This window comes from Staphylococcus sp. FSL H8-0121 (genome assembly GCF_038008425.1).
Taxonomy (GTDB): Bacteria; Bacillota; Bacilli; order Staphylococcales; family Staphylococcaceae; genus Staphylococcus; species Staphylococcus pasteuri.
The window spans coordinates 57,672-115,342 of the sequence record NZ_JBBOZB010000002.1; the positions used below are offsets into that span (position 1 = coordinate 57,672).

General features: G+C 32.4%; 49 protein-coding genes, 6 tRNA genes, 3 rRNA genes and 1 pseudogene (2 of these 59 cut by a window edge). 12 read left to right on the plus strand and 47 right to left on the minus strand.

The features are described 5' to 3' along the window. Both ldmS and LFT63_RS05685 read right to left on the minus strand, forming a co-directional pair. A protein-coding gene (ldmS, locus tag LFT63_RS05680) for an L-aspartate--L-methionine ligase LdmS (RefSeq protein ID WP_208970317.1) crosses the window boundary here: on the minus strand, positions 1-819 show its 5' portion. The gene continues 375 nt to the left of window position 1, outside the view; 819 of the gene's 1,194 nt are visible here — the first part of the coding sequence; the start codon lies at positions 817-819; the stop codon falls past the left edge of the window. Beyond that, positions 819-2,003: a M20 family metallopeptidase gene (locus LFT63_RS05685; protein ID WP_017636795.1), complete on the minus strand. Its 1,185-nt coding sequence runs from the start codon at positions 2,001-2,003 to the stop codon at positions 819-821. The genes ldmS and LFT63_RS05685 overlap by 1 nt, the downstream gene beginning before the upstream one ends. A 263-nt stretch (positions 2,004-2,266) precedes the next feature. Here LFT63_RS05685 and LFT63_RS05690 point away from each other — a divergent pair, with 263 nt between their 5' ends. Continuing rightward, positions 2,267-2,737 (plus strand): S-ribosylhomocysteine lyase, encoded by a 471-nt coding sequence (locus tag LFT63_RS05690; protein ID WP_017636796.1) that lies wholly within the window; start codon positions 2,267-2,269, stop codon positions 2,735-2,737. 68 nt (positions 2,738-2,805) lie between these two features. Here the strand turns inward: LFT63_RS05690 and LFT63_RS05695 are convergent, their stop codons facing one another. The 4 genes from LFT63_RS05695 to deoC form a co-directional block, all read right to left on the minus strand. Then, complete coding sequence (locus LFT63_RS05695; protein ID WP_017636797.1) at positions 2,806-3,156, minus strand: DoxX family protein; 351 nt, start codon at positions 3,154-3,156, stop codon at positions 2,806-2,808. Beyond that, positions 3,153-4,343 carry a phosphopentomutase gene (gene deoB, locus LFT63_RS05700; RefSeq protein WP_017636798.1) on the minus strand — a complete coding sequence of 397 codons (1,191 nt, stop codon included), beginning with the start codon at positions 4,341-4,343 and terminating at the stop codon, positions 3,153-3,155. The genes LFT63_RS05695 and deoB overlap by 4 nt, the downstream gene beginning before the upstream one ends. 12 nt (positions 4,344-4,355) lie before the next feature. Then, a complete protein-coding gene (locus LFT63_RS05705) occupies positions 4,356-5,657 on the minus strand; it encodes a pyrimidine-nucleoside phosphorylase (protein WP_340768257.1) in 1,302 nt (433 codons plus the stop codon). 63 nt (positions 5,658-5,720) lie between these two features. Continuing rightward, complete coding sequence (gene deoC, locus LFT63_RS05710) at positions 5,721-6,383, minus strand: deoxyribose-phosphate aldolase (RefSeq protein WP_029056169.1); 663 nt, start codon at positions 6,381-6,383, stop codon at positions 5,721-5,723. 168 nt (positions 6,384-6,551) lie between these two features. Between deoC and deoD the strand changes: the two genes are divergently transcribed. Then, positions 6,552-7,262: a purine-nucleoside phosphorylase gene (gene deoD, locus LFT63_RS05715; RefSeq protein WP_326003234.1), complete on the plus strand. Its 711-nt coding sequence runs from the start codon at positions 6,552-6,554 to the stop codon at positions 7,260-7,262. Between the two features lie 143 nt (positions 7,263-7,405). Here the strand turns inward: deoD and LFT63_RS05720 are convergent, their stop codons facing one another. The 6 genes from LFT63_RS05720 to LFT63_RS05745 form a co-directional block, all read right to left on the minus strand. Continuing rightward, positions 7,406-7,852: a Dps family protein gene (locus LFT63_RS05720; protein ID WP_017636802.1), complete on the minus strand. Its 447-nt coding sequence runs from the start codon at positions 7,850-7,852 to the stop codon at positions 7,406-7,408. A 216-nt stretch (positions 7,853-8,068) separates the two neighbouring features. Continuing rightward, positions 8,069-8,491: a thiol-disulfide oxidoreductase DCC family protein gene (locus LFT63_RS05725; protein ID WP_029056167.1), complete on the minus strand. Its 423-nt coding sequence runs from the start codon at positions 8,489-8,491 to the stop codon at positions 8,069-8,071. 171 nt (positions 8,492-8,662) lie between these two features. Then, positions 8,663-10,039, minus strand: a complete 1,377-nt coding sequence (locus LFT63_RS05730; protein ID WP_340768265.1) for an EVE domain-containing protein — start codon at positions 10,037-10,039, stop codon at positions 8,663-8,665. 172 nt (positions 10,040-10,211) lie between these two features. Further along, entirely contained in the window at positions 10,212-10,442 is a 231-nt protein-coding gene (locus LFT63_RS05735) for a hypothetical protein (protein WP_029056165.1), read from the minus strand. Between the two features lie 34 nt (positions 10,443-10,476). Then, entirely contained in the window at positions 10,477-11,415 is a 939-nt protein-coding gene (locus LFT63_RS05740) for a type I phosphomannose isomerase catalytic subunit (RefSeq protein WP_340768267.1), read from the minus strand. 398 nt (positions 11,416-11,813) lie between these two features. After that, positions 11,814-12,467 carry an NAD(P)-binding oxidoreductase gene (locus LFT63_RS05745; protein ID WP_029056163.1) on the minus strand — a complete coding sequence of 218 codons (654 nt, stop codon included), beginning with the start codon at positions 12,465-12,467 and terminating at the stop codon, positions 11,814-11,816. A gap of 143 nt (positions 12,468-12,610) precedes the next feature. On the opposite strand from LFT63_RS05745, the gene LFT63_RS05750 reads away from it, so the two are divergent. After that, the gene (locus LFT63_RS05750) at positions 12,611-12,934 is read left to right on the plus strand and encodes an ArsR/SmtB family transcription factor (protein ID WP_029056162.1); all 324 of its coding nucleotides are present in this window, start codon (positions 12,611-12,613) and stop codon (positions 12,932-12,934) included. Position 12,935: 1 nt separating this feature from the next. Continuing rightward, a complete protein-coding gene (czrB, locus tag LFT63_RS05755) occupies positions 12,936-13,886 on the plus strand; it encodes a CDF family zinc efflux transporter CzrB (protein ID WP_029056161.1) in 951 nt (316 codons plus the stop codon). A gap of 56 nt (positions 13,887-13,942) precedes the next feature. On the opposite strand, the gene LFT63_RS05760 is transcribed toward czrB, so the two are convergent. Then, positions 13,943-14,674 carry a metallophosphoesterase family protein gene (locus LFT63_RS05760; protein ID WP_029056160.1) on the minus strand — a complete coding sequence of 244 codons (732 nt, stop codon included), beginning with the start codon at positions 14,672-14,674 and terminating at the stop codon, positions 13,943-13,945. 132 nt (positions 14,675-14,806) lie between these two features. Between LFT63_RS05760 and LFT63_RS05765 the strand changes: the two genes are divergently transcribed. Then, entirely contained in the window at positions 14,807-15,994 is a 1,188-nt protein-coding gene (locus tag LFT63_RS05765) for a lytic transglycosylase (protein ID WP_029056159.1), read from the plus strand. A gap of 76 nt (positions 15,995-16,070) precedes the next feature. On the opposite strand, the gene LFT63_RS05770 is transcribed toward LFT63_RS05765, so the two are convergent. Both LFT63_RS05770 and glmS read right to left on the minus strand, forming a co-directional pair. After that, positions 16,071-16,928 (minus strand): HAD family hydrolase, encoded by an 858-nt coding sequence (locus LFT63_RS05770; RefSeq protein ID WP_340768273.1) that lies wholly within the window; start codon positions 16,926-16,928, stop codon positions 16,071-16,073. 179 nt (positions 16,929-17,107) lie between these two features. After that, positions 17,108-18,913, minus strand: a complete 1,806-nt coding sequence (glmS, locus tag LFT63_RS05775; protein ID WP_029056158.1) for a glutamine--fructose-6-phosphate transaminase (isomerizing) — start codon at positions 18,911-18,913, stop codon at positions 17,108-17,110. A 686-nt stretch (positions 18,914-19,599) separates the two neighbouring features. Between glmS and LFT63_RS05780 the strand changes: the two genes are divergently transcribed. The 4 genes from LFT63_RS05780 to LFT63_RS05795 are packed head-to-tail and all read left to right on the plus strand — an operon-like array spanning position 19,600 to position 24,793. Further along, the gene (locus LFT63_RS05780) at positions 19,600-21,171 is read left to right on the plus strand and encodes a PTS mannitol transporter subunit IICB (RefSeq protein ID WP_029056157.1); all 1,572 of its coding nucleotides are present in this window, start codon (positions 19,600-19,602) and stop codon (positions 21,169-21,171) included. A gap of 34 nt (positions 21,172-21,205) precedes the next feature. Further along, positions 21,206-23,233, plus strand: coding sequence for a BglG family transcription antiterminator (locus LFT63_RS05785; RefSeq protein ID WP_340768277.1), 2,028 nt, complete (start codon positions 21,206-21,208; stop codon positions 23,231-23,233). Between the two features lie 13 nt (positions 23,234-23,246). Continuing rightward, positions 23,247-23,681, plus strand: a complete 435-nt coding sequence (locus LFT63_RS05790; RefSeq protein WP_017636994.1) for a PTS sugar transporter subunit IIA — start codon at positions 23,247-23,249, stop codon at positions 23,679-23,681. Continuing rightward, positions 23,681-24,793 carry a mannitol-1-phosphate 5-dehydrogenase gene (locus LFT63_RS05795; protein ID WP_017636993.1) on the plus strand — a complete coding sequence of 371 codons (1,113 nt, stop codon included), beginning with the start codon at positions 23,681-23,683 and terminating at the stop codon, positions 24,791-24,793. Before LFT63_RS05790 ends, LFT63_RS05795 begins: the two co-directional genes overlap by 1 nt. 104 nt (positions 24,794-24,897) lie before the next feature. On the opposite strand, the gene glmM is transcribed toward LFT63_RS05795, so the two are convergent. The 20 genes and pseudogenes from glmM to LFT63_RS05895 all read right to left on the minus strand — a co-directional run bounded on the left by glmM (position 24,898) and on the right by LFT63_RS05895 (position 42,487). Beyond that, positions 24,898-26,253, minus strand: a complete 1,356-nt coding sequence (glmM, locus tag LFT63_RS05800) for a phosphoglucosamine mutase (protein ID WP_017636992.1) — start codon at positions 26,251-26,253, stop codon at positions 24,898-24,900. Positions 26,254-26,280: 27 nt separating this feature from the next. Next, positions 26,281-27,213 (minus strand): CdaR family protein, encoded by a 933-nt coding sequence (locus tag LFT63_RS05805; protein ID WP_029056155.1) that lies wholly within the window; start codon positions 27,211-27,213, stop codon positions 26,281-26,283. A gap of 1 nt (position 27,214) precedes the next feature. Beyond that, positions 27,215-28,021, minus strand: coding sequence for a diadenylate cyclase CdaA (gene cdaA / locus LFT63_RS05810; protein WP_026083467.1), 807 nt, complete (start codon positions 28,019-28,021; stop codon positions 27,215-27,217). Between the two features lie 127 nt (positions 28,022-28,148). Beyond that, positions 28,149-29,055: pseudogene (rocF, locus tag LFT63_RS05815) on the minus strand (arginase). A gap of 97 nt (positions 29,056-29,152) precedes the next feature. Then, positions 29,153-29,225 (minus strand) — tRNA-Lys (locus LFT63_RS05820). 3 nt (positions 29,226-29,228) lie between these two features. Then, a tRNA-Gln gene (locus tag LFT63_RS05825) sits at positions 29,229-29,303 on the minus strand. 6 nt (positions 29,304-29,309) lie between these two features. Then, positions 29,310-29,393, minus strand: a tRNA-Tyr gene (locus LFT63_RS05830). Between the two features lie 25 nt (positions 29,394-29,418). Continuing rightward, positions 29,419-29,494, minus strand: a tRNA-Val gene (locus LFT63_RS05835). A gap of 7 nt (positions 29,495-29,501) precedes the next feature. Then, positions 29,502-29,573 (minus strand) — tRNA-Glu (locus LFT63_RS05840). A gap of 1 nt (position 29,574) precedes the next feature. After that, a tRNA-Asn gene (locus LFT63_RS05845) sits at positions 29,575-29,649 on the minus strand. Between the two features lie 14 nt (positions 29,650-29,663). Then, positions 29,664-29,778 (minus strand): 5S ribosomal RNA (rrf, locus tag LFT63_RS05850). Between the two features lie 69 nt (positions 29,779-29,847). Then, positions 29,848-32,769, minus strand: a 23S ribosomal RNA gene (locus LFT63_RS05855). Positions 32,770-33,150: 381 nt separating this feature from the next. Beyond that, positions 33,151-34,703: ribosomal RNA gene (locus LFT63_RS05860) — 16S ribosomal RNA — on the minus strand. Together the 16S, 23S and 5S rRNA genes with 6 tRNA genes alongside form the textbook arrangement of a ribosomal RNA operon. 439 nt (positions 34,704-35,142) lie before the next feature. After that, positions 35,143-36,207 (minus strand): P-loop NTPase, encoded by a 1,065-nt coding sequence (locus LFT63_RS05865; RefSeq protein ID WP_017638499.1) that lies wholly within the window; start codon positions 36,205-36,207, stop codon positions 35,143-35,145. Positions 36,208-36,354: 147 nt separating this feature from the next. Beyond that, positions 36,355-37,797, minus strand: a complete 1,443-nt coding sequence (locus LFT63_RS05870) for an MDR family MFS transporter (RefSeq protein ID WP_046467180.1) — start codon at positions 37,795-37,797, stop codon at positions 36,355-36,357. Positions 37,798-37,872: 75 nt separating this feature from the next. Continuing rightward, entirely contained in the window at positions 37,873-38,340 is a 468-nt protein-coding gene (locus tag LFT63_RS05875) for a SepA family multidrug efflux transporter (protein WP_017638497.1), read from the minus strand. Between the two features lie 198 nt (positions 38,341-38,538). After that, on the minus strand, positions 38,539-39,870 hold the full coding sequence (gene sdrM, locus LFT63_RS05880; RefSeq protein ID WP_029055883.1) for a multidrug efflux MFS transporter SdrM: 1,332 nt from the start codon (positions 39,868-39,870) through the stop codon (positions 38,539-38,541). A gap of 133 nt (positions 39,871-40,003) precedes the next feature. Continuing rightward, on the minus strand, positions 40,004-40,690 hold the full coding sequence (gene trhA / locus LFT63_RS05885; protein ID WP_046467178.1) for a PAQR family membrane homeostasis protein TrhA: 687 nt from the start codon (positions 40,688-40,690) through the stop codon (positions 40,004-40,006). Positions 40,691-40,708: 18 nt separating this feature from the next. Next, positions 40,709-41,896, minus strand: a complete 1,188-nt coding sequence (locus tag LFT63_RS05890) for a UTP--glucose-1-phosphate uridylyltransferase (RefSeq protein WP_029055881.1) — start codon at positions 41,894-41,896, stop codon at positions 40,709-40,711. A 69-nt stretch (positions 41,897-41,965) separates the two neighbouring features. Then, the gene (locus LFT63_RS05895) at positions 41,966-42,487 is read right to left on the minus strand and encodes a metal-dependent hydrolase (RefSeq protein WP_017638493.1); all 522 of its coding nucleotides are present in this window, start codon (positions 42,485-42,487) and stop codon (positions 41,966-41,968) included. Positions 42,488-42,687: 200 nt separating this feature from the next. Here LFT63_RS05895 and LFT63_RS05900 point away from each other — a divergent pair, with 200 nt between their 5' ends. Beyond that, the gene (locus tag LFT63_RS05900) at positions 42,688-42,948 is read left to right on the plus strand and encodes a SunI/YnzG family protein (protein WP_017638492.1); all 261 of its coding nucleotides are present in this window, start codon (positions 42,688-42,690) and stop codon (positions 42,946-42,948) included. A gap of 169 nt (positions 42,949-43,117) precedes the next feature. Continuing rightward, a complete protein-coding gene (locus tag LFT63_RS05905; RefSeq protein ID WP_017638491.1) occupies positions 43,118-43,438 on the plus strand; it encodes a heme oxygenase in 321 nt (106 codons plus the stop codon). A gap of 107 nt (positions 43,439-43,545) precedes the next feature. Here LFT63_RS05905 and LFT63_RS05910 read toward each other — a convergent pair whose 3' ends face one another. The 7 genes from LFT63_RS05910 to LFT63_RS05940 form a co-directional block, all read right to left on the minus strand. Further along, positions 43,546-44,916: a YjiH family protein gene (locus tag LFT63_RS05910; RefSeq protein ID WP_340768285.1), complete on the minus strand. Its 1,371-nt coding sequence runs from the start codon at positions 44,914-44,916 to the stop codon at positions 43,546-43,548. 285 nt (positions 44,917-45,201) lie between these two features. After that, positions 45,202-46,167: a FecCD family ABC transporter permease gene (locus LFT63_RS05915; protein ID WP_017638489.1), complete on the minus strand. Its 966-nt coding sequence runs from the start codon at positions 46,165-46,167 to the stop codon at positions 45,202-45,204. Then, positions 46,164-47,195, minus strand: coding sequence for a FecCD family ABC transporter permease (locus LFT63_RS05920; protein WP_017638488.1), 1,032 nt, complete (start codon positions 47,193-47,195; stop codon positions 46,164-46,166). The genes LFT63_RS05915 and LFT63_RS05920 overlap by 4 nt, the downstream gene beginning before the upstream one ends. An 11-nt stretch (positions 47,196-47,206) precedes the next feature. Continuing rightward, complete coding sequence (locus tag LFT63_RS05925; RefSeq protein WP_070453731.1) at positions 47,207-48,205, minus strand: ABC transporter substrate-binding protein; 999 nt, start codon at positions 48,203-48,205, stop codon at positions 47,207-47,209. A gap of 258 nt (positions 48,206-48,463) precedes the next feature. Beyond that, entirely contained in the window at positions 48,464-49,531 is a 1,068-nt protein-coding gene (locus tag LFT63_RS05930) for an alanine/ornithine racemase family PLP-dependent enzyme (RefSeq protein WP_029055878.1), read from the minus strand. Positions 49,532-49,534: 3 nt separating this feature from the next. Continuing rightward, a complete protein-coding gene (locus LFT63_RS05935) occupies positions 49,535-51,292 on the minus strand; it encodes an IucA/IucC family protein (RefSeq protein WP_029055877.1) in 1,758 nt (585 codons plus the stop codon). Beyond that, positions 51,292-52,464 carry an MFS transporter gene (locus LFT63_RS05940; RefSeq protein WP_029055876.1) on the minus strand — a complete coding sequence of 391 codons (1,173 nt, stop codon included), beginning with the start codon at positions 52,462-52,464 and terminating at the stop codon, positions 51,292-51,294. The genes LFT63_RS05935 and LFT63_RS05940 overlap by 1 nt, the downstream gene beginning before the upstream one ends. A 102-nt stretch (positions 52,465-52,566) precedes the next feature. Here LFT63_RS05940 and LFT63_RS05945 point away from each other — a divergent pair, with 102 nt between their 5' ends. Beyond that, positions 52,567-54,525: an IucA/IucC family protein gene (locus LFT63_RS05945; RefSeq protein ID WP_117239502.1), complete on the plus strand. Its 1,959-nt coding sequence runs from the start codon at positions 52,567-52,569 to the stop codon at positions 54,523-54,525. Between the two features lie 138 nt (positions 54,526-54,663). Here LFT63_RS05945 and LFT63_RS05950 read toward each other — a convergent pair whose 3' ends face one another. From LFT63_RS05950 to LFT63_RS05970, 5 genes are all read right to left on the minus strand, one after another. Further along, positions 54,664-55,179: an Asp23/Gls24 family envelope stress response protein gene (locus LFT63_RS05950; RefSeq protein ID WP_017638482.1), complete on the minus strand. Its 516-nt coding sequence runs from the start codon at positions 55,177-55,179 to the stop codon at positions 54,664-54,666. 84 nt (positions 55,180-55,263) lie between these two features. Beyond that, the gene (locus LFT63_RS05955; RefSeq protein WP_002450482.1) at positions 55,264-55,503 is read right to left on the minus strand and encodes a DUF2273 domain-containing protein; all 240 of its coding nucleotides are present in this window, start codon (positions 55,501-55,503) and stop codon (positions 55,264-55,266) included. Between the two features lie 12 nt (positions 55,504-55,515). Further along, positions 55,516-56,052 carry an alkaline shock response membrane anchor protein AmaP gene (gene amaP / locus LFT63_RS05960; RefSeq protein ID WP_017638481.1) on the minus strand — a complete coding sequence of 179 codons (537 nt, stop codon included), beginning with the start codon at positions 56,050-56,052 and terminating at the stop codon, positions 55,516-55,518. Positions 56,053-56,398: 346 nt separating this feature from the next. Further along, positions 56,399-57,406: a zinc-binding alcohol dehydrogenase family protein gene (locus tag LFT63_RS05965; RefSeq protein WP_340769007.1), complete on the minus strand. Its 1,008-nt coding sequence runs from the start codon at positions 57,404-57,406 to the stop codon at positions 56,399-56,401. Between the two features lie 66 nt (positions 57,407-57,472). Continuing rightward, positions 57,473-57,671: the end of an NADP-dependent oxidoreductase gene (locus tag LFT63_RS05970; protein ID WP_017638479.1), read on the minus strand. 809 nt of this gene lie beyond the right edge of the window; only the last 199 of its 1,008 coding nucleotides appear in the window; its start codon lies off the right edge, out of view — the gene reads right to left on this strand; the stop codon is at positions 57,473-57,475.

The window sequence follows — 57,671 nt, forward strand, 5'->3', positions numbered from 1 at the left end:
CATAATCTCTCTACCAGCATCAATGACGTGTTGTGGTACATCTTCAACGTTTTCATTACCATTATAAAAGCCATATTCATTGGTTAATTGTCTAGCTGTTCCTAAATATTGAATCCCTATATCTTCTGAATAAGCAAATTGAACACAGTAATTTTGAACAGCTTCAATTTTTTGTTCAATGATTAATTGTTCTGTAGCTTCAGTTGCATCTTTAATACGTTTTTTAGCCTTAGCTAAATCTTGATTATTATAACAGATCATCACTCCGTATCCACCAGCAGTTGGTAAATCGTCTCCCGGTTTAATAACAAATGGATAATTCCAATGTTCTATAGCTTCATCGAATTGCTCTATAGGTATAATTTCTCTTTGAGGAAGATATTTACCATTCGTCCATTCTGGTATTCTTGCTTTATTATTCAAAGCTACAAATACATCTTTGTTTAAAGCGTAGTATGATTTTTCAAGTACATCTTCGTCATGTATATATTGAAAATAAATCTTTTTTCCTACTTCATGTGCTAATTTTTTAATTAATGATTCATATGTTTGTTGATCACTAAACTTATAAATACTTGGTGGAATACGTTTTCCTACCTCTTCAAATAATTTCTCTAGCTTATCAGTTACACTTGCTTCATGTACTATAACTGGAAACTGATTCGCAATAAGTAATTCTCGTCCTGTTAAAAAATTAGACTGATGTTCATCAGGTTTAAGCCATGGGTTAGAAATGTATGAAGGTCTAGAAGTATATACTACATTATCTTGGTATAAATCACTTAAAGTTAATTTTGGACTATATACATTTTCACTCATTATTTCACATGTCCCTTCATATGATGATGTTCTTCAACAATTTCATTGAATAACGACGTATCATTTATTAATTCTAAACCCATTAATGCCATAATTTTTGCCCCTTTAATTAATGCTTGATCCCCTTGTAAACTTGCTGCCGCTTCTCTAAAACGATGCGTATGACCTACAAGATTTCTAGAACCAATTTTAATATGGGGATGTATTGTTGGAACTACATGGCTGACATTACCAGTATCTGTAGAACCATAACCAAAATCATCATCAATGACCGCTTCTCCCATTTCAGTTGCGTATTTCTCAAATAAATCATCTAATTTAGGAGATTTAATAAGTTCATTCACTCCATTTTGAATAGGACCAAATTCATAGTCGCAACCCGTTTGAATAGCAGCTCCACGTGCAATTTGTTTAACCTTTTCAGTTAATACGTCTAGCTCTTTTCTTGAAGTAGCTCTTGTATAAAATCGTGCATGTGTAAAGTCAGGGATGATATTGGCAGCTTTACCGCCATCTAAAATCACACCATGAACACGCTGACTTTTTTTAATATGTTGTCTAAGTTGCGCTACACCATTGAAATAAGAAATCATTGCATCTAATGCATTAAGTGCTTCATCTGCATTTTCAGATGCATGCGCGCTTTTTCCGTAAAATTTCACATCTAATACATCTACTGCAAGTGTATTAATCGTTCTATAAGTTTCGTTGCCAGGATGTACCATTAAAGCAATATCAATATCATCTATAATGCCTGCTTTAACGTAAGAGGCTTTGGCACTACCATTCTCCCCACCTTCTTCTGCTGGGCAACCTAAAACAACTACAGAACCACCTATATGATCAATAACTTGTTTTAAAGCAATACCACCTAATGTACTTGCAGTTCCTATAATATTGTGACCGCAAGCATGTCCTAAACCGGGTAACGCATCATATTCTGCTAAGAAACCAATCACTGGGCCCTCTTTATCAGATTCATATGTTGCTATAAAACCTGTAGCATGTCCTGCAATATCAGTTTCGATTTCAAAACCATTTGCTTTTAATGTATCAATCAATGTTCTAGATGCAAAAATTTCTTCATTTCCTAGTTCTGGTCTTTCATGTATGCGATGACTCATTTCTACATATTCGTATTTATTATTTTCAATATAATCTAATATATTTTGCTTTTCGCTCATATTACCTAACTCCCATTCTACTAATCCACTATCTTTCTAAAGATACCCATAAACTTTATCGTTCAATTAATTATTACTCATTTTATCGGATTTACTTTTAAATGTCATTACATTTATTAATGTTTACACAATTTTCTTACAATTCAAACTTGTAATTTAACCATTAATCATTCTTACCTTAAAATTGTAAAAACAAAATAGTATTGTTACAATTTAGTTATTCATTAAATGAGTTTGTACGTATATTCAAGGAGGGTAATATAATGGCAAAAATGAACGTAGAAAGTTTCAATTTAGATCACACTAAAGTGGTAGCACCATTTATTAGATTAGCAGGTACTATGGAAGGCTTAAATGGCGATAAAATTAATAAATATGATATTCGCTTCAAACAACCAAATAAAGATCATATGGAAATGCCTGGATTACATTCTTTAGAACATTTAATGGCTGAAAATATTAGAAATCATACAGATAAAGTTGTTGATTTAAGTCCAATGGGTTGTCAAACTGGTTTCTATGTATCATTCATTAATCACGATGATTATGATGATGTATTAAACATAGTTGAAAAAACATTAAACGATGTTTTAAATGCAACTGAAGTTCCTGCATGTAATGAAGTTCAATGTGGTTGGGCTGCAAGCCATTCACTTGAAGGTGCAAAAGAAATTGCACAAGCATTCTTAGATAAACGTGACCAATGGCATGATGTATTTGGAGAAGGTAAATAATAAACTTAATCATAAAGAAAAGACGTTATCCTAAAATGGATAACGTCTTTTTTTACATATTGCTATTATTATAATTTTTTAACTAACCCCATAATAACGAATTGTAGAGGTAGTCTTAACCATAAAGCCCATGCTGGTACTTGTTTATCTCCTAGTGGTAATTTCTTTCTAGCCATATAAACATTAGCTGGTAAAACTGCTAATAGGAATAAATTAATACCTTTTTTCAACCAACTTGCTGGGCGTTTAATTAATAAAGCTACACCAAAGAATATTTCAAATACACCAGTGACAAGAACCGCTGTCTTTTGTAATGGTAAATAATCAGGAACAATCGTTCTAAAATTTCTTTCATGTGTAAAATGTAGTACACCTGCTGATCCAAATACTAAACCTAAAGTCCATCTTAATAATTTCATTCGTGTTCCACTCCCATTTCTTTTAAATAACTTTTTCCATATTCGGGTAATTCTACGTTGAAATTATCTGCAATTGTAGCCCCAATTGAGCTAAATGTTGTATCACCTGGTAATTCATGATAGTCCTTAATTTTTGGACTAAACATTAATACTGGTATATATTCTCTCGTATGGTCTGTGCCGTCTGCTGTTGGGTCATTACCATGATCTGCTGTTATAATAACTAAATCATCTTCATTTAAATTTTCGATGAGTTCAGGTAATCTTTCGTCGAAGTCTTTAATCGCTTGAGCATAACCTGGTTTATCGCGTCGATGTCCATAAAGCGCATCAAAGTCAACTAAATTTAAAAAGCTTATACCATTGAAATCTTTTTTAACTACATTTATTAATTGATCCATACCGTCCATATTACTTTTAGTACGAATAGCTTCTGTAACGCCTTCACCATCATAAATATCATTAATTTTACCGATAGCGATAACATCGTAATTGTTTTCTTTCAATGAATTCATAACAGTTTTACCAAATGGTTTTAATGCATAGTCATGTCGATTAGAGGTACGTGTAAAGTTACCTGGTTCACCAACATATGGACGTGCTATAATTCTACCGATTAAATATTTAGGATCTTTTGTTAATTCTCTAACCTTTTCACAAATATCGTATAGTTCTTCAAGTGGGATAATATCTTCATGTGCAGCAATTTGAAGTACTGGGTCTGCACTAGTATAGACGATTAAATCGCCAGTTTTCATTTGGTGTTCTCCCCACTCATCAATGATTTGTGTACCTGAAGCGGGTCTATTGGCAACAACCTTACGACCAGTCATTCTTTCTATTTCTTCAACTAATTCATCTGGAAATCCATTAGGATATACTTTAAATGGTTGCATAATATTTAATCCCATAATTTCCCAATGACCAGTCATTGTATCTTTTCCAACTGATGCTTCACTTAACTTTGTGTAAAAAGCTTGTGGTTGGTCAACTTTAGAGACAACTGGTAAAGAATCAATATTGCCAAGACCTAATTTTTCTAAGTTAGGTAATGACTGATTAAATCCTTCAAGTGTATGTTTTAAAGTGTGTGAGCCTTCATCATTAAATGCTGCAGCGTCAGGTCCTTCTCCTATACCTACCGAGTCCATTACAATAAGATGAACCCTTTTAAATGGTGTAGTCATTATTTACATCTCCTACTCCGTAATTATTTTGTGAATTAATGTTGGTGTATGACTTTCACTATCAATTCTAATACTTTCATTCAATTTATCAAATATATCATCAATATTTTCTTTATTACTATGAATCGTCAATATAGATTCACCGGCTTTGACTTTGTCGCCAACTTTTTTATTTAATACTATGCCAACACTTAAATCAATCACATCTTCTTTAGTCTGTCTACCGGCACCTAACATCATTGATGCAACACCTATCTCATTTGCAATCATTTCTGTTATATAGCCATCTTGTTTTGCAGCGTAATCAATTTTAAATTTTGCATTAGCAAGATTTTCTGGATGATCGACAATAGAAGCATCGCCACCCTGATTACTAATAAATGATTTAAATTTTTCCAATGCTTTACCGGATTCAATAGATTGTGTTAGATATTCACGTGCTTCATCAAGTGTTGATGCTTGTTTAGCAAGTACTACCATTTGTGATCCTAGAGTAAGTACTAATTCCGTTAAGTCATCTGGACCTTGACCTTTTAATGTTTCAATAGCCTCTTTTAATTCTAAACCATTACCAATAGCATTACCCAGTGGCTGGCTCATGTCTGAAATAATTGCCATCGTATTTCTACCTACATTATTTCCAATTCGTACCATAGCATGGGCTAAAGCTTCTGCATCTTCAATCGTTTTCATGAATGCGCCGCTACCAATTTTAACATCTAAAACTATTGCATCGGCACCAGCCGCAATTTTCTTACTCATTATAGAAGATGCTATTAAAGGAATAGAGTTGACTGTTCCTGTGACATCTCTTAATGCATATAATTTTTTATCTGCAGGAGTCAAATTACCCGATTGTCCCATAACGGTTACTTGGTTTTCATTAACAAGTTTAACAAATTCATCTTCTGATAATTCAACATGGAAACCTTTTGCTGATTCAAGTTTATCAATTGTACCACCAGTATGTCCTAATCCTCGTCCACTCATTTTCGCGACTGGTACACCTACTGAAGCCACTAAAGGAGCTAATACTAGTGTAGTAGTATCACCAACACCACCTGTTGAATGCTTATCTACTTTAATTCCATCAATATTTGATAAATCAATGACATCGCCTGAATTTACCATAGCCATAGTTAAATTTGCACGTTCTTCTTCAGTCATATCTTGGAAGAAAATAGCCATTGCCAAACTAGATGCTTGATAATCAGGAATATCGCCATTCGTATAACCTTTAATGAAAAAGTCTATTTCTTCTTTTGTTAATGCATACCCGTCACGTTTCTTTTCAATTATATCTATCATTCTCATAAACAAAGCCTCCTTTTAGATGGTTGTTTCTTGATTTAATATGATTTACTTTGCTGAAATGATTTAATAGTTTGAATCAGACTCTAAGCCTTGGATAATTTGTACACCAGCACTAGCTCCAATACGTGTAGCACCAGCTTCTAGCATATTATTAAAATCTTCTAAATTTCGAACGCCACCAGATGCTTTTACTTCTAATGCTTCTCCTACAGTATCTTTCATTAATTTAACATCAGAAGCTGTAGCGCCTCCACCAGCAAAACCAGTAGATGTTTTTACAAAGTCTGCACCAGCTTCTTTTGCAATTTTGCAAGCTGTTACTTTTTCTTCATCAGATAATAATACAGTTTCAATTATGACTTTTACTGTTTTACTATTTGATGCTTTTACAACACTTTCAATATCATCCTTTACTTCATCTAATCGACCATCTTTTAATGCACCAATATTAATAACCATGTCTATTTCAGAAGCACCATTTTCAATGGCATTTTTAGTTTCAAACGCTTTTACTTCTTTAGTTGATGCACCAAGTGGAAAGCCAATTACCGTACAAACGAGTACGTCAGTTCCTTTTAATTGTTCAGCTGAATACTTAACATGTGTTGGATTTACACAAATCGATTTGAAGCCATATTCTTTTGCTTCATTAATAATTTTATCAATTTGTTCACGTGTTGATTCAGGCTTTAATTGTGTATGATCTATAAATTTTGCATAATTCATTAAAAGGTCCTCCTCACTTATTTACATTGAATACAAACTCTATATTTTTCTATGTTAAGCGAATGTATTCAATAAACATACCCTTCATATATATAGTACAAAAATTAGCAAAAAAATTAAACAAATGTTATCTTAAATATGATTAAGTAATTAAGGAGAAGATGACAAATGACAAATGGTACACCTCATATTCAACCAAATGGAGTAAAAATCGCTAAAACTGTATTAATGCCCGGAGATCCTCTTCGTGCAAAATATATTGCAGATAACTTTTTAGAAAATGTTGGACAATTTAATGAAGTACGTAATATGTTTGGATACACAGGAACTTATAAAGGAAAAGAAATTTCAGTAATGGGTTCTGGTATGGGTATTCCTAGCATTGGAATTTATTCTTATGAATTATTCAATTTCTTTGATGTTGAAACAATCATTCGTGTAGGTTCATGTGGTGCCTTGCAAGAAAACGTTAATTTATATGATGTCATCATTGCACAAGCCGCTTCAACTAACTCAAATTATGTAGATCAGTATCACATTCCAGGTCATTTTGCGCCGATTGCTGACTTTGATTTAGTTACTAAAGCCAAACAAGCAGCTGACAAAATTGGTGCTGTATCACATGTTGGTAACGTATTATCATCAGACACATTCTATAATGCAGATGATAAATTTAATGATGCATGGAAGAAAATGGGCATTTTAGGTATTGAAATGGAATCAGCAGGTTTATATTTAAATGCTATTCATGCTGGCAAAAAAGCATTAGGCGTATTTACTGTTAGTGACCACATTTTAAGAGATGAAGCTACAACAGCTGAAGAACGTCAAACTTCATTTACTCAAATGATGGAAATAGCACTTGAAATTGCCGAATAATTAAAACATAAAAAAATAGAGATTAAGTGATGTCTTTCATAGATAACACTTAATCTCTTTTTATAACCTCAAGAATATTACTATTATTAGTTTAATATTAAAAAGCATAGTTCATCGTCAAACCATGCTTTTCTTAATCGTCATTATTTACCAAGGTAAGATTGTAACATCCAATTATGTTTATCTACTGAAGTTTGCATACCGATAAACATATCTTCAGAAACATCGTCACCAGCTTCACCAGCAACTTTTATAGCTTTTTCTAATTGATTAGAAATGTTTGTGAAGTCTTTAGATAATTCTTCTACCATTTGTTCAGCAGCATAACCTTTTCCTGCTTCATCAATAATTGACATATCTAAACTTTCTTTCATAGTACCAACAGGGTTACCGCCTACTGCTAAAATACGTTCTGCTAAATCGTCAACATATTGTGCTGCTTCATTATATAGTTCTTCAAATTTAACATGTAATGAGAAGAAGTTAGGTCCTTTTACATACCAATGGAAATTGTGAAGTTTAGTATACGCTACAGTCCAGTTTGCAACTTGTTGATTTAATTCTTTTACTACTTCTTGATTATTTGCCATATTAATATACGCTCCTTTGAGTTATCGTTTTATTGATTATACATACATTATATTAGAATTATTATAATCTGTAAAGGAATATGACACTTTAATTTATAATAATTCTAATCTAGTTCATAAACCTTTCACATTTATATTACCCCAATAAAACATATTTAAAAACTGAAAATACATTTATTTTTAATTTAACTAATATTTTCATTCTCAATTAGTCGTTTATAATTGAGAATTAACTAATTTAATCTTTTGATTATTATCTAAAAAGAATGATGCCTCATAATCATTTGGTTTATGCCAATGTGTCTTCCACATTTTATCTCTATTATTTGCAAATAATTGATAACCGAAATTCCTAATTGGTTTAGGAATAATACGCAATAGTACACCTAACAATTTATACTGATTTGGTAGAGATGTAATTAATGATGCTATTGCTGTTGATTGATATTCCAAATGATCACCATCTAGAACTATCACACTATTTCTATTTTTTGCTTCTGGATGTTTATCAAATAATTTTTGACCATAGTCACCTTCTAAAGTAGCAAATTCGTATTTATGTGATAATCCATTTTGGATTAGCCATATTGCATAGTTATAACAATATACACAATTGCCATCATAATAAATAATTGCCATATTAAACACCACTCCTTACTTTCTCATTATTCATTTTTCCTATTTGAAAATTTATAAACCAAATTAAGCCTTTCATATACAAAAAATAAGTTGATTTTATGAAAATCTACTAATTACCGTTACATAACTTGAATGGCAATAGTTGAACGACTTCATAAAATCAACTTATTATTAATCTTGGTTAACCTTCACAATTCTAGTATATTTTAAGAATTGTTGTGTATATTTCTCTTGTATTTCTTCTAAAGTGTCGTATGTGACACCTATAATATGCCAATTCGGGTTAAAATGATAAAATGAGTCTTTGTCTTTAGACCATTTAATCATATTACCTTCTTTATTATATCTAGGCAATGTTACTTCATAACCTTCTAGTACGTTAATATATGTTTGGAATATATCTGGATCGATTCTATTAAAGTTATCAATAACAAGGTAACTTTTATCTTTTTTAGGCATATTTTGAGTTATAAAACCTTCACGATAATATAAAGCGCCACTTTCATTAGGTAAATACTTACCGTATAGCATATCTTCACTAAAATCCGGATGGCCTGTTGTAATGATAGGATTAGCATTTGTTTTTTGTAATAAATCATTAGCGGCTTTTAAGCCTTCTTCTTTTTTATCAACTACTAATAAAATAAATGGTTTAAGTGTATTTTCTTGTTGGTTTTCTTCTAATAAATGAGATTTTTCTACAGTTTCAAATGGATTTTTAATACCATTATTATCGCTCATTTCTAAAATAGCGTCATATTGTACTTGTGACATACTTGCAATAGCTTGTTTTGCATTTTCTTGAAGAAAATATAAGTTTTTAAGTTTAGGGTGTTTATTTAAATAACTCAATGAAATTGGCGTAATATGTTTACCAAACATGATTTCAATTGCCGTACTATTAGTTCTACCAGGAATTGGTGGCTTTTCATGTATGTGTCTAGAAACCTCACCAATACCTATAACAGATTGGTTTTGGTATTTATTGTAAATAATTACATTATCTCCAACTTCTAATTGTGTGTAAAAATGATATCCATTTCTTTTAATGCCATTATATGTGTGAGTAAAAATAGTATAATTTTTACCAGGTTCAAAATCTTCAGTTTCAGACATAAAGAAATAACGCGGTATTTTTGTTTCGCCTTTTCCAAGTTGAATGATTAAATCAAATTCTTCTTTTCTAATTTGATTAAATAACGTTTCTTTCATATTACTCATACGAAAATCTAACGCTTCGCTTCGTTTTAAATAATCAGTTGTTAAAGGTTTTAGTACTTCATTAAAACGAAATTCAACTCTAATTTTATTTTGGGCGCCAGCTTGGACACTAATGATTTCACCAACACCAAGTAGCCCTGTATCAGTTTGAACTTGATAAAAAATGACTTGGTCTCCAGCTTTAGCTTTTTTAAATGCTCTATATCCTTGAGTTGGATTAAATTGCGCACCTGATTCAAATAATGTCGTTTGACCTACTAAAGGTTCATTATGATTCCACCTATTATAACCACAATTTAACCAAAAGTAATTAATTTCTTCTGTCATCACGAATCTCCTCACCTTATTATATGTAAAATAAGTTTTTGTAATTACCTTATTATATCTAACAAAACGACGCTACTACAACTATTTTCACATATTTTATTAAAAAACAGACCAATGACACTTATCATTAGTCTGCGCATGTGTATACTATCAATAAAAATTATTATGCTATTTAATGTGTAGGTAGGAATGAGCCTAATAATGGTAACAAATTAATCATTATGCCGCCTATTGATAGCATAAAACTACTTTCTTTGTCTCGAATTGTAAGAATAGCACTAATAACTCCCACAATAGCAACTATTCTCGGTATTATAAATGATGGATAATGTGGCATATTAAAAAACACACCTGCACCTGAAATGACACCACATAATAAAGAAATATATATAAATTGTTTCATAATTATGAACATCCTTTGTATTAAATATATAAGTTTATATATAACTAATAATTAAAGAAAAATCTCCTTCAAATATATTATCGAGATCTTCTGAAGTTAATACAAAATGACTTCCTTTTTGTATATTAAATACTTCACCATCTGTAATAAGTTTACCTTCGCCTTCAATTACTGAAACTAAGCAAAATTCACGTGGTTTCATATAATTTAATGTGCCAGAAATTTCCCATTTTACTATAGTAAAGAAATCATTAGATACAATATGCGTACATTGGTGACTTTCTATAATTTCTTTTTCTGGAATAATATTAGGTAAATCACTATTAAATTCCATCACATCTAAAGCTTTTTGTATATTTAACTCTCTAGACTCGCCTGTATGTTTGGCTCTTTTATAATCATAAATACGATAGGATATATCGGATGACTGCATCACTTCATATGCAATAATTCCTGATCCTATACTATGAAGTGTTCCAGCTGGTACAAAATAAAATTCGCCAGGCTTAACTGTTACTTTCTTTAAATCATTTTCAAATGTTCCTTGTTCTAGTTGTTGTTGAAAAACTTCTTTAGATTCTGCAGTTGTGCCTAAAACAATTTCAGAGCCTTCTTCCGCATCAATAATGTACCAACACTCTGATTTACCATATTGGCCATTTTCATGTTCATAAGCATATGAATCATCTGGATGTACGTGAATAGATAAAGGCGATTCAGCATCTACTATCTTTGCGAGCAATGGAAAATCTATACTTGGAAATTCACCGAATAATTCTCGATGCTCTGCCCATACTTTATCTAATGTTTGGCCTGCATAAAGACCATTGGTAATTTCATTGGTACCATTGGGATGTGCTGAAATACCCCAGCATTCTCCAATATGTTTGCTAGGAAGATTGTACCCAAATGATTCTAATTTATTACCACCCCATAATTTTTCATGAAAAATAGGTTTTAAAAACAGCGGCATTACTACACCTCCATTACTCTCGTTGTATATGTTAATCAATTGTTAGTGATATAAAAATCTCCTAACATAAGTTCTAATAATATGTATATGTTACTTTAGTTTGAAATGTTATAAAATCATTTCAACTCACTACATGTGATTGTATCATAATTCATAATTCAATGGTTATGTTGATTTTGATAAATATTTACAAGACAATATTATCTTTATATTTTAATTAACGATTCTATTATAAAATGAATGGTTCTAGTTATTATAACAATATCTCGCAATGATGATAAGTTATAAAATTCCTCATTTTAATCATAAAATATTCCATGTTTATTATAAATAAAAAAACTTAGGGGACGATTGAAATATATCCCCTAAGTCATTTTATAATTTGAACTTATAATTAATTATTCATATGCTTTTAGAGCATCTTCAATTGTTGATTCTCCAGATAAAATTTGGAATTCTTGATTACTGAATTTATCTGAAGTTACAACATATTTTAGAACTCGTGCAACATCTTCACGTGGAATTGTGCTATAACTATCGAAATATAAATCCGCTTTAATTTTTCCAGTACCTGCATCATCTTTGAGACCACCTGGATGTACAATTGTATAATTTAAATCTGAATGTCTTAAATAATCATCAGCATAATGTTTTGCAATAGTATATGGTTTTAAATCCCCGCTTGCGTCAAACGCTTCTCTTCTTGAATCATAAGTTGAGACCATAACATAATGTTTGATACCTGCTTTTTCACTTGCTTTGATTGTTTTAACAGCACCATCTAAATCTACATAAAAAGTTTTGTCTGCACCTGTACTTCCACCTGAACCAACAGAGAAAATCACTTTATCAAATGATTGGAATTTGTTTGTTAAGTCTTCGATACTATCATTTTCAACATCAATATTTAGAGCTTTAATGTCATTATTTTCTAATTCTGACACTTGCTCATCTTTTCTAACACCGGCAGTAAAGTCAACATTATCTTCTTTTAATTGATTTACTAATTTAGAACCTACGCCACCGTTAGCACCAATTACTAATATACTCATTCCAACGTCCTCCTTTTTATTTCTTGTAATAACTCATTTACCACTTAAATATCCAATTAAACTTCCATTATATTATTGACCTTAATTTCAAACCATTGTATATTAATATATGAACAAGTATTCATATATTAAGAGGTGTTCGTATGACTGAAAGTAAACTTGAAACATCCCATCATCAAACATTAGAAAGAGTTACTGATATTTTCAAAGCTTTAAGTGATATAAATCGTATTAGAATCATGGAATTGTTAGCAACTGGTGAATCTAGTGTAGGGCATATTTCACACACATTAGACCTATCACAATCTAATGTTTCACATCAACTTAAATTATTAAAATCAGTCAACCTAGTTAAATCTAAACGACAAGGTCAAAGTATGATTTATTCTTTAGATGATCAACATGTCTCTACCCTATTAAAGCAAGCTATTCATCATGCGAGTCATCCAATAGAAGGTGAAAAATAATATGACAACACAACATCATCATGATCATTCTCATGGTCATGTACACACAAATAATAAAAAAGTTCTATTTATCTCGTTTCTTATTATCGGACTATTTATGTTAGTAGAAATCATTGGTGGTTTTTTAGCTAATAGTCTTGCATTACTGTCCGATGGTTTTCATATGTTTAGTGACTCTTTATCACTTTTTGTAGCGTTAATCGCATTTATCTATGCAGAAAAACATGCAACTACATCTAAGACTTATGGCTATAAACGTTTTGAAGTATTAGCAGCACTTTTTAATGGCGTGACGTTGTTTGTCATTAGTATTTTAATAGTAATAGAAGCAATCAAACGATTTTTCGCACCACCTGAAGTACAATCGAAAGAAATGTTTATTATTAGTTTAATTGGTTTAATCGTTAATGTTGCAGTTGCAATTTTAATGTTTAAAAGCGGTGACACGTCACATAACCTTAATATGAGAGGCGCTTTTTTACATGTACTTGGTGACTTATTTGGCTCTATCGGTGCGATTGTAGCAGCCATTTTGATTTGGACATTAGGTTGGACTATCGCTGACCCTATCGCTAGTATTTTAGTGTCCGTCATTATTTTAAAAAGTGCATATGGTATAGCTAAATCTTCAATCAACATTTTAATGGAAGGAACACCTAGCGATGTTGATTTAGATGCAATTATACAGTCGCTAACAAATCATAGCGTTATCCAAAGTGTGCATGATTATCATGTTTGGACTATTTCTAATGATTTAAATGCCTTAAGTTGTCATGCAGTTGTTGCTGATACGTTAACTATCAAAGAAGGAGAACTACTACTTAAGCAAATTGAACATGACTTATTGCATTTAAACATCCAACATATGACGATTCAACTTGAAACAGCAAATCATGATCACGATGACGCGACATTATGTTCAGGCATTCATGGACAAGAACATCATCATTAAATAAAAAAATTGCCTCTCCAAGCTTTAAATTAACTTGTGGAGAGGCAACTTCTATTTTATATAAATTTATCAAATATAAAATCTCTAGCAGGTACTTGTTTAGCTTCAAATCCCTCTAAAAATTCTTCATTATCAAATGCAACTTTAACTCTTTCAATTGAAATATCAGTTTCTGTAATAGTAACAATACCATAAACAGCATTTGAACCGTTATTTAATCCAACAGAACCTGGATTAAAATACATTTTATTTTTATCGTCAAACATATGCAATCTGTGATTATGACCAAAAATAATTAAATCTGCATCTTTATCTGCAAATAATTGTGTCATTTCTTGTTCATCATCTTTGACTATAGGACTAAAAGGTACTTTATCTATAGGAGAAGATAATTTATCATTTTCAATCTCATAGTGTATAAATAACACTTTTTTACCGCAAATTTCTTTTTCGATAAATCGAGGTAATTGATTTAATTCTTCATAATATTCTTCATCTAAATGGCTAGCAATCCATTGATGATGTTCGTAAAACTTATCTTTTAAATCTTCCGGATAAGGAGTGCCGTTTACAACCGACATAATAGCTTCATCATGATTACCTGCAATCATTTCCATATCATCGCGATCGAAAATATGGTCTAATACTTTGTTTGTTTCATGTCCGATTCCGATATTATCTCCAAGATTATAAATTTTTTCAATATCTTCTCTACTATCAATATCATCTAATACAGTTTCTAATGCATCAAAGTTACCATGTACATCAGTTATAATTGCAAATTTCATGATGATATCTCCTTTCATATTAAATTCATTAGAATATTTTAACACTTAATACCCTATTATGTTAGATATTAATTTGAAAAAGTCCAAATTTTTGATATTGTATTTATATTAACGAAAAGGAGTGCTTAAAATTTGTTTAAATATTATAACTTAGCATTTAAGAATGCTAAACCCCAGAATCTTAAAGCAATATTATTTACATTAATAAGCTTTATCGTCATTTTCTTAGTCGGTAGAGTTGCAATGGCTATGATTGGCCAACAAATGATGCAATTACAAATGATGATGCAATTCGGTCAACCAGCAGGACCATTACTTATTCCAATTATTGGTGTAGCTGTATTAGTCATCTTATTATTTATATTTTTAGGTTATCAGTTATTAACTGGTGCTATAAATGTTATTTCTAGAGCTATCAGAAAAGATAAAGTTAAATTCTCTGATTTATTTATCGCCTTTAAAAAAGGTCACTATGCTAAAAGTTTATTACTAGCATTAATTACAATAGTATTGTTTATTATCATTGGATTAATTAATTATTACTTAAGAAAGTTACTATTATTAGCTATGTCCCCATTGAACAATTTAATTATGTCCAACATTGATTTAAATGATCATCAAGGACTGGCCGTAACGTACCAAATTGTTTTTAGTTTAATAATTAGCTTTATTCTTTCTATATTTAGCTGGCTATTCTTAATTTTCATTATTAATTATACAGCTGCTTATGTTGAAAATCCTAAGCAATCAGCAATGACTAGTTTCAAAAATGGATTTAAAGCTATTAAAAACGGACATAAAACATGGTTAAAATTCTTTATAAGTGTTTTATTAATCTTATTAGTATTAAACTTCATCACAAACCTAATTACAGCTTTAATGCTTTTATATTCAAATAGTATTTCACAATCGGTTGCTCAAATAATATTAATCATTATAAATATCATTGTAATTTTAGTAACTTTATTTATCTACTATGCTTTACTTATGGGTATCGTTCAATACTTTATTCGCCGTGGCGAAAAAGTTACAACTAACTCTAAAAAGAATAAAGCTAATAAAGCAGTTGCAAATAAAGACACAAATAATAAAACTACAAAAACACAAGATTTACAAGATACAACTAAAGATAAAGTTGATCAACATTCATCTGATTTAAAAGATAACGCAAAATCTACTACTCAAGATTCTAAAAAAGAATTAAACGATAAAGCTACTCAACACAAAGATGATTTATCAAATTCTACAACATCTCATAAAGATAATTTAGAAGAAACAGCTAAAGATACAATTGATAAAAATAATCCTAATAATAAATAATTAATAATAAAGGTCGAAGTACAAATATTTAAAATTGTACTTCGACCTTTTTATTATATCTATTTCAATCAATATCTTAACTTGGAAAATGTTTTTTTAAGTATTTGGCTGCGCCATCTTCTTCATTAGTATATTCAGTTACATCGTCTGTTAATGATTGAATTTCTGTACGAGCATTTTTCATTGCAACTGTATAATGTCCAAATTCAAACATAGCTCTATCGTTATCACTGTCACCTATCACAAGTGTTTCTTCTTGTTTAATATTAAAGTATTCAATCATTTCTTTGATACCTGTACCTTTATCAGTATTATAAGCCATTGTTTCAGCGTTATAACGTGAAGAGTTAGATACACTAATATTTAGTAATACTTTATTTTGTTGAAGTTCATCACGAAAACGACTAATTTTATCTAAGTTTGTATTAAATAGATATATTTTTGAATAATCCTTTTCAGGAAATTGATCTACCCATTGAATTTTATCTTTTATGGCTTCTCGTCTTGATGCCCATTCGCTTTGTCCTACATTATTAGGAGGCGTTTCACTGCCACTCACCATTTCACTCATCCAAGATTGATCTTCTTTTAATACTAGGCGTTGTTCACCAAATGGGAATACTTCATAATAAATGTGATGTTGTTGTGCTAATTTCACAATTTGATTCACAGAATCTAAAGACATACTATGCTTAAATATATTTTTATCATTGACTTCACCAGTTGTACCGTTGGAACTTATAATACCATCAACTAAAAAACCTTCTGGTACTAGTTGATGAATTTCAGAATATGAACGCCCAGTCGCTAAGAATACTTTGAATTCATTATCTCTTAGTGAATTAATGACGTCTCTAGTATATTCAGATGCTCTATTATCTTCATGTAAAATTGTACCATCCATATCTAAAAATATCGCTTTTATGTTGTCCATATAATCCTCCAATATGTTAAGTTCTATATTACTTAAAATTTTGTCACTTATTTAAGAAAAGTGCAATAAAAATAATCCCTTTTTAGTCAACTCATAACTAAAAGGGATTATCCTTATATCAACATGTTAAAGTTTCTTAATACCAAAATTATGGTATTCATCACTTTTAATTTTTAAATTTATTCAACTGTAACTGATTTTGCTAAGTTACGTGGTTTATCAACATCAAGATCTCTGTGTAGCGCTGCATAATAAGAAATTAATTGTAGTGCTACTACTGAAACTAATGGTGTTAATAATTCATGAACATGAGGAATGACGTACGTATCTCCCTCTTTTTCTAAACCTTCCATTGAGATAATACAAGTACTAGCACCACGTGCAGCAACTTCTTTAACATTACCACGAATAGATAAGTTTACATTGTCTTGAGTAGCTAAAGCAATAACTGGTGTACGATCTTCAATTAATGCAATCGTACCATGTTTTAATTCACCGCCAGCAAATCCTTCAGCTTGAATATATGAAATCTCTTTAAGTTTTAATGCACCTTCTTGACTGACATTATAATCAATAGTACGACCAATAAAGAATGCATTATGTGTTGTCTCAAGGAAATCAGTAGCAATTTGTTCCATTACAGGTGCATCGTCTACGATAGATTCGATTGCAGTAGTAACTTTCGCTAATTCTCTTAATAAATCAATGTCTGCTTCACGACCATGTGTTTTAGCAACTATTTGAGCTAAAATAGATAATACAGCAATTTGTGCTGTATATGCTTTAGTAGAAGCTACAGCAATTTCTGGACCTGCATGTAATAATAATGTGTGATCCGCTTCACGTGATAATGTTGAACCAGATACGTTAGTTATTGTTAGCGCTTTATGACCTAATTTTTTAGTTTCAACCAATACGGCACGACTATCTGCAGTTTCACCAGATTGTGAAATATAAATGAATAATGGTTTTTCAGATAATAAAGGCATGTTATAAACAAATTCAGAAGCTACGTGTACTTCTGTTGGTACACCTGCCCATTTTTCTAAGAATTCTTTACCAACTAAACCAGCATGATAGCTAGTACCAGCAGCGATAATATAGATACGATCAGCTTGTGCAACATCATCTACTATGTCTTTATCAATTTTTAGATTACCTTCGTCATCTTGATATTCTTGAATAATTCGACGCATAACAGCTGGTTGTTCGTGAATCTCTTTTAACATGTAGTGATCGTAAACACCTTTTTCAGCATCTGATGCATCAATTTCAGCAGTATAAGCGTCACGTTCTTGAACTTGACCGTTAATATCCTTGATAATAACTTCATCACGTTTAACGATAACAATTTCATGGTCATGAATTTCTTTATATTGATTAGTTACTTGTAACATAGCTAATGCATCTGATGCAATGACATTAAAACCATCACCAACACCGATTAAAAGTGGTGATTTATTCTTAGCTACATACATAGTATCTTTATCTTCTTCATCTAATAAACCTAAAGCGTATGAACCATGTAATAATGAAACAACTTTAGTAAATGCATCTTCTGTTTCAAAACCTTGTTTAGAGAAGTATTCAATTAATTGAACGATAACTTCTGTATCTGTTTCAGAAACAAATTTAACATCATTTAAATATTCATTTCTTAATTCTTCATAGTTTTCAATTACACCATTATGTACTAGTGTAAAACGACCAGTAGTTGATTGATGTGGATGTGAGTTTTCATAGTTAGGTACACCATGTGTTGCCCAACGAGTGTGACCGATTCCAACAGTGCCATCAATATCACTACTATCCGCTACTTTGCGTAATTCTGCAATACGACCTTTTTCTTTAAATACTTTAGTGCCTTCGTCGTTTGCTACAGCAACACCAGCTGAATCATAACCTCTATATTCTAATTTTTCTAAACCTTTTAATAATAATTCTTTGGCATTATCATAGCCAATATATCCTACTATTCCGCACATATTTACTTTTCCTCCAGTTATTGAAATAACGTTAGTAGCAATGATTTATTACTTATAATTTAGTTTAGTAATCTACTATCATTAGCGTTCATATTTGTAGTAACTTTTATCTTAGTTTAACCACACTTGAAAATAAGCGTGATAAATTATCACACTTAAACTTCTAACGTTTTTCATTTTATATAATATTAATTGGCGATCTTATTAACTTTGTCCAATAGGTTACCCTACTGTTTTACTTAATAAGCTAACGAATGAGCCACATCCGGGATAGCATCCGCCGATCTATTCGATCACTATCCTCCTCGTCTACAAGTTATAAATGTACGCTATAGAAATTTATACAAATAGATTTAATTTCTAATCCTCACATGTCATTAATAGCTTGCACAGGCGCTTTGTAATATTGTTTTACTATCCTCCCTTCCATTAGAACCTATTGTACAATGTAGTTTGTCTTAATTGCAAATATTTTCACAAGGTTTTTGTAAAAAATATGTACTACCATTTCCATTTAAAATTCATTGTAATAAAGCTTTTAATTTACATTATCTTTACCTATATATTATAGAATGATTGTTGTCATGATTATTATGACAAATTTGAATTTTGTTCTTGTTGTAGTAATTGTCTACTTAGATTTACAATAAATATAGTCAAATACTAATTAAAAAAGAGGTGTAGATATGGCTCAGAAACAAGAAAACAAAGGTTTTGGCCGTAAAGTTCAAGCATTCGGTTCTTTTCTTAGTAGTATGATCATGCCAAACATTGGCGCGTTCATCGCTTGGGGATTTATCGCTGCTATATTTATAGACAATGGATGGATGCCTAATAAAGATTTATCTCAATTAGCTGATCCTATGATTAAATTTTTAATCCCATTATTAATCGCATTTAGTGGTGGACGTTTAATCCACGGATTACGTGGTGGTATCATTGCTGCTACATCAACTATGGGGGTTATCGTAGCATTACCTGACACACCAATGTTACTTGGTGCAATGATTATGGGACCATTAGTTGGTTGGTTAATGAAAAAAACTGACGAATTTGTTCAACCTAGAACACCACAAGGTTTCGAGATGTTATTCAATAACTTCTCTGCTGGTATCCTAGGTTTCATCATGACAATTTTAAGTTTTGAAATTTTAGCTCCAATCATGAAATTCATAATGCATATATTATCAGTTGCAGTTGAGGCTTTAGTTCATGCTCATTTACTTCCAATCGTAAGTATTTTAGTTGAACCAGCTAAAATTGTATTCTTAAATAACGCTATCAACCATGGTGTATTCACACCACTTGGTGCTGACCAAGCTGCTACAGCAGGTCAATCAATACTTTATACAATTGAATCAAACCCTGGACCTGGTTTTGGTATTTTACTTGCATATATGTTCTTTGGTAAAGGAACTGCAAAAGCTACTTCTTACGGTGCAGGAATCATCCACTTCTTAGGTGGAATTCATGAAATTTATTTCCCTTACGTATTAATGAGACCAATGTTATTTATCTCAGTTATTTTAGGTGGTATGACTGGCGTTGCTACTTATCAAGCAACTGGATTTGGATTTAGAAGTCCAGCGTCACCAGGATCATTTATCACTTATTGTATTAACGCACCTAAAGGTGAATTCCTTCATATGTTATTAGGTGTAGTATTAGCGACATTAGTTTCTTTCGCTGTTTCAGCAATCATTCTTAAGTTCACTAAAGAACCTAAACAAGATTTAGAAGCTGCTACTGCTCAAATGGAAGCAACTAAAGGTAAAAAATCAAGTGTGTCTTCAAAATTAACTAATAAAGATAATAATGACTCATCAGCTAAAGCTACTACTGCTGGTGCTGCAACAGGTGCTGGCGCTGCAGGTGCTGCTACTTCAACAGAACAATCTGATGATGAAGATAATGCTGATCAATTATTAGATAATTATAATACTGAAGATGTTGATGCCCACGATTACAGTAATGTTGACCATGTTATCTTTGCATGTGATGCGGGTATGGGTTCTAGTGCAATGGGTGCTAGTATGTTACGTAATAAATTCAAAAAAGCTGGCATCTCAGATGTAAATGTTACAAACACAGCAATTAACCAATTACCAAGTGATGCTCAATTAGTTATCACTCAAAAAACATTAACTGACCGTGCAATTAAACAAGTACCAAATGCAATTCACATTTCAGTTGATAACTTCTTAAACTCACCAAGATATGAAGAATTACTAAATAACCTTAAAAAAGAAGAACAATAATTTTTAAATATTAATATTAATGGAGGATACCGCCATGTTATTGAGTACACGTGAAAAAGAGATTATAGAACTTTTAATCAAGTATCACGGACAATATGTCACTATATATGACATTGCTCAACAACTGGCAGTGTCCTCTCGTACTATTCATAGAGAATTAAAGCACGTTGAATCATATATAGATACCTTTTCAATTCAACTTGACCGAGTTAACAAAAAAGGTATTCGTTTAAATGGGGATCAACAAGCTATTCAAAGCTTAAAATATGAAATGACGCAACAACAAACTATAGACTTATCAGTTGAAGAACAAAAGGTTATTATTTTATATGCTCTTATTCAATCTAAACATGCCGTTAAACAGTATAGTCTTGCTCAAGAAATCAGCGTTTCTATACAATCATTAGCGAAATTATTAGATGAATTAGAACATGATTTAGAATCATATCAATTATCCTTAACACGAAAACGTGGCGAAGGCGTTATGTTAAATGGTACTGAATCTAAAAAAAGAGAGTTCTTAAGTCAGCTAATGGTAAATAATTTAAATAGTACAAGTGTTTATTCAGTTATTGAAAATCATTTTGTCTACCAATCATTACATCAATCTCAACAATCACTTGTGGATTTAGACCGAATTTTTAAAGTTGAGAGAATTCTAATGGATTATTTAGGAGAGCTCCCCTATTCATTAACAGAATCTAGCTATCTCACGTTAACCGTTCATATTGTACTAAGTATTACTCGGATGCAAAACAATGAATATGTTTCACTTAATGAAGATATTTATCAATCAGTAAAACATACATTTGAACATGAAGTAGCTAGTGAAATTGCTAAACGTCTAGAAGATTTATATGATGTCCAATTCAACCAAGCTGAAGTCACATTTATTACCATTCACTTGCGGGGTTCAAAACGTAAAGATACTAAAGATACTTTATTTGAAGATAAGAAAAATGAGCAAAAAATAAAATCTTTCGTGCAAACCGTAGAAGAGATTTCGGGTCAATACTTTGATGAAAAAACTACTCTAATTAATGGATTATCATTGCATATTAATCCAGCAATTAATCGTTTAGAATCAAATATTGAAACATATAATCCTTTGACCGATATGATTAAGTACAAATATCCAAGACTATTTGATAATGTGAGCAAAGCATTGCATGTTGTTTGGCCAGAGTTAATCTTTCCTGATAGCGAGATTGCTTTTATTGTCCTTCATTTTGGAGGATCAATTAAAAACCAAGGACATCAATTTTTAAATATTTTAGTCGTCTGTAGTAGTGGCATAGGTACAAGCCGTCTATTAGCAACTAGACTTGAACAAGTGTTTAGTGAAATTGAACGAATTACACAGGCTTCTGTAAGTGATCTAAACGTGCTTGATTTATCTCAATACGATGGTATTATATCCACCGTAAATTTGGATATAGATAGACCATTTTTAACAGTTAATCCTTTACTCCCTGATTCTGACATAGGATATGTCGCTTCATTTTTAAATACTAAAGAAGCACACCATATGAATCACAATGAAGGAAAAGAATTAATTAATTATTCACCTGAAGATGTTATGGAAACAATACGTCAAGGTTTAAAGTTAGTTGATTCCGTGAAAATAGAATATAAATCAGTAGATAATTGGAATCAATATTTATCTGATTACCTAGTAAGTCATCGTATTATTGATGATGGTCAGTCATTCGCTGAATTATTACAACATCGGTTGGAGGAAAATCCTAATTGGATACTAAGCCCCTACCCTATAGCTATTCCTCATATGAGAGATTCAATGTTTAAAGAACCATGTATCCTCATAACTATTTTGGAGGAACCAATAAAGATGAGTAATATTCAAAATGACAATGACTACATTAATTATATGTTAAGTATGTTTATTCCAGATAATGCAATCATGGTAGATCTTGTTAGTACAATTTCCGAAACACTAAGCAACCATTTGGAAAACTTAGATGATTTTATGAAAAATCCACATGACTTTAAAATTATACTGGAAAAGCAATTTTTAAAACGAATTAAAAAACAATTAATTTAGGAGTGTATTTATAATGAGCGAATTATTCAGTAATGAAAACATTTTTATTAACGTATCAGTAGCAAGCCAAAACGATGCAATCGAGAAAGCAGGACAAGCTCTAGTTGATAGCGGAGCTGTAACTGAAAATTATATTCAAGCAATGAAAGATCGTGAAGATGTTGTTTCAACATTTATGGGTAACGGTTTAGCAATTCCTCACGGTACTGAAGAAGCTAAAGGAAATGTTATTCAATCAGGCTTAAGTTTATTACAAATTCCTGAAGGTGTTGATTGGAATGGCGAAGAAGTTAAAGTTGTCGTTGGTATCGCTGGTAAAGACGGAGAACACTTAGACTTATTATCTAAAATTGCGATTACTTTCAGTGAAGAAGAAAATGTAGAACGTATTATCAACGCTAAATCAGCTGACGAAATTAAACAAGTCTTTGAGGAGGCTGATGCATAATGAAAGCAGTACATTTTGGTGCCGGTAATATTGGTCGTGGATTTATTGGATATATTTTAGCTGATAATAATATTAAAGTTACATTTGCAGATGTAAATGATGAAATTATTAATGCATTACAAACGGAACATGAATACGATGTTATTTTAGCAGATGAAGCTAAAACAACTACAAGGGTAAACAATGTTGATGCGATTAATTCTGCTAAACCTTCAGACGAATTGAAACAAGCTATTTTAGAAGCTGATTTAATCACAACTGCTGTTGGTGTTAACATTTTACCTATTATTGCAAAATCATTTGCGCCTTATTTAAAAGAAAAAGAAAACCATGTTAATATCGTTGCTTGTGAAAATGCTATTATGGCTACAGATACACTTAAAAAAGCTATTTTAGATATTACTGGTCCTTTAGGCGACAATATTCATTTTGCAAACTCTGCAGTTGATAGAATTGTTCCATTACAAAAAAATGAAAATATTTTAGATGTTATGGTAGAACCTTTCTATGAATGGGTTGTTGAAAAAGATGCTTGGTATGGTGAAGAATTAGACCATATTAAATATGTTGATGATTTAACTCCTTATATTGAAAGAAAATTATTAACTGTTAATACAGGACATGCTTTCTTAGCATATGCTGGTTATAACGATAATAAAGCAACTGTATTAGATGCAGTTCAAGATAGCACTATCGAAGCTGGTTTAAGACGTGTACTAGCTGAAACAAGTGATTATATCACACGTGAATTTGATTTTTCTAAATCAGAACAATCTCAATATGTAGAAAAAATTATTGAACGTTTCAATAACTCTTATCTATCTGATGAAGTAACACGTGTTGGTCGCGGAACTCTACGTAAAATTGGTCCTAAAGATCGTATTATTAAACCATTAAATTATTTATATGAACATAATTTAGAAAGAGATGGCTTAGTTAAAGCAGCTGCCCTACTTTTAAAATATGATGATAAAGCTGACCAAGAAACTGTTGAAAAGAATAATTATATTCAAGAACATGGTGTAAAATCATTCTTACAAACGTATGCTAAAGTTGAAGGACCATTAGCAGAAGAAATTGAAAAAGAATATAATGAACTTATTTCAAAATAATATTTGTTGAATCAAAAATGGACCAGATGTAAGCTTCTGGTCCATTTTTATTATATATATTTAAAGAACGTGCCTTTTCATTTATGGCACGTTCTTTATTTGAATTATTTATCTAAACCCATTTTGTCTTCTACGACATCAGCAATTTGTTGGGCATATCTTTTTGCATCTTCATCTGTTGAAGCTTCAACCATTACTCTTACTAATGGCTCTGTTCCAGAAGGACGTACTAAAATTCTACCTTCTCCATTCATTTCAACTTCAACTTTAGTCATTACTTCTTTAACATCAATATTTTCTTCAACGCGATATTTATCTGTTACTCTTACATTTATTAATGATTGAGGATATGTTTTCATTTGTGAAGCTAACTCACTTAATGATTTACCTGACATTTTGATGATAGCTGCTAATTGTACACCAGTTAATAAGCCATCACCTGTTGTATTATAATCCATTAATACGATATGACCTGATTGCTCACCACCAAGATTATAATTTCCTCTTCTCATTTCTTCTACAACGTAACGGTCTCCAACTTTAGTTTTATTAGATTGAATGCCTTCATTTTCTAAAGCTTTATAAAAACCTAAATTACTCATTACAGTTGAAACTATCATATTATTATTTAATTCTTGGTTTTTATGCATTTCTTGACCAATAATAAACATAATTTGGTCTCCATCAACGATTTTACCATTTTCATCAACAGCAATAATTCTATCTCCATCTCCGTCAAATGCTAAACCAAAGTCACTTCCAGTTTCAAGAACTTTTTTTGCAAGAGCTTCAGGATGTGTAGAACCACAATTTTCATTAATGTTGTATCCATCTGGACTACAACCCACTGTTTCAGTATCAGCTTCTAAATCGCCGAATAAAAATGGTGCTAAAGAAGATGTAGAACCATTTGCACCATCTAAAACAATTTTCATACCTTCTAAATTAACATCTACAGTAGATTTTAAATAACTTAAATATTTTTGTGCACCTTCAAAGTAATCTGAATAATGAACGATTTCTGTACCAGTTGGTCTTGGTAAACTTGGATTTTCTTGATCAAGTAATTCTTCGATTTCATTTTCTTGATCATCTGATAATTTGAAACCATCAGAACCAAAGAATTTAATACCATTATCTGCAACTGGATTATGTGATGCAGAAATCATTACACCTAATTCTGCGTCCATTTCTCTCGTTAAATATGCTACACCTGGCGTTGAAATAATACCCAATCGCATGACTTCAGCTCCAATAGATATAAGTCCTGCAATGAGTGCTGATTCTAACATTTCTCCTGAAACTCTTGTATCTCTACCAACAAGGACTCTAGGGTGATTTTCCCCTTTATTATGTGCTAATACATAACCACCATATCTACCTAGCTTAAACGCTAGTTCAGGTGTTAATTCTTCATTTGCTACACCTCTGACACCGTCAGTACCAAAATATTTTCCCATGTTTTACTCTCCTTTTATTTCTTTCAATTATTTAACTGTGATATAAGCTTTTGTTTCTTCAGGGTTAACCCTACTTACACTTTTAGGTAAATCAAATTTTACAGTTTTCTCAGTGGACTCTGAAATATCATCTAAGTCTATTTCAGCTGTAATATTATTTATACCCTGTATATCTTCTCTACTACCATAAATTTCAACTTCATCGTCATTTAATTTAACATTATCTACCTTTTTATTGTCTTTTAATTTTCCAGTCGTCTTTGTGTTAACTTTAACCTTTTTACTATAAGGTTTAACAGACACTTTCAAATCAACTTCATCTGGGTTAATAGAAACATTCATTTTATTTAAATCTTTGTCATAAGCATTTACTGTAGCAATATCTTTAGTATCTTTACTTATTTTACTAGAATTTTTGAATGTTGCTTTTAAGTAAGCAATTTGTTTTAATTGTTCTTCTCCACCAGTTACTTTAACTGTTTCAGGTGAAATTTTTTGATTATCAATTTGGTAACCATCTGCAATATCACTTTGACTTACATCAGGCTCTACATGCATTGTTTTAGTTATTTTCTTTTCTAATGTGATGTTGGCTGATTTAGGTTTAACATTATAATTAATGCTATTATTTAAACCTTTAACTTGAAATTTCTTTTGATATTTACCAGCTTTTTCACCTGATAAATCTACAACAACTTTTAAATCATCGGGATCTTCAATTTTTATTAACTTTGATTGTGGACCAGAAATATTTACATCTACTGTGTCTGGTACATGTGTAGCGTGTAAATCTTTATGGTTATATATCGCTTCTACTGGAACATCTTGTATTGTTTTTGTTGATTTCTGTGATATATCATCAGAGTTAAAGATATTCCCAAATACATTATTCACTGATAAGAAGAAAAATATAGCTAATATCAGTGCAACGAATCTTAATCCCCATTTACTTTCTAACATATTAATTCACACCTTTCTTTTGAAAGTGTGTGCCAAACCAATGTTCAGATAATAGCTCTTCAAACACTTCATTTGAAATATCTCTTCTTAACTTACCATCAAAAGTAACTGAAATATCACCAGTTTCTTCTGACACAATAACTGTAAAAGCATCAGATACTTCTGAAATACCTACAGCTGCTCTATGTCTTGTACCTAAACTTTTAGATATTTTAACACTATCTGATAATGGTAAATAACTTGCTGCTGCTGCTATTTTAGTTCCTTGAATTATCATTGCACCATCATGTAATGGTGTATTAGGTATAAACACATTGGTTAATAATTCTTGAGAAATTTTAGAATCCATAGGAATACCTGTTTCAATATAATCTTGAAGACCAGTTTCCTTTTCAAAAACTATAAGTGCTCCAATACGACGTTTAGCCATATATTGAACCGCTTTTGATACAGATTGAATTAATTTCTCTTCATCTTTAGTATAGGCGTTGGTATAACGTTTTAAGAAACTACCTCTACCTAATTGTTCCAAAGCCCTTCGAATTTCTGGTTGGAATATTACAATTAATGCCAATACTCCCCATTGAATCACAATGTCAAACAATTTTGAAGTTGCAGTCAAATTTAGTATTTTACTGATTTGTTGACCGATTACTATTACAACAATACCTTTTAATAATTGTATTGCTTTTGTACCTTTAAAAACTGTAATCAGTAAATAAAGAACATACCACACAATCAATAAATCGAGGACACTAGTTATGACTTTTAAAGTACTAAAATTTTGAAAAAAATTGGAAAAATCCATAACATCTCCTCCGATAACATTTTCCATATTATTCATTATATCAATCATTAGAACACGTGTCATATGAACACTAATAAAAATGAAAAAAACTTGCATGTCGATTAACATGCAAGTTACATAAATTAAATTATAGTAGTGTTTCTCCAAAAAATGTACCAAGTAATGAAACAGCTTGTTCCGCTGTATTGTTATGTAAATCAATTAATGGGTTAACTTCAACTAAATCCATAGATGTAATCATTTTGCTTTCATGAAGTAATTCAAGCGCAAAATGACTTTCTCTATAACTTAAACCACCTAACACTCTTGTACCGGTTCCTGGTGTTTCTGTAGGGTCTAATGCATCAACATCTAAAGATAAATGTAATCCATCGACATTTCTATCTTTTAAATATTGTACAGACTCATTTATTACAGACTCAATACCTAACTTATCAACATCAGCCATTGTATAAGTTTTAATATTTTGTTCTTTAATATAATGACGTTCCCCTTTATCTAAATCTCGCATACCAATAAGAACAACATTTTCAGGTTTTAGTTTAGGTTGAAAATCATTTAAATTCACAAGTTCACTTGGCCCTTCTCCAAGTAATATTCTTAATGGCATACCATGTATATTACCAGATGGAGATTCATCAGGAATATTTAAATCACCATGTGCATCATACCAAATTACCCCTAAATTAGAGTAGTGTTTACTTATTCCAGAAATAGAGCCTACTGCAATAGAATGATCGCCACCTATCACTAGAGGAAAACTATTATTGGATATAGTTTGATCAACTTTATCACTTAAAGTGTTTGAAACTTGAACAATTTCATCATAGTTTCTTAATCCTTCTTGCTCAGAGTTGAATTTTTTTTAAATCTATTGTCGGTACATCAATATTACCTCTATCACTAACATTTAGACCAATATTTTCTAATCTATCTTGTAAACCAGCATACCTTATTGCATCTGGACCAAGATTGACTCCTAATTTTCTTTGACCAAATGTTGAAGGTACCCCAATAATATCTATATTTTTCATCTTATTCTCTACCTCTTTTAAGTATTAGTTATAGAATAATGTATTCGTTTACATAAAACAATAAAAAAAACATCTTTCCTAAGAAAGATGTTTTGAGTGAGCCATAGAGGATTCGAACCTCTGACCCTCTGATTAAAAGTCAGATGCTCTACCAACTGAGCTAATGGCTCTTATGGCTGGGCTAGCTGGATTCGAACCAGCGCGTGACGGAGTCAAAGTCCGTTGCCTTACCGCTTGGCTATAGCCCATTAAGATGGTGGAGGGGGGCAGATTCGAACTGCCGAACCCGAAGGAGCGGATTTACAGTCCGCCGCGTTTAGCCACTTCGCTACCCCTCCGACATATTTATTTAAACAAAATAAATGGTGGAGAATGACGGGTTCGAACCGCCGACCCTCTGCTTGTAAGGCAGATGCTCTCCCAGCTGAGCTAATTCTCCATTAAAATGACTCCTACGGGACTCGAACCCGTGTTACCGCCGTGAAAGGGCGGTGTCTTAACCGCTTGACCAAGGAGCCATGGCTCCACAGGTAGGACTCGAACCTACGACCGATCGGTTAACAGCCGATAGCTCTACCACTGAGCTACTGTGGAATAATTATATATTTGCCTGGCAACGTCCTACTCTAGCGGAACGTTAGTCCGACTACCATCGGCGCTAAGGAGCTTAACTTCTGTGTTCGGCATGGGAACAGGTGTGACCTCCTTGCCATTGTCACCAGACAAATGGAATGTATTATACATTCAAAACTAGATAGTAAGTAAAGTGATTTTGCGTCGCAAAACATAAAATTGATTAAGTCTTCGATCGATTAGTATTCGTCAGCTCCACGTGTCACCACGCTTCCACCTCGAACCTATTAACCTCATCATCTTTGAGGGATCTTATAACCGAAGTTGGGAAATCTCATCTTGAGGGGGGCTTCATGCTTAGATGCTTTCAGCACTTATCCCGTCCATACATAGCTACCCAGCTATGCCGTTGGCACGACAACTGGTACACCAGAGGTATGTCCATCCCGGTCCTCTCGTACTAAGGACAGCTCCTCTCAAATTTCCTACGCCCACGACGGATAGGGACCGAACTGTCTCACGACGTTCTGAACCCAGCTCGCGTACCGCTTTAATGGGCGAACAGCCCAACCCTTGGGACCGACTACAGCCCCAGGATGCGATGAGCCGACATCGAGGTGCCAAACCTCCCCGTCGATGTGAACTCTTGGGGGAGATAAGCCTGTTATCCCCGGGGTAGCTTTTATCCGTTGAGCGATGGCCCTTCCATGCGGAACCACCGGATCACTAAGTCCGTCTTTCGACCCTGCTCGACTTGTAAGTCTCGCAGTCAAGCTCCCTTATGCCTTTACACTCTATGAATGATTTCCAACCATTCTGAGGGAACCTTTGAGCGCCTCCGTTACCTTTTAGGAGGCGACCGCCCCAGTCAAACTGCCCACCTGACACTGTCTCCCACCACGATAAGTGGTGCGGGTTAGAAAGCCAACACAGCTAGGGTAGTATCCCACCAATGCCTCCACGTAAGCTAGCGCTCACGTTTCAAAGGCTCCTACCTATCCTGTACAAGCTGTGCCGAATTTCAATATCAGGCTACAGTAAAGCTCCACGGGGTCTTTCCGTCCTGTCGCGGGTAACCTGCATCTTCACAGGTACTATGATTTCACCGAGTCTCTCGTTGAGACAGTGCCCAAATCGTTACGCCTTTCGTGCGGGTCGGAACTTACCCGACAAGGAATTTCGCTACCTTAGGACCGTTATAGTTACGGCCGCCGTTTACTGGGGCTTCGATTCGTAGCTTCGCAGAAGCTAACTACTCCTCTTAACCTTCCAGCACCGGGCAGGCGTCAGCCCCTATACATCACCTTACGGTTTAGCAGAGACCTGTGTTTTTGATAAACAGTCGCTTGGGCCTATTCACTGCGGCTCTTCTGGGCGTTAACCCTAAAGAGCACCCCTTCTCCCGAAGTTACGGGGTCATTTTGCCGAGTTCCTTAACGAGAGTTCGCTCGCTCACCTTAGAATTCTCATCTTGACTACCTGTGTCGGTTTGCGGTACGGGCACCTGTTATCTATCTAGAGGCTTTTCTTGGCAGTGTGAAATCAACGACTCGAGGAAACAATTTCCTCTCCCCATCACAGCTTGACCTTATGAGTGCCGGATTTGCCTAACACTCAGTCTTACTGCTTGGACGTGCAATCCAATAGCACGCTTCGCCTATCCTACTGCGTCCCCCCATCGATTAAAACGATACTAGGTGGTACAGGAATATCAACCTGTTATCCATCGCCTACGCCTGTCGGCCTCAGCTTAGGACCCGACTAACCCAGAGCGGACGAGCCTTCCTCTGGAAACCTTAGTCAATCGGTGGACGGGATTCTCACCCGTCTTTCGCTACTCACACCGGCATTCTCACTTCTAAGCGCTCCACATGTCCTTGCGATCATGCTTCAACGCCCTTAGAACGCTCTCCTACCATTGTCCTACGGACAATCCACAGCTTCGGTAATATGTTTAGCCCCGGTACATTTTCGGCGCAGTGTCACTCGACTAGTGAGCTATTACGCACTCTTTAAATGATGGCTGCTTCTAAGCCAACATCCTAGTTGTCTGGGCAACGCCACATCCTTTTCCACTTAACATATATTTTGGGACCTTAGCTGGTGGTCTGGGCTGTTTCCCTTTCGAACACGGACCTTATCACCCATGTTCTGACTCCCAAGTTAAATTGATTGGCATTCGGAGTTTGTCTGAATTCGGTAACCCGAGAAGGGCCCCTCGTCCAAACAGTGCTCTACCTCCAATAATCATCACTTGAGGCTAGCCCTAAAGCTATTTCGGAGAGAACCAGCTATCTCCAGGTTCGATTGGAATTTCTCCGCTACCCTCAGTTCATCCGCTCACTTTTCAACGTAAGTCGGTTCGGTCCTCCATTCAGTGTTACCTGAACTTCAACCTGACCAAGGGTAGATCACCTGGTTTCGGGTCTACGACCAAATACTCAACGCCCTATTCAGACTCGCTTTCGCTACGGCTCCACATTCACTGCTTAACCTTGCATCAAATCGTAACTCGCCGGTTCATTCTACAAAAGGCACGCCATCACCCATTAACGGGCTCTGACTACTTGTAAGCACACGGTTTCAAGTTCTCTTTCACTCCCCTTCCGGGGTACTTTTCACCTTTCCCTCACGGTACTGGTTCACTATCGGTCACTAGAGAGTATTTAGCCTTAGGAGATGGTCCTCCCAGATTCCGACGGAATTTCACGTGCTCCGTCGTACTCAGGATCCACTCAAGAGAGTATATATTTTCGACTACAGGATTATTACCTTCTTTGATTCAACTTTCCAGATGATTCGTCTAATATATACTTTTGTAACTCCGTATAGAGTGTCCTACAACCCCAACAAGCAAGCTTGTTGGTTTGGGCTCTTCCCGTTTCGCTCGCCGCTACTCAGGGAATCGATTTTTCTTTCTCTTCCTCCGGGTACTAAGATGTTTCAGTTCTCCGGGTCTGCCTTCTGATATGCTATGTATTCACATATCGATAACATGACATAACTCATGTTGGGTTTCCCCATTCGGAAATCTCTGGATCAACGCTTACTTACAGCTCCCCAAAGCATATCGTCGTTAGTAACGTCCTTCTTCGGCTTCTAGTGCCAAGGCATCCACCGTGCGCCCTTAATAACTTAATCTATGTTTCCATCCTACAGGAAACGCGTTATTAATCTTGTGAGTGTTCTTTCGAACACTAGCGATTATTTCTTATGAATTCAAGCTTTAAAACTCTAATTCACTCGGTTTTGCTTGGTAAAATCTATATTTTACTTACTTATCTAGTTTTCAATGTACAATATCCTATTTTCAGTCAAGCGTTTGCATTCGGCTTTGTTTTCATCATTTTAAATACTCATTTACAAAAGTAAACTCCGTTTTAAAATGACTCAACGCATTGTCTGCGAATCGCTTTCTTTGAAAAAGGCTGATTTGAATGTTGTATAAACATTCAAAACTGAATACAATATGTCAATGTTATTCCTTCATCTTCTACGAAGATGTTCCGAATATATCCTTAGAAAGGAGGTGATCCAGCCGCACCTTCCGATACGGCTACCTTGTTACGACTTCACCCCAATCATTTGTCCCACCTTCGACGGCTAGCTCCATAAATGGTTACTCCACCGGCTTCGGGTGTTACAAACTCTCGTGGTGTGACGGGCGGTGTGTACAAGACCCGGGAACGTATTCACCGTAGCATGCTGATCTACGATTACTAGCGATTCCAGCTTCATGTAGTCGAGTTGCAGACTACAATCCGAACTGAGAACAACTTTATGGGATTTGCTTGACCTCGCGGTTTAGCTGCCCTTTGTATTGTCCATTGTAGCACGTGTGTAGCCCAAATCATAAGGGGCATGATGATTTGACGTCATCCCCACCTTCCTCCGGTTTGTCACCGGCAGTCAACTTAGAGTGCCCAACTTAATGATGGCAACTAAGCTTAAGGGTTGCGCTCGTTGCGGGACTTAACCCAACATCTCACGACACGAGCTGACGACAACCATGCACCACCTGTCACTTTGTCCCCCGAAGGGGAAAACTCTATCTCTAGAGCGGTCAAAGGATGTCAAGATTTGGTAAGGTTCTTCGCGTTGCTTCGAATTAAACCACATGCTCCACCGCTTGTGCGGGTCCCCGTCAATTCCTTTGAGTTTCAACCTTGCGGTCGTACTCCCCAGGCGGAGTGCTTAATGCGTTAGCTGCAGCACTAAGGGGCGGAAACCCCCTAACACTTAGCACTCATCGTTTACGGCGTGGACTACCAGGGTATCTAATCCTGTTTGATCCCCACGCTTTCGCACATCAGCGTCAGTTACAGACCAGAAAGTCGCCTTCGCCACTGGTGTTCCTCCATATCTCTGCGCATTTCACCGCTACACATGGAATTCCACTTTCCTCTTCTGCACTCAAGTTTTCCAGTTTCCAATGACCCTCCACGGTTGAGCCGTGGGCTTTCACATCAGACTTAAAAAACCGCCTACGCGCGCTTTACGCCCAATAATTCCGGATAACGCTTGCCACCTACGTATTACCGCGGCTGCTGGCACGTAGTTAGCCGTGGCTTTCTGATCAGGTACCGTCAAGACGTGCACAGTTACTTACACGTTTGTTCTTCCCTGATAACAGAGTTTTACGATCCGAAGACCTTCATCACTCACGCGGCGTTGCTCCGTCAGGCTTTCGCCCATTGCGGAAGATTCCCTACTGCTGCCTCCCGTAGGAGTCTGGACCGTGTCTCAGTTCCAGTGTGGCCGATCACCCTCTCAGGTCGGCTACGTATCGTTGCCTTGGTAAGCCGTTACCTTACCAACTAGCTAATACGGCGCGGATCCATCTATAAGTGACAGCAAGGCCGTCTTTCACTATTGAACCATGCGGTTCAAAATCTTATCCGGTATTAGCTCCGGTTTCCCGAAGTTATCCCAGTCTTATAGGTAGGTTATCCACGTGTTACTCACCCGTCCGCCGCTAACGTCAAAGGAGCAAGCTCCTTATCTGTTCGCTCGACTTGCATGTATTAGGCACGCCGCCAGCGTTCATCCTGAGCCAGGATCAAACTCTCCATAAAAATTTATGATGTTTGATTAGCTCATAAAACTAAATTAATTGTTGTAACTTTCGTTACATTATTGGAATTAACGTTGACATATTGTCATTCAGTTTTCAATGTTCATTTTGTCGCAATCTCTTACATTGTATTACTTTCAAAATCGAAAGTCAATATTTAATTAAGATTACTTTTATAAGTTTAATTGATTTAATTCATCTTCGCAATAGTAAGTTTTACACTTTTTTAACGAAGTTTTAATAAACTTAATTTGCCGTTTTTGACGACTTTTATATAATATCAACTTTAAGATTTAAAGTCAATAATTAATTTAAATCTTTTTGAATTGCTATATGTGAATTAATAACTCACAAGAAATTATTCTAACAGGATTTTTCTAAAATGCAATAGAAAAAGCGCATAAAATCTTTATTAATTTTATACGCCTTTTTACAATTCATTATTTTTGTGTAGTTGCTATTACTTTTTGTGCTATAGTTTGGTAAATTTTACCTAAACGATCTTCAGGTTGATAAATAGATGGAGAAAAGTCATTTGGATTCCAGGTTGGCTGTTCTAAAGGTAACTCTCCGAACAATTGTGTATTTAGCTCATCAGCTAATTTAGTACCTCCGCCTTTACCAAATACGTATTCTCTGTTACCTGTTTCTTTACTTTCGAAGTAACTCATATTTTCAATCACGCCTAAAATTGAGTGATCAGTGTGTTTAGCCATAGCACCTGCTCTTGCGGCTACGAATGCTGCTGTTGGGTGTGGAGTTGTTACTATTATTTCTTTACTTGACGGTAACATCGAATGAACATCTAATGCTACATCTCCTGTACCAGGTGGTAAATCAAGTATTAAATAATCTAAATCTCCCCATCTTACTTCAGTGAAAAAGTTAGTAAGCATTTTACCAAGCATAGGTCCTCTCCAAATAACTGGAGCATTTTCTTCAACAAAGAATGCCATTGATATAACTTTAACGCCATATCTTTCTACAGGAATCACTTCTTTACCTTCTATACCTGGTTTTTCATCAATACCCATCATATCTGGAACACTAAATCCATAAATGTCAGCATCTACTAAACCTACTTTTTTACCTTCTCTTGCTAAAGCAACAGCTAAGTTAACGGCAACCGTAGATTTACCAACGCCGCCCTTACCAGAAGCAATTGCAATAAATTCTACTGGGTTATTTTTAGATAATAGTCCTTCTATTGTTTTTGGTTTCTCTGTGCCTTTGCCTCTATATTGTTCTACTGTATCAGCAGGTAATTCTTCAAATCTAATTCCAACAGTTTTAGCGCCGTTTTCTTTTAATACTTTAACTATTGCCATTTGAAGGTCTAATTGAGGTTGACCTCCTAATTGAGCCATAGCAATTTTGACACTTACATGTTCAATTTCTTCTTTAATAGAAACATCTACTATACCGTCTGTTTCTTTTAAAGGTACATCAATAATTGGATCTTTTAACTCTCCAACTAATTCTTTGACTTGATTTACCGTTAACAAAGTAAATCCCCCTTATTTATATTGTCTTAACTAAATAAACATATTTTGTCATTACCTAGTCTATCTTTTTTAGTATAAGACTTTTTTTAAAATAAAAAAAGAAGTTAGCTTAATTTAATAACTAACTTCTTAATAAAACTAATCCTATTAAATATCTCTAATATTTTTTGACTTATTTCTTGATTCTTTAATGAATAAAGCAAAACAGAATGCAATAACTACAAAGACTGTAACAAGTGCAAATGACACATCTACACCAGCAGCAACAGTTTGACGTTGTATCATTTCTTTACTACCTGATGTAGCAATTGTTGATCCTAGCCATTTTGAACCCATGCTCATAAAGGTTACCATTAAAGCCGTACCTAAAGAACCTGCCATAACTCGTCCAAAGTTCATGATAGCTGTACCATGTGAAATGTCGCTGTTTTTTAACGCATTTATACCAGCAGTATTAATAGGCATCATAAGTAATGAAACTGCAAACATTCTAATAGCATAAATCACAATCAAATACGTATATGATGTGTCCGCTTTTAGGAAGCACAATAAGAATGTACATATAGTTAATATTATAAATCCTGTAATAATTAATGGTCTTGGTCCATATTTATCATAAAAACTACCAGTAAATACAGACATTAACCCATTAATAATTGCACCAGGCATAATCACTAATCCTGATAATAATGCAGATAATGCTAATGCGTTTTGTACATATAATGGAATAAGTAATGCTGGGCCAACCATGGACATCATCACAATCATTGAAGTAATTGTACTAAAACAAAATACTTTGTTACTAAATACTTTCAAATTTAATAATGGATTAGATATAGATAATTGTCTCCTAACAAATACTAATATAATTAAAACACTAATGATTAATGTACAAATAATAACCGGGCTACTAAAGCCTAAACTACCTGCACTACTAAATGCATATAACATCATACCGAATCCTAATGTTGAATATACAATTGAGCGTTTATCAAGTTTCGTTTTCTTAGTATCGTTATAGCTTGAGATAAAAATAAAACCAAAGATAAGTGCAACTAAAGCAATACCTACAATAATAATGAATGGTACTCTCCAACTCACATGATCAATAATCAAACCTGTAAATGTAGGTCCAATCGCTGGCGCAAACTGAATAACTAATCCAGCAAGCCCCATTGCAAATCCACGTCTTTCTCTTGAGAATAACGTAAATAATGTAAATTGCATTAATGGCATTAACACGCCAGCACCTATAGCTTGAATTACTCTTGCAGTCATTAAAACCCCAAAGTTAGGTGCTATAGCAGCTACTATTGAACCAATCAAGAAAGTTCCCATTGCTGACAAATATAATGGTCTCGTTTTGATTCGATCCATTAAATATGCAGTTAAAGGAATCATGACCCCATTAACTAGCATAAAACCAGTAATCAACCATTGTGATGTATTCTCATCAACTTTTAACCCTCTCATAATATGGGGTAATGCTGTATTAAGTAATGTTTGGTTAAGGATTGCCACAAAAGCACTAATCAGCATTACAGAAACAATTAAATTCCTACGTCTTTTACTAATTTCTATATTGCTCACGTACATAATCTCCTTTATTCAGTAATAGTATACAATTCAACCAAACTTTAAATAATTATTCAAATATACTGCTTACTATTTTTTATTATTTAGATTAGTACTATCAGGATAAAATATTTCCTTACATATATATAAGAAGCCTATTATAATCATAATTACCCAAAATTTAATATCAATATAAGTGTAATGCACGTGAATAATGAAATAAAACAATACTGTAGTAACTGAGTAAGCAATTAAATGATATGTTATTCCTTGAAAATATGGATTTTGTGGGAGACGTTTTCTAAAATAGTCCATTAGATGTTCGACTGCAAATAGCGTGAAATATCCTAATACGATATAACTACCATAATAAAAAATATTGTCATAAAAGCTTTTATTATATCCAAAGTAGCCTAACTTGAAATATATGAGTAACCTACTTAACCCATATAACCCAAATCCTAAAAACATTAAAAATATCGTTCCAGAAATTATAAAAATAGTTAGAACAATAAGTGTAGATATTAAATTATAAAATTTATCTTTAAAAAACTTCATTACACTTATCCCCCTAATTTATTCAATACAAATGTATTTTACCACTAATTAATGACCTTATAAAATTATAAAAAATGAGAAGCTAACATGAAGTAAATATAAAGTATCACAAAATCATGAATTAGTCTTACCGTCGTTTAATACAAATATATGTTTAGAGCCTAAGGCACTTAAATATGCCCTAGGCTCTTTTATAGTTTAATTGCTTTGTTTTTTATATATTAATGCCCAGCTAATAATTAAAATTATTTCTACAGCAATTACAAAACTTAATATATTTTGTAGATCTGACCCAAACCAACCTGCTTTGATTGCATATAAATAGCCCATTAAAGTTGAACCTATTGATGAACCTAAATTTTTAGTTAGAGAGTAAAATGACATCATTTTCTTCATTTGATTTGGAGTCGTTTCTTCCTGAACTATAACACTGTCTTTTGTGTAAATATAACCAAAACCTACACCAGCTAAAATAACACTAAGTGCAATGAGTAATGGTAATTTTAAACCGAATAATATGATAATACTTGATACAATAATTAAAGTAAAAGCCGATAAGTATAAAGTCTTTCTTGTTAAGCTTTCTTCGACTTTACCCAAATAAAAATTAAATATTGTCCAAGCTACTGAAAGTGGGAATATAACTAGACCACTTTGTAATGGGCTGATACCTACTTTTTCTTGTAAATAAACTGGTATATAAATATTGAATCCCATAAGACATAACGCAGTTAATAAATCTGTAATAAAGACTAAAGATATTGATTTATTAAACTCGACTACTGGTAAAAATGGGTGATCACTTTTCTTTTCAACTTTATATAATAAAACAGCTACACACACTGCTAAAATCAAACTGACTATATTTAAAATGAACATCGTTTGATTTAATAAACCGTACATTAATAAACCAATAAAAATATAAAATAATGTTAAACCTTTAGCATCAAAATTAATATTTTTATTAACCTCTTCCTCTTTAAAGTTAAAGGTAAAAATAATTAAAACAATAGCAATAATAGCTATAGGTAAGTTAATAAAAAATAACCAGTGCCATGTTGCAACTTCTAATATACCTCCACCAACGAGTGGCCCTACTATACTAGAAATTCCCCAAACACTACCAACAATACCCATTACTTTATATCTTAAAGGAATTTCAAAAGCTAATTTAGGTACAATTTGTGATAGAGACATAATCACTCCAGCACCAAAGCCTTGTATAATTCTTGAAATAATTAATAATGTAAACGTATCGCTTAAACCAGACATCAAACTCCCAATACCAAATAAAATCACACCGCATATCGCAACAAACATGATTTTAAAACGTGATATAAATTCACCAACTATTGGGTTAGCAATGACTAACGCAATAAAGTAAACAGTAACTACTAACGAAATATGTTTACCTGCATTTAAATCACGATTAATACTAGGAAGTCCTAGAGATATAATAGAGGTTTCAATTGCAGCCATGAACATAATCATAATTAATGCAATGACTGTAACAATAGATCTTAATTTCATTATTTTACTCCCTTTCGTTTTCTTTCAACTCAAACAATAATATAGACTTTATGCTGATAAAACAATCGTATATTAGTATGAATTTTTGAAAATAAAAATGACGAGGCCAATCCCCGTCATTTTTGTCATACTTTTATTTCATAAAAAATAGAATGCCAATCAAATGGAAAAAAGAAGCTACCACTATAAATATGTGCCAAATCATATGGAAGTATGGACGGTTTTTCTGGGCATAAAACCAAGCTCCAATAGTATATGAAAGGCCACCTAAAACAATAAATAAAATAAATAACCATGATGTTCTTAATATGATGATAGGTGCAAAGATTACACCTACCCATCCCATTACTAAATATACAATTAAACTCAGTTTGTGATTAACATGAGTAGCCAGTGATTTATATAAAATCCCCCATACTGTAGTACCCCATAATAGTAAAAACACTAACCAACCGAGCCAACCACCAATCACATTTAATAATATAGGTGTATAAGTTCCTGAAATTGCTATATAAATCATACTATGATCAATAATTCTCAACACATATTTTTGCAATGTGTGATTAGCCATAGCATGATATATAGTTGAAGATATAAACATTAAAAATATACTAATTACAAATATAGATATACTTGTTGATAAAAGCGCGCCACCCTTATTATAACTATGAACAGCAGCATAAGGTAATATCATCATTGTAATCAGTGAGGCAACACCGTGAGATATAGAATTACCTATTTCTTCACCGAATGACAGTGGCATGATGTCTCTAAATGAACTTTTATTAGTGTTATTTTGATGTGTTTCTGAATTTGCCATTTGCTTATCCACCTTAATTTAGATCATGTTCATTCTTTTTAAATCAGCAGTAGCTGTTTCTACGCTATCTTTACCTTCTTTGTTTTTTAAAGGTGAAAATTCTTCTTCTCTAGGAACTTGTAGTGTGATAAAACTTGTACCATAACGGAATATATCAAAATAAAATAGTTCAAATTTTAAAGTTGGTTGTTCTATTACACCAAAATCTTCATCTAGTTGTTTCAGATTTTTTATAGCTATATGATACGGTAATTCTCTATCTACTGCACTCATAATAAATCCTAATTTAAAAGCATGTATTCCGATATTAGCATTTTCAAATTGATTAGCTATATTTGGGTCTAGTTCAGAGTATTCAAGTACAGTATCTTTACTATCTTTGTTCACAAGTCTTCCTACACTTTCGCCATGTTTAGGTTGAATCGTTTTAGATGTAATATCTTTATTGTTAGCAACAGTGAATCCTGCAAACATAGGATCTAATACTTTTACTAATACATTATCAATATTATTTAAGAATACATATTTCACATTATCTTGTTTCATCTTGTCAAGATAACCCGCTTTTTTAAGCGATTTAAATATACCGCCATTACCATTTGGTATTTCCATGATATGTCCAGTTTCATTTAATACAAGTTGACCCGCTTCACTTAAAGCTACAATATTATCTTGTTTAAAGAAATGAATCTTTTCAGGGTCATATTTAAAATAGTTATGTTGAGCAAAGTAATCTTTAGTTGCTTCATGATTAATATCACTTGTCATGATGTACCAATCTATCGTATGACCACTTTGTTCTTTTAAATCAATTAATTGACGTGCCTGTAGTTCAAATAAACTAACACCTTCTATTTCAAATGAACCTTTTGGTCCAGAATAACCTAATCGAGTTCCTTGACCTCCAGCCATCAACACAACAGCAAACTGCCCATTTCTAATTGCTTCAATGCCTTGTTCTTTATATGTATTTATCGTTTCATTATCCATATTAGACTTTACTGAATACTTAACTTCTGAAACATCCGAAGTATCATCAATTGTTTGTCTATTAACATATAAGTTGTTATACATTTTTTGAATGTCTTCTAAATCTAGTGTTTCAATTTTCTCTTCAAGTGCTTGTTTTTCATTAGTGCTCATTAATTTTTCATATTCATATATATGCTGTTGATTAAATTTCTCTAATTTGTTTTTGTCTAACATCAATTAGTCTCCTTATGTAAAATATAAATTTTCGCTCGATAACCTTATCATAAATACACTATACAATTTTTAATCATTCGCAAAAAAGTATCTCCAATAATGTATGATATCATTTACTCCAATTTGAAAAAACACATAAACAGCACCAACTGTTAATGCAGTAGCAAGAGATAAATCTACAAGCCCACCTGTTTTAAAGTTAATCGGCATTTTAATTGTGATAGGTAAAGGATATAAAAATTTTACTCCTTTAGGTGTAATCATATCTAGTATAACATGTGAAAACAAGCCTATGATAATAGCTACTCCATAATATACTGGCGTATCGATGAGATATAATAAAAAACCTATAATACCAATAAATAATAAGGAATGGGTGAATGTTCGATGTCCAAAAATAAGTCGAATGAAAAAACTAAGTAATTTAAATTTCTGTCCAATTTTACTTTGTGTATGACAAATATCTGGTAACAAACTAGAAATCACTGATAAGACAACCACTGTTACTGATGAAAATAAGTCTGTATGAAAATACTGAGTTGTTAATGCGCCTACTAATAAACCACACGATGCATGTGTCTTTCCAGTCATAATTACCTCTCCTTTAATAGCAATATTTTACCATATTTAACTACTTTATACGAACGTATTTTCGGTTACTATTTACCAAATCAACATCATTCCAATTAGTATGACTTAATTTATAAAAAGTATCACATTATGTGTTGAAAACGTTTCCAAAATAATATATGATATATGTACAAAAATAATTAAAGGATGTGTATTGAATCATGGCAATGACAGTAAAAAAAGATAATAACGAAGTAAGAATTCAATGGAGAGTTGCAGATATTAAAATACCTACAAACGAAATTAAAAATATTTATCAAGACCAAGACATCCATGCTGTTCCAAACGCTGAAGGTAGAGAAATCTCTAGAATAGGTTCTACTTTTGGCAAAACAAATCGAGTTGTAATTGATACAGCTGACCATGAATACATTATTTATACTCAAAATGATCAAAAAGTTTATAATGAGCTAACTAAGTAAACTCTAAAAATAGGTTTACTTCTGTATATATCGGGGCAATAACTTAGCATTTCATAATGTTTTAAGTTATTGTCCCCTTTTGTTTTTATTAATGCTGTAACAAGTATTATAATTTATATAAACTTAAGTAATAATAATAGTATTTAATATTAATAGAGGAGTGATATAAATGTTCGTAGTAACTAATCGTATTACTGTCAAACAGGGATTTGCTGAAAAAATGGCACCAAGATTTACAAAAGGTGGGAAAATCGAATCGTTAAAAGGATTTAACAAGATTGAAGTTTGGCAAGTAGAGAAAGATGATGACACTGAAGATATGTATGTTAACACATGGTGGGATACTGAAGAAGATTTCAAAAATTGGTTAAATAGCGATGCATTTAAAGAAGCACATCAACGTCCTAAACAATCAGATAATAAAGAAGCTTCCCCAGTTATAAAAAGTGAAATTGTAAAAGCGAATGTTCTTTCTGTTCTTAATCCTTAAACTTTAATTTATAATAAAAGCCAAGTAGATGCATTTTAAAATGTATATGTTAAGTTTTGTTACTACCACTTATACAGTTATATTAAATGACTACTTGGCTTTTTTAATTATAGAAATAGATGTGCAATTAAAGCTATGATAGGTAAAGTGATAACCGTTCTGATTAAGAAGATAATAAATAATTTCCCTATATTGACCGGTATTTTAGAACCTAGAATAACCCCACCTACTTCAGATAAATAAATCAATTGTGTAATACTCAACGCACCGATAACAAAACGAGTTATTTCGCTGTGTGCACTTTCAATTAAAATTGATGGTAAAAACATGTCAGCAAAACCAATTAATATGGTTTGAGATGCATGTGTCGCCTCGGGAATTTGAAGTAATTGTAAAAATGGAACAAAAGGTTTTCCAATATATTCAAATAGAGGTGTGTAATTAGCTATTATTGTTGCTATTGTTCCTATACTCATAACTACAGGTAAAATAACAAACCACATATCTATAACCGTTTTAAATCCTGATTTAAAAAAGTCTTTTAAACCTGGTGCTTTGATTCCAACTTCAGTTGCCATATCGAAGCCATGACCAATTGCTGTTTTACCTTCTGGCAACTGTTCAGTTCTAGCATCACTTGAAACTTCTTCTGCATATTCATCAGGAATTTTATTTAATGGCCAAATTCTAGGCATAATCATTGCCGCAATTAAACATGATATAATCACGCTTAAATAGAATAAGAAAAATTTATCTTGCATTTTAACTGTATCAGCTATAATTATCGCAAATGTAATTGAAACAACACTAAATGTCGTGGATATCACAGTTGCTTCTCTTCTAGAGTAAAACCCTTCTTCATATTGACGGCTTGTAATTAATACTCCTACTGTACCATCACCTATAAATGAAGCTAAATTATCTACTGTTGATCTTCCCGGTAATGTGAACAATGGACGCATAATGGGTCTAAATAATGGTCCCAATAGTTCTAGTAATCCATACTCCATTAACAATGGTAAAAATAATGCTGCAAATAAAAACACAGCAACTAATGTAGGTAATAGACTTGAAAATACAAGACCTCCAGTGTCTTCTGAATATATCATCTTAGGACCTATTTTCAAGAAAGTAACCCAGGCAAATATCACTGCTAACAATCTTAAAATCATCCAGCTGATATTAACATTGAATGCATTATACATTAAACCTGTTGGATTCAATTTACTTTTTAAAACTGTAGAACAAAGTAGTGTTAATATTGCTGATAATGTAATAATTGTGACGATAATAATAGGCATAGCATCACCGACAACATCTTTTAACCAATTGGCTAAAAATGCGACAGGTAATGTTGTTTGCTTTTTGCCATCTTGTTCAACTGGTATAGGAATTAAAAATAGTATAATTCCGATAAGCGACATTGTAATAAATTTTATTCTACCTTTAATAATCTCTTGCTTAGTGTGTCCATTCATTTTATGTCATCCATTTCTCTCTATTTATAATTGCAATTTTATGTATTCATCCATTTCAATAAAATCATTGAATGTTTTATTAATATATATACACTTTTATGAATAATTAAGTATTTATAACTATACTCGATTTATGTTCAAAGTGCAATGACATTCCGCTAATTATTATTATTTATCCATTAACAATCAACGTATGATTAACTTCAAATTGAAAATGCACCAAGCAACATCATACGATGCTGCTTGGTGCATCTTATTAATTTATGCTGTACTGTTCGTTCATTATTACATTTTTCTTAATAGGAATAAGAAATATGGCGCACCGATGATTGCGATAATGACACCCACAGGAATATCTAACGGTGGATGTATACCTCTTGCTAAACCATCGCCAAATGTTAATAATATTGCTCCAATAAAACCTGACATAATAACAACATGCATATTTTTATGTCCGACTAGTTGTCTAGCAATATGTGGTGAAATTAAACCTAAGAAGCTAATACCACCCACAACTGCAATAGAAGCTCCTGCTAGCATTACAGATAAAATAAGTAACACCATTTTTAACAGTTTAACTCTTGCACCTAAAGCTAAAGCAACATTATCTCCTAAACCTAAAATATCTAATTGATGACTAAGAATTAGAATAATCGGAAGTGTAATTACAAACCAAGGAACAATAGATAAAAAGTTCGAAATATTATGTCCATATAAACTTCCTGTTAACCATACTAATGCATTATTTGCATCCATAGGATTTCTAATTAATAAAAATTGTACGATAGCTGTACAGATAGCACCAATAGCTAAACCAATTAAAGCTAAGTTAGAACCTTTGACATCAAATTTAGAAATCAAGAATGATAAAATCAAACTAATAATTAATGCACCAAAGAACGATCCGATTGGCAATACTGCTAAGGGTGCTGATGGAAATAGCATAATGATAATAACTGCTGCTAAACTTGCACCTTTAGATATACCTATTACATCAGGAGAAGCAAGAGGGTTTCTAACAACGCCTTGAATTACTGCACCAGATATCGCTAAACTACATCCGATAATCAATCCCAATAAAGTTCTTGGAATTCTATACTCATTCAAAATAAAATTATCTTGTGTAAATATACCTTGTATTGCTTCAATAGGATTAACGATTACTGAACCCACACACAAACTAAATAAAGTACTTAGTATTAATAGTATAAATACAATGCTATATCTAATCATATGCTTCTTTTTTGTCATATGCGTTTCACCCCTCTAACAGTAATTAATAAGAAGTAAAATGCACCAACGAAAGAAGTTACTATACCTACAGGTGACTCAAATGGATAAGTGACTAGTCTTGATAACACATCTGAGAATAATAATAAATCTGCACCAATGATTATAGTGAGCGGAATCATTAAAATATAGTTATTATTGATATAACGTTTTACTATGTGTGGCACAATTAACCCTACAAAACCTATTGGACCAGCAATTGATACTGATAAACCTGCTAATATAACAACTAATAAACCTAATATTAATCTAACGACTTGAATTTTCTGACCTAGTCCTTTAGCAATATCATCACCTAATTCCATGATTGTTAATTGACGTCCCATAAGCATAGTGATAATCATTGCTACAATTAACCATGGTGAAATGACAATAATTTCTGGCCATTTCACGCCAGACAATGAACCTACTAACCAAAACATAACAGATGAGTTTGAATCTTCATTTAATAAGATAACACCTTGTGTCATACTACTAAAAAATAAATGGACTGCCATACCAGCTAGTGCAAGTTTGACTGGTGTCATAGATCTAGTTGAACCTGACAAAGTATACACGGTTAAACCACCTAGAAATGCACCAATCATTGCTAATATCATTGAATAATTTTCAAGAGCTGGCACAAGAACAGTGATTAGTACAATGACAAAAGATGCCCCACCATTAACACCAAATATTTGTGGTGATGCTAAGGGATTTCGAGTTATAGATTGCATTAATAGTCCTGCTAGACCTAAAGCGCCACCTATTAATAATCCTGCTAACATACGAGGCATTCTTGAATTATGTATTAAAAATGTCTGTTCCGTATCCGTATGTCCTGTAATATAATGAACAATATCTTTAAATACTATATGAGAAGAACCAATCGCTAAATTTAAATAAATACAAATAAAAAGAAAGCACACACTCACAATATATGTGAGTGTAGTGCGTTTTCTTTTATTTTGTAATATAGCGGATTGACTACTTTGATGCTTCATAGTCATAATTTTCCACCTTACTTATCTTCTTTATTTTGATCCTTTTTAGAAATTTCTACTAATTCTTTGGCCATTTCTTCAGAAGAAATTAAACCACGCGCTCTTGCCCATAGGTCTCTGTCTACAACACTTACTCGATCATGTTTAACTGCATCTAATTTTTTCCAAACTGGATCTTTTTGCATTTTTTTGAATGTTGGTTCATCTGGACTTGCTTTATCAGTCATAACAAACATACGTCCAGGATTAACATCTAATAATGTTTCAGAACTCATTTCAAGATAAGGTCCTTTTAAGTATTTACTTAAACCTTTAGTTACTTTAGGAGTTAAGGCTTCTTTGAATCCTAATTCTTTTAAGAACTGACCTACATATGATTCACTTGGATGTCCTAAGAAACTTGATTTTGCTGCTACAGCTGGTAATACTTTTTCATCTTTGTTGAATTTAATTTCTTTTTTGTACTTAGCAATTTTCTTGTCATGTTCTTCTAAACGTTTGTCACCTTGCTTTTCTTTACCTAGTGCTTTAGCGATTGTTTTGAAAGCATCTATATTATCATCGTAGTCACCATCAAAGCTTTTCAATTCTATTGTCGGCGCAATTTTACTTAAATCTTTGTAGATACCTTTATGTCTGTTGCTATCTGCAATGATTAAATCTGGTTTTAATTTACTAATTTTTTCTAAGTTAGGTTGTTTACGTGTACCTACTGAAGTATAATTTCCAATTTTATCTCTAAGTGGTTTGATAATACGTTCTTTTTTATTATCATCAGCAATACCCACTGGTTTTACATTCAATGCTGCTAATGCATCAACAAATGAGTATTCAAGTACAACTACTCGTTTAGGATGCTTAGGTACTTTAGTAGTGCCCTCAGCGTGTTTAATTTTCACACCATCTTTAGGTTCTTTACTACTAGAGCTATTTGAACTGTCGTTATTTCCACAGGCAGTAACTAAAATTAAAGCAAATAATATGCCAATTATGCTAAAAATCTTTATTCCCTTCATGATTCCACTCCTTATTGTATGTATATGCTTTCATATAACAGTTTATTGATAACGATTATCATTGTCAACATACTTTTTATAATTTTTGAAATTAATTTGAGTCCTCTGAATACATTTTAAATATATATTACTTTTCGTATTAATAATTAGATGGAATTGGATTTTTTAAGAGAATAAAAAAAGAGTAATCAACACTGTGTGCAAATTTAACCAAGTTTGCATGTGTCGGTACTCTTAATTATTAAAATTTATATTTAATTATGATTTATGCATTGAACATAAAGACTGATTAAAACTTTCTATGAGGGTTTCTACTTTTGAATCTAGTATATAAACTTTTTCAAGATTTTTATTATACATTGAGCGTGATAATGCTTCATAACTTAATTCGAATTGAATCATATCACCTACTTGATAATGATCCTGATTATTTAAATCAATCATTAAATGGTCACTAGACGCACCCAATATATGAATATCATTTGCAATCGGAGTAATGTGAGTCGTATCTGTATCTATATATCCAATATCAACAATAGCTTGTAAATATGATTGATTTGTTATGTGATTTAAACGTGGTTTAATTTCTATAACTTCCGCTTCAAGTACAATGGTATTTTGATATAAATGTGCTACTGGTTTATCTGTAGTAGTATCGACACCTCTAAATAGTGTTTCTCCTATTCGTAATTCATTTATTTTACCTAAATCATTATACATTGTTAACGGTAACATACTTGAGTTGCCACCTGAAACGATGGTCATACGGTAACCTAATTCTCGTTCTATAGCACTAACAAATTTATTTATCATAAATACATCATCTTCAATTGGTAATTTTGATTTGAAACACATGAAGTTAAATGATACTCCTACCAATTGAATATAAGATAGTTGTAAAATTTGTTCAATATATTTTATGACATCATAAGTTAGTATGCCTTCTCTACCATCTTTCCAATCAACCATTAAAATCACTTGATGTTTTATATTTAGTTTTTTAGCAATACGATTGATTTCAAAAATAGTGTTTAATTCAGTTTGTATACTTATTTTTGTACATTGAATCATGTCAGCTAACTTAGATTGTTTTGTGGATCGTAATATAGTATAAGAACAATTAAAATCATTTAATTGACTGATATTTTCTAATCTGGAATCTGCGAAATGTGTGATTCCTAAATCAATTAATTTTTGTACAATTTGTCTATCTCCAGCTATAGATTTAATCACTGGTGTAAAATGTATTTGCTTAGAATCTAAAATTGTTTGAAGTACTTTGGCATTATATTGTATTTTTGATAAATTTATTTTTAAATTTGCCATGTACTACACCTCTTTTTTTATTGGATTGTCCAATTCTGTATTTAAATACTTTTTAACTTTATTTTCCATTCTCATACTTAATAATGCTTTAACTGAAATCGTTGAACCAAATAGTACTTGATATAATGCATGCGCATGATTTTTATTACTATCAATAGCTGATTCTACTTCTTGTTGCACAATCTTAAATAAGTTATTCTCATTAACAAAATCATATTGATTAAAATGATGGATTAATTCAGCCAATTGATTTTGAATCACTGCATGTTGGAATTTAGCTATAACCGCTTCAATATTTTCAGCTATTAAACTTTCATTTGTTATTTCAATGTGGGGTAATTTTTGCTGAAGCGTTTTGATATCTATACGTGATCCACCTAGATCTCTTACTAAAAATGTAATTTGATAGTTAGGCCCAAGATTAACTATTGTATTTTGCATATGAGCTTCTAATGCAATACCGTAATCTTGAATATACGCAATGAGTGGTTTCACTAAAGTACGTGTATATTCACGCATAAAACGTTCAATATTATCTTTAGTAAGTTCATTATCCAGCCATTTGATATAACTATCTACAACCACCTCAAGATCAACTGGATTACGATTAACTAAACTCGCACTGACAATAGTTGAACCTACTTGATTTAATTCTGGTTTTTCTCGAATAATACAAGCGAGTTGTCGAGCTAAATCAGGATCTGTATTAATATATTCTCCAAATGGTTCTGCAGCTACTTTTAACTCAGGATAAATATTTAGCATATCTTGTAATGCAAAACTTAATTTCGGACCATCTACAGTTGTTACAGTAGATACAGTTCGTACAGCACTAGTAGCTTGAACATTTACTGGAAGTTTAACATGGAAAGGTCGTTTTAATAATTCCATAGTTCTAAATGATAATGTTGCTTTTGAATCTACTGTAAATGGAGTTGGGATTAATATTTTTTCACTTATCCACGTTTTAAATTTATCTCCAATCACATGGTCATACTGCCAAGGGTGGACAAATATTGCTCTATAGTCATCCACATTCAAATCAAAAGGATTTAAAAAATGTTGTATTTTATCTTTTAATTCTGGGATGACATTATTTATTATAAATTGGTCATCCCCTTCCATGGATGTCGTAACCATTTCCGAAGAAGAAACTAGCATAATATGTAATGGTATAATTTTTTCAAATTCCGGTGAATATCTACGAATCTCATCCTTAGTCAGCGGTAATTTCGTTTTAGTTAGAGGGTGAGTTGGATGTCCTTCAATAACTAAACTTTCTGAATAACTTAAATCATCAGTAGTATCATTAGCATTTAAATGTTGTAACCAAGTAAAGAAGTTTATAGTATCTGGTAACATAGAAAATTTCATACTCTGATGTATAAGTGATTTTCTATTATTGAATTGTTTATATGTTTCGACAAAACTGTCTCTACTATGAATTAATTCTCGGTATAAACGATCAGATATTTTGATATCAAATTGGTCATTTAATATTTTTAGTAGCTGTTCTAGGTTACTAATTTGGATTTTTTGTTCAGCACATTGATATGTAAACTGTCCATCAAATACATATCTTTCCAACATACTTTTTCTTAAAATACGACCAGTTAATACACGGCCATGATATTGTAACTCAATGTTTTCAAATGATTTATTTATTTTGGCATCTTCTGGACATATCTGTTCTTTGATGATTGCATTCAATATCCGATGCTGAATATTTTCATCCGCAAGTAACCATTCATTGCGCTCCATTATGAAATTCCTCCAATTTTAGTAATTCGTTGCATTAAGTAAAAGATGACTGAAATAGCTACAGTACTAATGCCCATAATTAAAAATGTATTTAATACACCGAATTGATCCGCAAAGAAGCTCATAATTAAACTTCCTAAAGGTATCATGCCGCGATCCATCATAACAATACTTAATACCTTACCCCTTTCGCTATCCTTAACACTATTTTGGAAATAAACTCTATTGGTTGTTCTTGCCCATTGACTAAACAATCCAATTAACGAAATACAAATAAACATCACAACTAAATTGTGAATAATAATTCCTAATAATGCTAAGCCAAATAGAAAAGAACTCAAATAATACATTTTTACTGCATTAATATGATCAAGTATTTTAGGTAAAATAATAGTGGCCACAATACCGCCTATCGCACAACAAGTCATAGCTATACCAAATATTTCAGATTGACCTGGAAATACATGATTTGTAAGAACAGGTAAAATTGTCGTATAACAAAAACCAGTTGCCATAATTAATAGAGATGTGATAAAGATTTTACTTGCTTCTAAATTGTGTTTGAAATAATTCATCACTACTTTAAGTGACATCTCTTTATTATTTTTACCTAATTCTGTTGCTTTAATATGAATCGGTATACATAGACCAACTGCTAAGAGATAGCAAAGTGCTTGGGCTAAAAACGTTGTTGGTGCATGATAAGCTGCTAATATAACACCAGCAATTGCAGGACCAATTGAACGGCAAATATTGATAATAAATGAGTGGAATGAGACAGCTTGTGTTGTTGTAATTTTATTAGATAACTCTGGTAAAACGGCTTGTCTAACCGGTGTTTCAACAGCACTTAACATTCCACGTAACGTAGCATATATTAAGATAAAATACACAGGAATATTATCAATGGTATAAGTTAATACACATAATATTGCTGTAACTAAAAATGATGAAGATATTGTAATACGTAATAAATTTCCTTTATCATATTTATCAGCAATAGAACCAGCCCATACACTTAATATTAAAATCGGTACGAGTCGGCAAAAATTAACTAAACCTAAATAAACTGCGTTATGATATGTAGTAAGCACAAACCAGTTGAGACCGATTTGCCCAATCCAATTCCCCAAAAACAGAAGAAATGAACTGGAAAAGAAAAATTTTGCCATAAATTTCACCTGTCTTTTTAATTGATAATAATAATCATTATCATTAATATGGATTATACAAATCTTATTAATTTTTGTAAAATATTTTTTTAGAGGTGAAATATGAATTCAATTAAAAACACAAATAAAAATAATTTATATATGACTAAGGATGAGCAAGATGCATATGATTTCTTAAGTCAATCACATCCAGAATGGGCAAACCATTTTATTAATCAAATTGCTAATGGTCGCGATAAGGTTACACAGCGATTAGTTACATCTATACATAGAGAAAATCTTGTTCATGGTAATGATCATAGTAGAATACTTAATTCTGATAAAATTGAATCCTTACCTTGCGAAACTACTAATGTTTTAGAAATAGAATTTAAGTCTGCACAAAAATTACTATATGCCCCTATTAGTGGTCAGCATGCTTTCAATCGTGTAGATGTGAAAGGTCCATTTTTTTATAAATCTAATACAGAATCAGATCAGACATTTCATCGCGTAGAACATCCAAATGATATTCTAGATTGGATATTAATTGAAGCACCAGAATTAAATAATGAGGCAAGTAATCAATTTAAAGATGATTTAAATAATAGTGCGGCTAATATGATATTCGCAATGAGCTACCAGTCGTATTCAATGCAAGACGAGTCAAGAACTTTATTCGACATTATAAAAAGTGATGAGGACAGCTATTTACGATCTGAACAAGCTGTTATAGAAGGTCACCCACTACATCCCGGTGCTAAATTGAGAAAAGGTATGAATTCAAATGAAACATTTATGTATTCATCAGAATTCTCACAACCTATCTCGCTTAAAGTAATACTGATACATCATCGTTTTTGTAATGTTCAATCATTATCAATGTCATATAACGACACTATTAAGCAATTGTTCCCAAGTATGTATCAAAAACTTCAAGAGGAAATGCAACAACATCATCAGCTTAATATAGATGATTATCAAGTTATGATTGTCCACCCTTGGCAATATGATGAAGTTCTAGACCGAGATTATCACGATGAAATTGCTCAACAAATGATTATCAAATCACAATATACTTTACCTTATTATGCCGGTTTATCATTTAGAACATTAATGCCTAAAGCGCCTAATAGTGACCCACATATCAAACTATCAACCAATGTTCATATCACAGGAGAGATTCGTACATTGTCTGAACAAACAACACATAACGGACCTCTTATGACAAAAATTTTAAATCAAATTTTAAATAGTGATGCAACATTCAAACCGTATGATTCATCAATTGTTGATGAAATTGCTGGCATTCACTTTTATAATTCTCATGATCAAGACCCGTTACAAACAGAACGTAGCGAACAACTAGGTACATTATTCAGAACAAATATTAATAATCAACTTAAAAATGGAATAATATCTATGATTCCATCTAGTTTAGTATCTTATTATCCATACAATACAGAAGCACCAATCGTATCTCTGATAAAGTTATATCAAACTCATTATCAACATACGTCATATGAAAGTGCTGCTCGAGCATGGATGAAAGAATATAGTAAAGCGCTTTTAGGTATTGTAATGCCGCTATTAACCAAATATGGAATTGCGCTTGAAGCACATTTACAAAATTCAATTGTTCATTTTAATGAAGATGGTTCTTTAAATCACTTATATGTAAGAGATTTTGAAGGATTACGCATTGATAAAGCATATTTAAATGATATGGGATATTCAACAGATGATTTTCATGAAAAATCTCGCATTTTAACTAACTCTAAAACAACTGTATTTAATAAAGCATTCTATTCAACAGTACAAAATCATTTAGGTGAGTTAGTATTAACTGTTGCACAATCATCAAATGTTAATGATTTAGAAGCAAATATTTGGAAAGATATTGCAACTATCATAGAGCAAATTTTAAACGATATTACTCATATTTCAGAAGAAAGAATTTCAGAAATCAAAGACGTTATGTTTGCCAAAACGATTGATTATAAATGTGTTACAACGATGCGCTTAGAAGATGAAGCACATGAATATACTTATATTAAAGTGAACAATCCATTACATGTTTAATGTATAGAATTTATAACAGTTGTCAGGTTGTCATTAATAAATTATATAACAAATAAAAGAATCCGAGAGACACTCATATGAAGGTCTCTCGGATTCTTTTATTTAATGATTGTTCAACCAACTAACTTGAATGACAGATTATTGTAAACCTTGTCTGTCGTTATTGTTGTTGTTTTGGTTGTTATCTTTTTCATGTTTTTGTTGCCATTCTTTTTTAGTCATTACATCGTCAACTTGCATGTTAACTTCTACAACTTCTAAACCAGTAATATATTTAACTTGTTCTTTAACTAAGTCTGTTACTTTACGGAAGATTTTAGGTGCTGATTCACCATATTCTAAGATTACTTTTAAGTCGATTGCAGCTTGTTTTTCGCCAACTTCAACTGAAACACCTGTTGTAACGTTATTACCACTTGAGAAAGCGTTAGTAAAGCTATCAGTGAATCCGCCTTTCATGTCTAAGATACCTTTAACTTCACGAGCTGCGATACCAGCGATTTTTTCAACAACTTCATCAGAGAAAGTTAATTTATTTTCAAATTGTGGTTGTTGATTTTCTTGTTGTTGTTTTTGTTGTTCTTGTTTTTCTTTTTCGTTAACACCTGTTTGGTTATCGTATGCTTGTTTTGCTTTATTGTTATCTACTGCCATTTTGCATTCTCCTTTATCAATAAAATGTTTAATTGTTAGTTTTATAAAAAGTTAATATGAATATCTTAAATGTCTAGAGTTACGTTAACTCCATCTATTTAGAAAATTCAAAAAGTCTTGTGTACGGTCTTTAATATACCCAATACCAATTCCTATTAAACATAAAACAATTATTAAGATTGTTTTCCAAAAACCTAAAGTTAGGAATAATATAGCTATAAGTAAAAATGCTAAAAATCCAATGATTCTCCATTTAAAAGTTTTCAATATGTTAATAAGTTGTTGCGTAGAGTCTTGTCCATTTTGGTTATTATTGTTAGCCATGATATCCCTCCCTTACAACACTCTTGGACCAGAAGTTTTCTGATCTTTGACGTTTACTTCTAATTTTCTTACTGGCATTTCAGTAAAGTGTTCAACATTCTGTTTAATATCTGAACGAATACTTTCTGTTAAAGATGTAGCTTGTACATTGTTTGGTACAAAGAAATCTGCTTTTATATCAATAAATGATTTCTTTTTCTTATTGTACATTTTTGAGACAACATTAGGTTGTCTAACTTGATCGTATTTTGCAATAGTATCGTAAACAGTTTTTTCAACAGCTTTTCTTGATACATATACATGTCCATCATCAAATTCTTTATACAATCCAGGTTTTCGATACGTAGGTTTGAATATGCTTAATACTAATATTAAACCGATTAATATTAATAATCCTGCTAGCCCAATCAATAGTGGTTGGAACCAATTGAATTGTAAGAAGTAGTCTTGGTATTGAGAAATACGACTGTCTTTAACATACATAAACAATAAGAAACCAACAATGACTACGATAAGTAAGCCAAGGATAAAGTTTTTAAGTCTTTTCACCTCGTATGACACCTCCTCAATTAATATTTTACTTTTTAGTATCACACAAAATGAGTACCCTATCATAAATAAAGTAAAACCAATAATTTAAAACTAATTTATCAGTTTTAATATTTAATTAAGTACTACTTATATGCTTTATTCCCAATTAATTGTTATTGAAAACGTTTATTTCAAAAAATCTTAAAATATTTTTTATCTTTAGTATTATTAATTACTAATAGAACAAATACGTTTTACTGTTATTTCATAATATAATCTTTAAACCATATATTAACTAAAGAAGTCGATTGAATACTCGTGATATTCAATCGACTTTCCTTTAGTCAACTTATTTTTATTCAATTTAAATATTAATGACTAACTTACCTATCATTGATTGACTCTCTAATATTTGATGCGCTTTATATAAATTATCTTCAGTTAGACCATTTAATACTTGTGTCGTAGTTGGTTGATAATGTCCCTGTTCTACTTTAATAGCTATATCTTTTAAATATTCATGATGTTTAATCATGTCGTTTGTTTGATGAATAGGTCTAGCAAACATAAATTCATGTGAGAACGTAATGCTTTTAGGCTTAAGTAAGTTTAAATCTTGTTTATCATTAAAGGCTACTATAGTTGCAATATGACCTCGTGGTTTAATCATATCAATCATTTTTTCATAATACATATCAGTATTAAATGTACAGAAGATATAATCTACTTCATTAATATCATGTTCTATGAGTTGTTGTTTTAAATCTTCTTTATGATTTAAAACAATATCAGCGCCCAAATCATAACACCATTTTTGGGTTTCTTCTCTAGATGCAGTTGTTATCACATGTAATCCATAATATTTAGCTATTTGTATAGTGATACTTCCAACTCCACCTGCAGCATTAATAATCAATAAAGACTTACCTTTATTATCGTCTGGATTATATGAGATATTAAAGTAGTCGAATAATGTTTCTGATGCAGTGAGCCCTGTTAAAGGCAAACTCGCTGATTGTTCAGCTGAAATATTATTAGGTGCGTGTGCAACTAAGTTTTCTTGTATCAATTGATATTCAGCATTAGAACCATGTTGATTCGGTGAACCAGAATACATCACAGTGTCTCCTACTTTGAACATTGTGACCTCATTTCCAACAGCTTCAACAGTGCCAACTGCATCAAAGCCTAGTATTCTTGGTGATTGTTCGACAGGCAACAGTCTTTGTTTCGTATCAACTGGGTTGACACTTATACTTTGTACTTTCACTAAAATATCATGTCCTGAAGGTGAGGGTGTATTCAACTGAAAAGTTTTAAACTGATTACCTTGATCTAAAGTAAATGGGTTTTCAAATCCTATTGCTTTCATATTAAGCCACATCTATCAATATTTATAAATAAATATGAGCTTTGTTTTCTTTTAATTTTAAAGAATTTATTCAACATCTGCTACTTTAATTACTTGCTTACCGAAGTTATCTCCAGTAAATAAGTTTCTGAAAGCATTAGGAACTTTATCAAAACCTTCTTCAACTGATGTTTGTGTTTTAATTTTACCTTGTTGTACCCACTCAGCTAATTGTTCACTTGCGTTTTTGAAATCATCGGCAAATTCGGCTACTAAGAATCCTCTC

Excerpts from the sequence above, each read along its gene's own strand:
- glmM (WP_017636992.1), bottom strand. The coding sequence starts at position 26,253 with ATGGGAAAATATTTTGGTACTGACGGTGTCAGAGGTGTAGCAAATGAA.
- LFT63_RS05740 (WP_340768267.1), bottom strand. The coding sequence starts at position 11,415 with ATGCCGCTGTTTTTAAAACCTATTTTTCATGAAAAATTATGGGGTGGT.
- LFT63_RS05890 (WP_029055881.1), bottom strand. The coding sequence starts at position 41,896 with ATGTTAGACAAAAACAAATTAGAGAAATTTAATCAACAGCATATATAT.
- LFT63_RS05790 (WP_017636994.1), top strand. The coding sequence starts at position 23,247 with ATGAGCGAATTATTCAGTAATGAAAACATTTTTATTAACGTATCAGTA.
- LFT63_RS05955 (WP_002450482.1), bottom strand. The coding sequence starts at position 55,503 with ATGGCTAACAATAATAACCAAAATGGACAAGACTCTACGCAACAACTT.
- LFT63_RS05920 (WP_017638488.1), bottom strand. The coding sequence starts at position 47,195 with ATGACTATGAAGCATCAAAGTAGTCAATCCGCTATATTACAAAATAAA.
- LFT63_RS05925 (WP_070453731.1), bottom strand. The coding sequence starts at position 48,205 with ATGAAGGGAATAAAGATTTTTAGCATAATTGGCATATTATTTGCTTTA.
- LFT63_RS05690 (WP_017636796.1), top strand. The coding sequence starts at position 2,267 with ATGGCAAAAATGAACGTAGAAAGTTTCAATTTAGATCACACTAAAGTG.
- LFT63_RS05875 (WP_017638497.1), bottom strand. The coding sequence starts at position 38,340 with ATGAAGTTTTTTAAAGATAAATTTTATAATTTAATATCTACACTTATT.
- LFT63_RS05805 (WP_029056155.1), bottom strand. The coding sequence starts at position 27,213 with ATGTTAGAAAGTAAATGGGGATTAAGATTCGTTGCACTGATATTAGCT.
- LFT63_RS05785 (WP_340768277.1), top strand. The coding sequence starts at position 21,206 with ATGTTATTGAGTACACGTGAAAAAGAGATTATAGAACTTTTAATCAAG.
- LFT63_RS05735 (WP_029056165.1), bottom strand. The coding sequence starts at position 10,442 with ATGAAACAATTTATATATATTTCTTTATTATGTGGTGTCATTTCAGGT.
- sdrM (WP_029055883.1), bottom strand. The coding sequence starts at position 39,870 with ATGAAATTAAGATCTATTGTTACAGTCATTGCATTAATTATGATTATG.
- LFT63_RS05915 (WP_017638489.1), bottom strand. The coding sequence starts at position 46,167 with ATGACAAAAAAGAAGCATATGATTAGATATAGCATTGTATTTATACTA.
- LFT63_RS05760 (WP_029056160.1), bottom strand. The coding sequence starts at position 14,674 with ATGAAATTTGCAATTATAACTGATGTACATGGTAACTTTGATGCATTA.
- LFT63_RS05905 (WP_017638491.1), top strand. The coding sequence starts at position 43,118 with ATGTTCGTAGTAACTAATCGTATTACTGTCAAACAGGGATTTGCTGAA.
- czrB (WP_029056161.1), top strand. The coding sequence starts at position 12,936 with ATGACAACACAACATCATCATGATCATTCTCATGGTCATGTACACACA.
- LFT63_RS05720 (WP_017636802.1), bottom strand. The coding sequence starts at position 7,852 with ATGGCAAATAATCAAGAAGTAGTAAAAGAATTAAATCAACAAGTTGCA.
- LFT63_RS05965 (WP_340769007.1), bottom strand. The coding sequence starts at position 57,406 with ATGAAAGCAATAGGATTTGAAAACCCATTTACTTTAGATCAAGGTAAT.
- cdaA (WP_026083467.1), bottom strand. The coding sequence starts at position 28,021 with ATGGATTTTTCCAATTTTTTTCAAAATTTTAGTACTTTAAAAGTCATA.
- deoB (WP_017636798.1), bottom strand. The coding sequence starts at position 4,343 with ATGACTACACCATTTAAAAGGGTTCATCTTATTGTAATGGACTCGGTA.
- LFT63_RS05945 (WP_117239502.1), top strand. The coding sequence starts at position 52,567 with ATGAATTCAATTAAAAACACAAATAAAAATAATTTATATATGACTAAG.
- LFT63_RS05725 (WP_029056167.1), bottom strand. The coding sequence starts at position 8,491 with ATGGCAATTATTTATTATGATGGCAATTGTGTATATTGTTATAACTAT.
- LFT63_RS05895 (WP_017638493.1), bottom strand. The coding sequence starts at position 42,487 with ATGACTGGAAAGACACATGCATCGTGTGGTTTATTAGTAGGCGCATTA.
- LFT63_RS05795 (WP_017636993.1), top strand. The coding sequence starts at position 23,681 with ATGAAAGCAGTACATTTTGGTGCCGGTAATATTGGTCGTGGATTTATT.
- LFT63_RS05770 (WP_340768273.1), bottom strand. The coding sequence starts at position 16,928 with ATGGACAACATAAAAGCGATATTTTTAGATATGGATGGTACAATTTTA.
- LFT63_RS05910 (WP_340768285.1), bottom strand. The coding sequence starts at position 44,916 with ATGAATGGACACACTAAGCAAGAGATTATTAAAGGTAGAATAAAATTT.
- LFT63_RS05730 (WP_340768265.1), bottom strand. The coding sequence starts at position 10,039 with ATGACAGAAGAAATTAATTACTTTTGGTTAAATTGTGGTTATAATAGG.
- LFT63_RS05900 (WP_017638492.1), top strand. The coding sequence starts at position 42,688 with ATGGCAATGACAGTAAAAAAAGATAATAACGAAGTAAGAATTCAATGG.
- LFT63_RS05750 (WP_029056162.1), top strand. The coding sequence starts at position 12,611 with ATGACTGAAAGTAAACTTGAAACATCCCATCATCAAACATTAGAAAGA.
- LFT63_RS05780 (WP_029056157.1), top strand. The coding sequence starts at position 19,600 with ATGGCTCAGAAACAAGAAAACAAAGGTTTTGGCCGTAAAGTTCAAGCA.
- LFT63_RS05950 (WP_017638482.1), bottom strand. The coding sequence starts at position 55,179 with ATGGCAGTAGATAACAATAAAGCAAAACAAGCATACGATAACCAAACA.
- LFT63_RS05940 (WP_029055876.1), bottom strand. The coding sequence starts at position 52,464 with ATGGCAAAATTTTTCTTTTCCAGTTCATTTCTTCTGTTTTTGGGGAAT.
- trhA (WP_046467178.1), bottom strand. The coding sequence starts at position 40,690 with ATGGCAAATTCAGAAACACATCAAAATAACACTAATAAAAGTTCATTT.
- LFT63_RS05705 (WP_340768257.1), bottom strand. The coding sequence starts at position 5,657 with ATGAGAATGATAGATATAATTGAAAAGAAACGTGACGGGTATGCATTA.
- LFT63_RS05685 (WP_017636795.1), bottom strand. The coding sequence starts at position 2,003 with ATGAGCGAAAAGCAAAATATATTAGATTATATTGAAAATAATAAATAC.
- LFT63_RS05935 (WP_029055877.1), bottom strand. The coding sequence starts at position 51,292 with ATGGAGCGCAATGAATGGTTACTTGCGGATGAAAATATTCAGCATCGG.
- glmS (WP_029056158.1), bottom strand. The coding sequence starts at position 18,913 with ATGTGCGGAATAGTAGGATATATTGGCTATGATAATGCCAAAGAATTA.
- LFT63_RS05745 (WP_029056163.1), bottom strand. The coding sequence starts at position 12,467 with ATGAGTATATTAGTAATTGGTGCTAACGGTGGCGTAGGTTCTAAATTA.
- LFT63_RS05930 (WP_029055878.1), bottom strand. The coding sequence starts at position 49,531 with ATGGCAAATTTAAAAATAAATTTATCAAAAATACAATATAATGCCAAA.
- LFT63_RS05695 (WP_017636797.1), bottom strand. The coding sequence starts at position 3,156 with ATGAAATTATTAAGATGGACTTTAGGTTTAGTATTTGGATCAGCAGGT.
- deoD (WP_326003234.1), top strand. The coding sequence starts at position 6,552 with ATGACAAATGGTACACCTCATATTCAACCAAATGGAGTAAAAATCGCT.
- deoC (WP_029056169.1), bottom strand. The coding sequence starts at position 6,383 with ATGAATTATGCAAAATTTATAGATCATACACAATTAAAGCCTGAATCA.